General features: G+C 70.3%; 41 protein-coding genes (2 of these 41 cut by a window edge). 21 read left to right on the top strand and 20 right to left on the bottom strand.

The features are described from left to right. From AB0M73_RS14270 to AB0M73_RS14285, 4 genes are all read left to right on the top strand, one after another. Positions 1–5333, top strand: partial view of an RHS repeat-associated core domain-containing protein gene (locus tag AB0M73_RS14270; protein ID WP_363890978.1) — the 3' portion only. Its footprint begins 448 nt before the window's first position; the window shows 5333 of its 5781 coding nt (coding positions 449–5781); its start codon lies beyond the left edge, outside the window; it ends in the stop codon at positions 5331–5333. Then, on the top strand, positions 5330–5845 hold the full coding sequence (locus AB0M73_RS14275) for a hypothetical protein (RefSeq protein ID WP_363890980.1): 516 nt from the start codon (positions 5330–5332) through the stop codon (positions 5843–5845). The genes AB0M73_RS14270 and AB0M73_RS14275 overlap by 4 nt, the downstream gene beginning before the upstream one ends. A 68-nt stretch (positions 5846–5913) precedes the next feature. Further along, positions 5914–11547 carry an RHS repeat-associated core domain-containing protein gene (locus AB0M73_RS14280; RefSeq protein ID WP_363890982.1) on the top strand — a complete coding sequence of 1878 codons (5634 nt, stop codon included), beginning with the start codon at positions 5914–5916 and terminating at the stop codon, positions 11545–11547. Positions 11548–11606: 59 nt separating this feature from the next. Beyond that, the gene (locus AB0M73_RS14285; protein ID WP_363890984.1) at positions 11607–12005 is read left to right on the top strand and encodes an NUDIX domain-containing protein; all 399 of its coding nucleotides are present in this window, start codon (positions 11607–11609) and stop codon (positions 12003–12005) included. Between the two features lie 12 nt (positions 12006–12017). Here the strand turns inward: AB0M73_RS14285 and AB0M73_RS14290 are convergent, their stop codons facing one another. Together AB0M73_RS14290 and AB0M73_RS14295 are read right to left on the bottom strand one after the other, a co-directional pair. Next, positions 12018–12818, bottom strand: a complete 801-nt coding sequence (locus AB0M73_RS14290) for a family 1 encapsulin nanocompartment shell protein (protein WP_363890985.1) — start codon at positions 12816–12818, stop codon at positions 12018–12020. Next, entirely contained in the window at positions 12815–13825 is a 1011-nt protein-coding gene (locus tag AB0M73_RS14295) for a Dyp-type peroxidase (protein ID WP_363890987.1), read from the bottom strand. The genes AB0M73_RS14290 and AB0M73_RS14295 overlap by 4 nt, the downstream gene beginning before the upstream one ends. Positions 13826–14303: 478 nt before the next feature. On the opposite strand from AB0M73_RS14295, the gene AB0M73_RS14300 reads away from it, so the two are divergent. Together AB0M73_RS14300 and AB0M73_RS14305 are read left to right on the top strand one after the other, a co-directional pair. Further along, on the top strand, positions 14304–15356 hold the full coding sequence (locus AB0M73_RS14300) for a polyprenyl synthetase family protein (RefSeq protein ID WP_363890988.1): 1053 nt from the start codon (positions 14304–14306) through the stop codon (positions 15354–15356). 115 nt (positions 15357–15471) lie between these two features. Further along, entirely contained in the window at positions 15472–18873 is a 3402-nt protein-coding gene (locus tag AB0M73_RS14305; RefSeq protein WP_363890990.1) for a glycoside hydrolase family 3 C-terminal domain-containing protein, read from the top strand. A 36-nt stretch (positions 18874–18909) separates the two neighbouring features. On the opposite strand, the gene AB0M73_RS14310 is transcribed toward AB0M73_RS14305, so the two are convergent. Continuing rightward, positions 18910–21891 carry an AAA family ATPase gene (locus AB0M73_RS14310; protein WP_363890991.1) on the bottom strand — a complete coding sequence of 994 codons (2982 nt, stop codon included), beginning with the start codon at positions 21889–21891 and terminating at the stop codon, positions 18910–18912. Between the two features lie 105 nt (positions 21892–21996). On the opposite strand from AB0M73_RS14310, the gene AB0M73_RS14315 reads away from it, so the two are divergent. Then, positions 21997–22632, top strand: coding sequence for a response regulator transcription factor (locus AB0M73_RS14315; protein WP_363890992.1), 636 nt, complete (start codon positions 21997–21999; stop codon positions 22630–22632). On the opposite strand, the gene AB0M73_RS14320 is transcribed toward AB0M73_RS14315, so the two are convergent. Together AB0M73_RS14320 and AB0M73_RS14325 are read right to left on the bottom strand one after the other, a co-directional pair. Further along, positions 22625–23248, bottom strand: a complete 624-nt coding sequence (locus AB0M73_RS14320) for a hypothetical protein (protein ID WP_363890994.1) — start codon at positions 23246–23248, stop codon at positions 22625–22627. The genes AB0M73_RS14315 and AB0M73_RS14320 overlap by 8 nt on opposite strands. A gap of 113 nt (positions 23249–23361) precedes the next feature. After that, positions 23362–24465, bottom strand: coding sequence for a type I restriction endonuclease (locus tag AB0M73_RS14325; protein ID WP_363890996.1), 1104 nt, complete (start codon positions 24463–24465; stop codon positions 23362–23364). A gap of 228 nt (positions 24466–24693) precedes the next feature. Here AB0M73_RS14325 and AB0M73_RS14330 point away from each other — a divergent pair, with 228 nt between their 5' ends. After that, positions 24694–26874: a hypothetical protein gene (locus AB0M73_RS14330; RefSeq protein ID WP_363890998.1), complete on the top strand. Its 2181-nt coding sequence runs from the start codon at positions 24694–24696 to the stop codon at positions 26872–26874. On the opposite strand, the gene AB0M73_RS14335 is transcribed toward AB0M73_RS14330, so the two are convergent. From AB0M73_RS14335 to AB0M73_RS14345, 3 genes are all read right to left on the bottom strand, one after another. Beyond that, on the bottom strand, positions 26853–28826 hold the full coding sequence (locus AB0M73_RS14335) for an ATP-binding domain-containing protein (protein WP_363890999.1): 1974 nt from the start codon (positions 28824–28826) through the stop codon (positions 26853–26855). The genes AB0M73_RS14330 and AB0M73_RS14335 overlap by 22 nt on opposite strands. 72 nt (positions 28827–28898) lie before the next feature. Beyond that, a complete protein-coding gene (locus AB0M73_RS14340) occupies positions 28899–30320 on the bottom strand; it encodes a serine hydrolase (RefSeq protein ID WP_363891001.1) in 1422 nt (473 codons plus the stop codon). Positions 30321–30408: 88 nt separating this feature from the next. Continuing rightward, positions 30409–30981 (bottom strand): TetR/AcrR family transcriptional regulator, encoded by a 573-nt coding sequence (locus AB0M73_RS14345; protein WP_043716028.1) that lies wholly within the window; start codon positions 30979–30981, stop codon positions 30409–30411. Between the two features lie 61 nt (positions 30982–31042). On the opposite strand from AB0M73_RS14345, the gene AB0M73_RS14350 reads away from it, so the two are divergent. The 4 genes from AB0M73_RS14350 to AB0M73_RS14365 all read left to right on the top strand — a co-directional run bounded on the left by AB0M73_RS14350 (position 31043) and on the right by AB0M73_RS14365 (position 35390). After that, positions 31043–32173, top strand: coding sequence for an aminotransferase class I/II-fold pyridoxal phosphate-dependent enzyme (locus tag AB0M73_RS14350; RefSeq protein ID WP_363891003.1), 1131 nt, complete (start codon positions 31043–31045; stop codon positions 32171–32173). Further along, on the top strand, positions 32163–33068 hold the full coding sequence (locus AB0M73_RS14355) for a sigma-70 family RNA polymerase sigma factor (protein ID WP_363891005.1): 906 nt from the start codon (positions 32163–32165) through the stop codon (positions 33066–33068). Before AB0M73_RS14350 ends, AB0M73_RS14355 begins: the two co-directional genes overlap by 11 nt. A gap of 54 nt (positions 33069–33122) precedes the next feature. Further along, the gene (locus tag AB0M73_RS14360; protein ID WP_363891007.1) at positions 33123–33929 is read left to right on the top strand and encodes an alpha/beta hydrolase; all 807 of its coding nucleotides are present in this window, start codon (positions 33123–33125) and stop codon (positions 33927–33929) included. A gap of 78 nt (positions 33930–34007) precedes the next feature. Beyond that, positions 34008–35390 (top strand): hypothetical protein, encoded by a 1383-nt coding sequence (locus AB0M73_RS14365; RefSeq protein ID WP_363891009.1) that lies wholly within the window; start codon positions 34008–34010, stop codon positions 35388–35390. Positions 35391–35451: 61 nt separating this feature from the next. On the opposite strand, the gene ligD is transcribed toward AB0M73_RS14365, so the two are convergent. The 4 genes from ligD to AB0M73_RS14385 are packed head-to-tail and all read right to left on the bottom strand — an operon-like array spanning position 35452 to position 40287. Continuing rightward, positions 35452–36441 carry a non-homologous end-joining DNA ligase gene (ligD, locus tag AB0M73_RS14370; protein WP_363891011.1) on the bottom strand — a complete coding sequence of 330 codons (990 nt, stop codon included), beginning with the start codon at positions 36439–36441 and terminating at the stop codon, positions 35452–35454. Continuing rightward, a complete protein-coding gene (locus AB0M73_RS14375; protein WP_363891012.1) occupies positions 36438–37505 on the bottom strand; it encodes an ATP-dependent DNA ligase in 1068 nt (355 codons plus the stop codon). The genes ligD and AB0M73_RS14375 overlap by 4 nt, the downstream gene beginning before the upstream one ends. A 50-nt stretch (positions 37506–37555) precedes the next feature. Beyond that, positions 37556–39109: a glycoside hydrolase family 28 protein gene (locus AB0M73_RS14380; protein ID WP_363891014.1), complete on the bottom strand. Its 1554-nt coding sequence runs from the start codon at positions 39107–39109 to the stop codon at positions 37556–37558. Between the two features lie 32 nt (positions 39110–39141). Beyond that, positions 39142–40287, bottom strand: a complete 1146-nt coding sequence (locus tag AB0M73_RS14385; RefSeq protein ID WP_363891016.1) for a cytochrome P450 — start codon at positions 40285–40287, stop codon at positions 39142–39144. 114 nt (positions 40288–40401) lie between these two features. Between AB0M73_RS14385 and AB0M73_RS14390 the strand changes: the two genes are divergently transcribed. Further along, positions 40402–42429 (top strand): WD40 repeat domain-containing protein, encoded by a 2028-nt coding sequence (locus tag AB0M73_RS14390; protein ID WP_363891018.1) that lies wholly within the window; start codon positions 40402–40404, stop codon positions 42427–42429. Between the two features lie 4 nt (positions 42430–42433). Here AB0M73_RS14390 and AB0M73_RS14395 read toward each other — a convergent pair whose 3' ends face one another. After that, positions 42434–43585 carry a cytochrome P450 gene (locus tag AB0M73_RS14395; RefSeq protein ID WP_363891020.1) on the bottom strand — a complete coding sequence of 384 codons (1152 nt, stop codon included), beginning with the start codon at positions 43583–43585 and terminating at the stop codon, positions 42434–42436. Positions 43586–43667: 82 nt separating this feature from the next. On the opposite strand from AB0M73_RS14395, the gene AB0M73_RS14400 reads away from it, so the two are divergent. Further along, positions 43668–44273 (top strand): helix-turn-helix domain-containing protein, encoded by a 606-nt coding sequence (locus tag AB0M73_RS14400; protein ID WP_363891022.1) that lies wholly within the window; start codon positions 43668–43670, stop codon positions 44271–44273. Between the two features lie 64 nt (positions 44274–44337). Further along, positions 44338–46488 (top strand): FUSC family protein, encoded by a 2151-nt coding sequence (locus AB0M73_RS14405; RefSeq protein ID WP_363891024.1) that lies wholly within the window; start codon positions 44338–44340, stop codon positions 46486–46488. On the opposite strand, the gene AB0M73_RS14410 is transcribed toward AB0M73_RS14405, so the two are convergent. Continuing rightward, a complete protein-coding gene (locus AB0M73_RS14410) occupies positions 46485–47462 on the bottom strand; it encodes a 2-dehydropantoate 2-reductase N-terminal domain-containing protein (RefSeq protein WP_363891026.1) in 978 nt (325 codons plus the stop codon). The genes AB0M73_RS14405 and AB0M73_RS14410 overlap by 4 nt on opposite strands. A gap of 89 nt (positions 47463–47551) precedes the next feature. Between AB0M73_RS14410 and AB0M73_RS14415 the strand changes: the two genes are divergently transcribed. Further along, entirely contained in the window at positions 47552–48121 is a 570-nt protein-coding gene (locus AB0M73_RS14415; RefSeq protein WP_363891028.1) for a TetR/AcrR family transcriptional regulator, read from the top strand. 22 nt (positions 48122–48143) lie between these two features. Here the strand turns inward: AB0M73_RS14415 and AB0M73_RS14420 are convergent, their stop codons facing one another. The 3 genes from AB0M73_RS14420 to AB0M73_RS14430 all read right to left on the bottom strand — a co-directional run bounded on the left by AB0M73_RS14420 (position 48144) and on the right by AB0M73_RS14430 (position 51475). After that, the gene (locus AB0M73_RS14420; RefSeq protein WP_363891029.1) at positions 48144–49880 is read right to left on the bottom strand and encodes a transglycosylase domain-containing protein; all 1737 of its coding nucleotides are present in this window, start codon (positions 49878–49880) and stop codon (positions 48144–48146) included. Positions 49881–50114: 234 nt separating this feature from the next. Next, on the bottom strand, positions 50115–50858 hold the full coding sequence (locus AB0M73_RS14425) for a trypsin-like serine protease (RefSeq protein WP_363891031.1): 744 nt from the start codon (positions 50856–50858) through the stop codon (positions 50115–50117). Positions 50859–51016: 158 nt separating this feature from the next. Continuing rightward, the gene (locus AB0M73_RS14430; RefSeq protein WP_363891033.1) at positions 51017–51475 is read right to left on the bottom strand and encodes an oxidoreductase; all 459 of its coding nucleotides are present in this window, start codon (positions 51473–51475) and stop codon (positions 51017–51019) included. Positions 51476–51661: 186 nt separating this feature from the next. Here AB0M73_RS14430 and AB0M73_RS14435 point away from each other — a divergent pair, with 186 nt between their 5' ends. Both AB0M73_RS14435 and AB0M73_RS14440 read left to right on the top strand, forming a co-directional pair. After that, positions 51662–52285: a TetR/AcrR family transcriptional regulator gene (locus tag AB0M73_RS14435; RefSeq protein WP_363891035.1), complete on the top strand. Its 624-nt coding sequence runs from the start codon at positions 51662–51664 to the stop codon at positions 52283–52285. Positions 52286–52317: 32 nt separating this feature from the next. Continuing rightward, positions 52318–53031 carry a hypothetical protein gene (locus tag AB0M73_RS14440; protein ID WP_363891036.1) on the top strand — a complete coding sequence of 238 codons (714 nt, stop codon included), beginning with the start codon at positions 52318–52320 and terminating at the stop codon, positions 53029–53031. Here the strand turns inward: AB0M73_RS14440 and AB0M73_RS14445 are convergent. The 3 genes from AB0M73_RS14445 to AB0M73_RS14455 form a co-directional block, all read right to left on the bottom strand. Then, positions 52997–54469, bottom strand: coding sequence for an NAD(P)/FAD-dependent oxidoreductase (locus AB0M73_RS14445; RefSeq protein WP_363891038.1), 1473 nt, complete (start codon positions 54467–54469; stop codon positions 52997–52999). The genes AB0M73_RS14440 and AB0M73_RS14445 overlap by 35 nt on opposite strands. Positions 54470–54472: 3 nt before the next feature. Continuing rightward, complete coding sequence (locus AB0M73_RS14450) at positions 54473–54925, bottom strand: cupin domain-containing protein (protein ID WP_363891040.1); 453 nt, start codon at positions 54923–54925, stop codon at positions 54473–54475. 86 nt (positions 54926–55011) lie between these two features. Continuing rightward, on the bottom strand, positions 55012–55767 hold the full coding sequence (locus AB0M73_RS14455; RefSeq protein WP_363891042.1) for an IclR family transcriptional regulator: 756 nt from the start codon (positions 55765–55767) through the stop codon (positions 55012–55014). 18 nt (positions 55768–55785) lie between these two features. On the opposite strand from AB0M73_RS14455, the gene AB0M73_RS14460 reads away from it, so the two are divergent. The 3 genes in view from AB0M73_RS14460 to AB0M73_RS14470 are tightly spaced (each overlapping or abutting the next) and all read left to right on the top strand, a layout consistent with a single transcriptional unit that may run on beyond the window. Further along, on the top strand, positions 55786–56613 hold the full coding sequence (locus AB0M73_RS14460) for an SDR family oxidoreductase (protein WP_363891044.1): 828 nt from the start codon (positions 55786–55788) through the stop codon (positions 56611–56613). Beyond that, complete coding sequence (locus AB0M73_RS14465) at positions 56613–57116, top strand: cupin domain-containing protein (RefSeq protein ID WP_363891046.1); 504 nt, start codon at positions 56613–56615, stop codon at positions 57114–57116. Before AB0M73_RS14460 ends, AB0M73_RS14465 begins: the two co-directional genes overlap by 1 nt. After that, positions 57113–57671: the 5' portion of an alpha/beta fold hydrolase gene (locus tag AB0M73_RS14470; protein ID WP_363891048.1), read on the top strand. 314 nt of this gene lie beyond the right edge of the window; the window shows 559 of its 873 coding nt (coding positions 1–559); it begins with the start codon at positions 57113–57115; its stop codon lies beyond the right edge, outside the window. Before AB0M73_RS14465 ends, AB0M73_RS14470 begins: the two co-directional genes overlap by 4 nt.

A 57671-nucleotide genomic window follows, 5' to 3' on the forward strand; every position in this document is an offset into this window, starting at 1 on the left:
GCGTCGGCTTCATCGAGCGCAGCTACATCCCGTGCGCCAACGACGTCAAGCCGGTCAAGAACGTCGGGGACATGTGCTGGCGCAGCGACAACGCCACCGCGTCCTACGGCGGTGGCGGCGGCCAGCTCGTCCGCGACGACAAGACCGGCGTCTGGAAGAACAAGGAGGACGACGGGTCCCGGATCGAGCGCCTCACCGGCGCCGGCAACGGCGACAACGACGGCGAGTACTGGCGGATCACCACCGTCGACGGCACGCAGTACTTCTTCGGCGACCGCGCGGACGCCAAGTCCACCTGGACGGTGCCGGTCTTCGGCAACGACGACGGCGAGCCGTGCCACGCGGCCGCCTTCGCCGACTCGCACTGCGTGCAGGCCTGGCGGTGGAACCTCGACAAGGTCGTCGACCGCCACGGCAACGTCATCCAGTACAACTACGACGCCGAGACCAACTCCTACGGCCTGGACGTCAAGGACGCGGCCGCCTCCTACACCCGCGGCGGCACGCTCAAGGAAGCCCTGTACGGCATCCGCGACGGCCAGCCGGCGACCGGCCGGGTGCAGTTCACCACCGCCGACCGCTGCGTTCCCGGCAGTGACTGCACGGCCGACAAGAAGGACAACTGGCCGGACGTCCCGTGGGACGACAAGTGCGACACGGCCACGTGCAAGGGCAAGTACTCGCCGACCTTCTGGTCGACCAAGCGGCTGGCCAAGGTCACCACGCAGGTGCTGTCCGGGTCGTCGTTCTCCGACGTCGAGTCCTGGACGCTGGACCAGCAGTTCCCGGCCAGCGGTGACGGCGAGAAGGCCGCGCTGTGGCTGAAGTCCGTCACCGACAGCGCCGGCTCCGTGTCCGACCCGCCGGTGCGGTTCGAGGGCACCAAGTTCCCCAACCGGGTGGACACGGTGGACGGTCTCGGCCCGCTGCTGCGCTACCGCCTGACCGGCATCGTGTCCGAGTCCGGCGGCGTCACCACCATCACCTACGGCGACCCCGACTGCACCGCCACCTCGCGGCCGGCCAACCCGGAGAGCAACAGCAAGCGCTGCTTCCCCATGACCTGGGCGAAGAAGGACTTCTCCGAGCGCACCGACTACTTCAACAAGTACGTGGTGGCCAAGGTCGCCCAGTCCGACATGATCGCCGGCAACCTCGATCAGGTCACCGCCTACGACTACCTGGACGGGGCCGGCTGGGCCTACGACACCTCCGAGTTCTCCAAGGAGGCCGACCGGACCTGGAACGACTTCCGGGGCTACGACCGGGTTCGCGTCACCAAGGGCCGGTCCGACGACCTCGACGGCCCGCAGACCATGACCGAGACCCGGTACTACCGGGGCCTGAACGGCGACAAGCTGCCGTCCGGCGCCCGCTCGGTCACCGTCGCCGACTCCGAGGGCGGCGTCCACCAGGACGACGCCTGGCTCCAGGGCTTCAACTACGAGTCCCAGGCCCACAACGGCACCAGCGAGCAGGTGCTGGCCAAGTCCATCATCACCCCCTCGGTGAAGGGACCGCTGGCGACCAGAGCCGGCCTCCAGGCCTACCAGGTCAACATCGGCTCCACGCTCAACTACGTGGCGGTGTCGAGCGGCGGCTGGCGCACGACCCAGGTCGACCAGGCCTACGACGACTACCAGCAGTTGGTCTCCACCAACGACCTCGGCGACACCTCGACTGCCGCCGACGATCGGTGCACCCGCGTCAGCTACGCGCGCGACACCGACAAGTGGTTCATGGCCTTCCCGGCCGGGACGGAGACCGTGTCGGTCGCCTGCGACAAGACACCGTCCTATCCGGACAACGCCATGGCGGCGTCCAGGATCACCTACAACGACAAGGGTGACGTCACCAAGAGCGAGGCTCTGGACAGCCATCCGGCCGCCGGCGCCAAGTTCGTCACCACGGGCACCGCGGACTACGACGTCCTCGGCCGCGTCACTTCGTCGTCCGATGCCCTGGGGCGCCCCAGCAGCACGGCCTACACGCCGTCCACCGGCGGACCGCTGACCCAGGTCGTCGCCACCAACGCCCTCGGCCAGTCGGTCACCACGACCGTCGACCCGGCGTTCGGCAACACCGTCAAGACGGTCGACGCCAACAATCGCACGACCGAGGTCGCCTACGACGCGATGGGCCGCAAGACCGAGGTGTGGCTGCCCAACCGGACCCGCGCGCCCGGTGTCGGCGGCAACACGACGTTCGCGTACGCCATCCGCGACGACGCGCCGTCGGTGATCACCACCACCAAGATCGGCCCGAACGGCAACTACGTCAGCAGCAACCAGCTGTTCGACGGCCTGCTGCGGCTGCGCCAGACCCAGCGCCCGGCCACCGGCGGCGGCCGGCTGATCACCGACGCCAAGTACGACTCGCAGGGCCGGCAGTTCAAGGTCACGCAGCCGTACTTCACCGACGCGCCGGTGGACGACCGGCTGTGGATCGCCAGCGATGTCGACGTGCCACTGCAGACGGCCGACGAGTACGACGGACTCGGCCGCCCCACGGCGGAGATCGTCAAGGGCGGCGCGTTCGAGAAGTGGCGCACCGTCACGTCCTACGACGCCGACCGGTCCACGGTCACGCCGCCGGCCGGCGGCATCCCCACCACGTCCATCATGGACGGCCGCGGCAACGTGGTCGAACTGCGGCAGTACCACGGCGCCCAGCCCAACGGCGACTACGACGTCACGAAGTACAGCTACACGCCGACCGGCAAGCTGGCCACGATCACCGATCCGGCCGGCAACACCTGGCACAAGACCTATGACCTGCACGGCAACCTGGTGCGGGACGAGGACGCCGACACCGGCATCACGACCAGCACCTACAACGCGGCCAACGAGCTGGCCAGCACCACCAGCTCGCGGGGGACGACGCTCACCTACGACTACGACGAGCTCGGCCGCAAGATCGACAGCAAGATCGGCGACGCGGTGCAGTCGCAGTGGACCTACGACACCGCGTTGTTCGGTGTGGGCGAGATGGCGTCCAGCACCAGGTACGTCGACGGCCACGCGTACACCGCGACCACCGGCGGCTACGACTCCCTCTACCACGCGACCAGCACGCAGCTCACGGTGCCCGACAGCGAGGGCGCGCTGGCCGGCACCTACACCAACAAGCAGTCGTTCAACTGGGACGGCAGCGCCCGCGGCGTCACCTACGCCGCCGCCGGCGACCTGCCGGTCGAGCCGCTGTCGTACACCTACGACGACCTCGGCGAGCTGCTGACCACCACCGGCGGCTACGACGGCAACACCTTCGACTACGTCACCGACACGCAGTACACCCGGTATGGCGAGGTGCAGCGGGTCCAGCTCGGTGACACCGGCAAGCGCACCTGGCTGTCGACGCACTACGACGACCACACCCGCCGGATCGAGCGGACGATCATCGACGCCGAAGTGCCGTCGCCGATGCAGTCCGACACCCACTACTCCTACGACGACTACGGCGATCTCACCTCGATCGCCGACACCCCGCAGGGCAAGCCCGCGGACGTCCAGTGCTTCAAGCAGGATTACCTGCACCGCCTCACCGAAGCCTGGACGCCGGCCGGTGACTGCTCGAAGGATCCCTCCGCGGCGGCGCTTTCCGGCCCGGCCCCGTACTGGCAGTCGTTCAGCTACGACAAGGCCGGCAACCGCACCACGCAGACGCAGCACTCGACCGCCGGCGACACCGTCACCACCAGCACGTATCCGGCGGCCGGCCACAAGGTCAGCTCGACGGCCACCACCGGCCCGGCCGGCGCCTCGTCGACCGAGTACGTCTACGACGCGGCCGGCAACACGGTCAGCCGCAAGCTGCCCGGCTCCACCCAGCAGCTGGACTGGGATGCCGAAGGCCACCTGGCCAAGGTGACCCAGGGCGGCAACGTCACGGACTTCGTGTACGACGCCGAGGGCGACCGGCTGATCCGGCACGACAACACCGGCGCCACGCTGTACCTGGCCGGCGAGGAGATCCACGTCGCCAAGGGCGGCAACGTCGCCAAGGGCACCCGGTACTACCAGTACGGCGCGCGGACCATCGGCATGCGCGATGCCGCCGGACTGACGTGGTTGGCCCCGGACTTCCAGGGCACCTCGCAGGTGGCGATCGACAGCGGCTCGCTCAAGGTCACGCAGCGCCGGCAGACCCCGTACGGGCAGCCCCGCGGTCCGACGGTGAACTTCCCCGGCGACAAGGGCTTTGTCGGCGGCACCGAGGACACCTCCATCGGGCTGACCGAGCTCGGCGCGCGGGAGTACGACTCGGCGCAGGGCCGGTTCCTGTCCACCGACCCGGTCATGAAGCCGGGCAGCCCGCAGCAGCTCAACCCGTACGGGTACGCCAACGGCAACCCGGTCAACCTGGTCGACGACAGCGGTCTCACGGCCGGCAGCTGGTGTGCCACCCCGGCCTGCGCGGCGGCCGGCGCCGACAGCCCCGGCCTGAGCGGGTACGGGATCTACCCGAGCAGTTCGCCCCAACATGTCACCCCGCACGGCCCGGGCCCGGTCTACAAGCCGGTGAGCACGCACGTGGCGGCCGACTCCCGGGTCGCGCAACACCTGCGGGAGCTCTACTCGTCGTGGATCGGGAAGAACGCCCCGGCGCTCAAGCCCGGAGAGGAGATCCCCAGCGACGTCGAAGCGGCGGCGTGGAAGGACATCTGCTCGGCGCACACGAAGATGTGCGCGAACGACGGCATGATGACCGTGATCTCGCTGGGGATGCTCGAGCCCGGTGACGACACGGAGCTGTACATCAACGCCTGTGCCGTCGAGAACGAGTGCGGCGACGCCGCCGGCGCCATCTTCGCCGACGGGCACGAGGCGATCAACGTCGGCGGCAACGCCTCGGGCGAAGCGGCGCCCAAGACGGTCAACCTCGAAGAGATACCCGCCGACATCCAGCTCAAGATGGAACAGGCGCGCAACTCGGAGCTGATCAAGAACCAGTCCGACCCGGCCAAGAAGAACCGGGCCGTCACCGCGCACTACGACCCGCAGTCGGCGACCTGGGCGGTGGGCTGCTCCGGCAACGGCGACTGCGCGGAGGGCAATGCCATGCGCGCCAACGGCTTCGACCCGAGCAAGCCGGAGGAGCGCGGGCGCGGCATGTTCATCTCGACCATCCGCATGCAGGACGGCGACGTCGTCACCAAGCACGTGTGCTGGAAGTGCCAGGGAAAGTACCCGCCGACCCAGTTCACCAAGGGCGTGCTTGGCACCCCCAACGGCGACTGGCCGGCGGCGAGCAAGGCGCCGACGAGAGACGGCCCCGGTCCGCAGCTGCGGGGCGGCAGTGGAGGACCATTCGCGCAGGAGCCGATCGAATGACCACCGCTGCGAAGGAGGACACTGTGGTGTCTGCGATGTCGGTCGAGCTGGGCCGCCACGACTGGGGCTCGCTCGCCACCGGTGAGGGCACCGCCGAGGACGTGCCCGCGGCGATGGCGGCGCTGGTCGCCGCCGCCACCGTCGAGGAAGCCAAGCACGTCTACAGCGAGACCAGCCTCGACAACGTGGTCGTGGTGCAGGGCAACGTGTTCGAGGCGGCGGCGCCCCTGGTTTCGGTGTTGTGCGCGGCGCTGGCCGACGACCCGCCGGGGCCGGCCCGTCGACAGGTGTTGCGCTTGCTGGCCGAGATCGTGACCGGCGACGTCCACGAGGACGAGGTCGAGGCCGGTCGGGCGGATCTGGTCGAGCGGGCTCGGGAGCTCGCGCGAGCCGGGTTGTGGTTGTTCTACCGCGAGTTGTCGCGCGGGCCCGACGCCGAGTACGCGGCCGACATCCTCCGGGTCGTCGAGACCGATCGTGACCGGCTGGAGCTTTTCCTGGCCCAGAAGTAGTCCGAGCCGCGGCGCCGGGCCTTCCCCCGTGGGGCCCGGCGCCGCTCCTTCACCAAAGGGGGGAATCCATGCGAACAAGCACCAGAGTCCTCGCGGGCGTGCTGCCCGCGGCCCTCGTGTCCACCGTGCTCACCCTGCTCACGCCGACCGCCGCGTGGGCGGGGGAGCCGTCCGTCCCGCTGCCGGACGTCTCGTCCACACCGGTCAGCCAGCAGCAGATGGGCAGCCGCCCGGCCGACCAGGCCGCCAGCAGCGAGTTGCACGGCGACCAGCCGGCGAGCACCGCCACCAGCGACGGCGGCGGCACCGACAAGGCCACGCCGCTGTCCCCGTCGGCGTCGTGGGACGTCTCGGCCCAGACCGGCGACTTCAGCTGGTCCTATCCGCTGCGCGTGCCGCCGTCGGCCGGCAGTCTCGATCCCAAGCTGGCACTGAGTTACTCGTCATCCGCAGTGGATGGTCGGACCAGCGCGACCAACAACCAGGCCTCCTGGGTCGGCGACGGCTGGGACCTGGGCGTCGGGTTCATCGAACGCAGCTACATCCCGTGCGACCACGACACGACCCCGGTCAAGGACGATGGCGACCTGTGCTGGCGCAGTGACAACGCCTTCGCCGCCTACGGCAGCAGCGGCGGTCAGCTCATCCGGGACGACAAGACCGGGGCCTGGCGCAACAAGACCGATGACGGGTCGCGCATCGAGCGCCTGACCGGCACGGCCAACGGCGACAACGACGGCGAGTCGTGGCGGATCACCACCGTCGACGGCACCCAGTACCTGTTCGGATCGCGGCCGGACTCCAGTTCCACGTGGACGGTCCCGGTGTTCGGCAACGACGCCGGCGAGCCCTGCCACGCGGGGGCCTTCGCCGACTCGCACTGCGCGCAGGCGTGGCGGTGGAACCTGGACAAGGTGATCGACCGGCACGGCAACGTGATCGAGTACAACTACAACGCCGAGACCAACTCCTACGGCATGAACAACAAGGACGCGGCCGTGCCCTACACCCGGGGCGGCACGCTCAAGGAGGCCCTGTACGGCATCCGCGACGGGCAGCAGGCCACCGACCGGGTCGAGTTCGCCACCGCCGACCGCTGCGTTCCCGGCAGCGAGTGCACCCAGGACAAGAAGGACAACTGGCCCGACGTCGCCTGGGACGACAAGTGCGACACGGCCACCTGCAAGGACAAGAACTCGCCGACGTTCTGGTCGACCAAGCGGCTGAGCCAGATCACCACCCAGGTGCTGGCCGGATCGTCCTATCAGGACGTCGAGTCGTGGGTGTTGGACCAGCAGTTCCCGGCCAGCGGCGACGGCGAGAAGCCCGCGCTGTGGCTGAAGTCCGTCACCCACACCGGCAAGGCCGACGGGCTGCCGGCGGTCACCATGCCCTCGGTTCGCTTCGAGGGGACCAAGCTGGCCAACCGGGTGGACAAAGTGGACGGTCTCGGCCCGCTGCTGCGCTACCGCGTGACGGCCGTGGTCTCCGAGACCGGTGGCGTCACCACCGTCACCTACGCCGACCCGGACTGCACGCCCACGACCCTGCCGGCCAAGCCGGAGACCAACACCCAGCGCTGTTATCCGGCCAAATGGGCCAAGAAGGACTTCTCCGAGCGCACCGACTACTTCAACAAGTACGTGGTCGCGCAGGTGGCGCAGTCCGACATGATCGCCGCCAACACCGAGGACGTCACCAGCTACCAGTACCTCGACGGCGCGGCCTGGGCGTACGACACCTCCGAGTTCACCAAGGAGGCGGACCGGAACTGGAACGACTTCCACGGCTTCGGCCGGGTCCGGATCACCAAGGGCAAGGCCGGTGATCTGGCCGGGCCGCAGACGATGACCGAGGAACGGTTCTACCGCGGCATGGACGGCGACAAGCAGCCGACCGGCACGCGCTCGGTCACCGTCACCGACTCCGAGGGCGGCGCCCGCAAGGACGACGCGTGGCTGCAGGGCTTCGAGTACGAGTCCGAGGTGCACAACGGAACCAGCGACCAGATCGTGTCCAAGGCCATCATGACGCCGTCCGTGCAGGGACCGACCGCCACCCGAGGCAACCTCAAGGCGTACCTGGTCAAGACCGGCACGACCGCGAACTACGCCGCCCTGTCGGCCGGCGGTTGGCGCACGACCAGGACCGAGCAGAGCTACGACGACCTCGGGCAGGTGGTGTCCACCAACGACCTGGGCGACATCACCACCGCGGCCGACGACCGGTGCGTGCGCACCAGCTACGTCCGCAACACCGACAAGTGGCTGATCTCCTTCCCGTCCCAGATCGAGACGGTGTCCGTCGCCTGCACGGCCACCGCCAAGTACCCGGACAACGCCGTCTCCGGCACCCGGAACTCCTACGACGGCAAGGCCTTCGGCACGGCGCCCACCGCCGGAGACGTCACCAGGTCCGAGGTGTTGGACAGCCGTCCGGCATCGGGGGCCGTCTACATCACCGCCGGCACCTCGGCCTTCGACGCCATGGGCCGCAAGACCACGGTCGGCGACGCACTCGGCCGCAACACCACCACGGCCTACACACCGGCCACCGGCGGCCCGCTGACCCAGACCGTCGTCACGAACCCGTTGGGACAGGCGACAACCACCACGATCGACCCGGCGACCGGCCAGACGACCAAGGTGGTCGACGCCAACAACCGCGTCACCGAGACCGCGCACGACGCGCTCGGCAACAAGACGGAAGTGTGGCAGCCCAACCGGTCCCGTGGCTCGGGGCAGAGCGGCAACGTGAAGTACTCCTACGCCTACCACAACGACGCGCCGACGGTGGTGACCACCGCGACCATCGGCCCGAACGGCAACTACACCACCACCAAGGAGCTCTACGACGGGCTGTTGCGGCTGCGGCAGCGGCAAACCGAGGCCGACGGCGGACGGCTGATCACCGACACCCGGTACGACTCGCAGGGCCGGCAGACCAAGGTCACGCAGCCGTACTTCACCGCGTCGCCGGTCGACGACAAGCTGTGGATCGCCGCCGACGTGGATGTCCCGCAGCAGACGGTCACCCAGTACGACGGCGCGGGCCGCAAGATCGTGGAGGCCGTCAAGGGCGGCGCGGACGAGCTGCGGCGGACCGTCAACGCCTACGACGGCGACCGGACCATTGTCAGTCCCCCGCAGGGCGCCATCGCGACGACCACGATCACCGACGCCCGTGGCCGGACGATCGAGTTGGACCAGTACCACGGAAGCGCGCCGACCGGCGACTTCGACGCCACGAAGTACACCTACACACCGGCCGACAAGGTCGCGACCGTGATCGACCCGGCCGGCGCGACCTGGAGCCGCTCGTACGACCTGCGCGGCAACGAGGTCACCGCGGTCGACCCGGACCGGGGTCGGGTGACCAAGGCCTACGACGCGGCCAACCAGCTGCTGACCAGCACCGACGCCCGCGGCGTCGCGCTCGCCTACGACTACGACGCTCTCGGCCGCGAGCTCACCGAGAAGGCCGGCGGCGCGGTGCAGGCGCAGATGACCTACGACACCGCGTCGTTCGGCAAGGGGCAGCCCGCGTCGAGCACCCGGTTCGTCAACGGCAACGCCTACACCTCAACGGTTTCCGGCTACAACGCGCTGTACAAGGCCCTCGGCGTGCAGGTCACCATCCCGTCCTCGGAGGGCGCGCTGGCCGGCAGCTACACGTCGACGAACAAGTACAATGTGGACGGCAGTCTGTCCGGCTCGGGCTACGCCGCCATCGGCGACCTGGCGGCCGAGTCGCTCACGGTGTCCTACAACGACTTCGCCGAGCTGACCGCGATGTCCGGCGGCGTCGACGGCACGACCACGAACTACGTGTCCCACGCCGACTACACCCGGTACGGCGAGCTCGCCCGCACCCAGTTGGGCGACGACGGCAAGCGCGTGTGGCTGTCCAACTTCTACGACGACCACACCCGCCGACTCCAACGGTCCATCGTGGACGCCGAGGTGCCGGCCCCGATGCAGGCCGACCGCCACTACACCTACGACCAGTCCGGCAACATCACGTCCATCGCGGACACCCCGCAGGGCAAGGCGTCCGACGTCCAGTGCTTCACACTGGACTACTTCCAGCGCGTCACCGAGGCGTGGACGCCCGCCGCCGACTGCTCGGCGACGCCGGCCGCGAAGGACCTGACCGGCCCGGCCCCGTACTGGCAGTCGTTCAGCTACGACAAGGTCGGCAACCGGCTCAGCCAGACGCAGCACGCGACCGGCGGCGACACCGTCACCACCGGCACGTTCTCGTCGACCGGGCACAGCGTTTCCGCGACGGCCACGACCGGTCCGGCCGGCCCGACGTCCAGCCAGTACGTGTACGACGCCAGCGGCAACACCATCACCCGCAAGCTGCCCGGCGGCACCCAGCAGTTGACGTGGGACGTCGAGGGGCATCTGGCCAAGGTCACGCAGGGCAGCGACAGCACCGACTTCGTGTACGACGCCGCCGGCACGCGGCTGATCAGCCACGACACCACCGGCGCGACGCTGTACCTGAACGGGCAGGAGCTGCGGCTGACCAAGGCGTCCGGCAAGCTCGAGGGCACGCGGTACTACCCGAGCGGACAGACCACTGTGGCAATGCGGACCGCCGGCGGCGTGACCTGGCTGGCCGACGACCACCAGGGCACAGCGCAGATCGCGATCACCTCGGACACGCTCAAGGTGACCCAGCGCCGGCAGGATCCGTTCGGGGCCCCGCGCGGCGACGCCACCTTCCCCGGCAGCAAGGGATTCGTCGGCGGCACGCTGGACTCCTCGGTCGGGCTGACCATGCTCGGGGCCCGCGAGTACGACCCGGCGCTCGGCCGGTTCCTGTCGGTGGATCCGAAGCTGAAGACCACGGATCCGCAGCAGATGGCCGGCTACACCTACGGCGACAACAACCCGATCACCAAGATGGACCCGACGGGTGAGTTCTGGAGCGAGATCGGCGACTGGTTCAGCGACCACAAGGCCGCGGTCTCCATCGGGCTGGGCATTCTGGCTGTCGGTCTGACGCTGCTGGTGCCGCCGGCCGGCGTGGCGATGTTCACCGCCGAGCAGGTGGCCCTCGGCGTCGACGTGACCGTCAACGTGGCCAATGTGGCCAACACCGCACTGACCACATGGGACACGGTGGACAGCATCAAGTCCGGCAACTACGTCGGGGCCGCGGTCGACGTCCTCGGGTTGGGGCTGGCCGGAGCCGGGCAGCTCGTCAGCACCGGCGGCAAGGTCGCCACCAACGTGGGCAAGCTGACCGGACGAACGACGGAGGCCGACGACGCGGTGATCGCGGCCTCGTCCGAGACGACCGCCGGCGTCCTCAACGGCGCCTCCGCGGCGGCCGCCACGGCCGGCGGCTTCGGGCTTCCGGGCTCGCAGGAGGTGAGCCCGCCGGTCTGGGCCTGCAACCGGCCCGGTTTCCAGGGGCCGTATCCGTGCCAGGACAAGCTGGGCAATCCGATCGAGCTGTCGTGGTGTCACAGCGGCGGGATCTGCGCGTGCGTCGCGGCGCCCAAGGCGTCGACGCCGGCCGGCGGCGGCTCGTCGCGCGGGTCGTACAACCTCGGCCCGGACCGCCGCAGCGGCGACGCTCCGACCTACAACCATCCGGCGGCGCCCAACTCCCCGGGCGGCGGCTACTACCAGACCAGTGACGGTCTGTACCACCAGAAGAACGGGCATGGCCTGGCCATGTTCTAGCCCGTAGGCGTTCCGGCCCCGGCGACGACTCTGTCGCCGGGGCCGGTAGCGTCTGCGGGGTGATCGAGACCGTTGCCCTGGTGCACGTCCGTGACAAGCGGGTGCTGCTGGTGCGCACCCACGGGCGCAAGGCTTTCTACCTGCCGGGCGGCAAGTTCGAGCCGGGGGAGACCGACCTGGTCGCGCTGACCCGGGAAGTGCTGGAGGAGACCGGCTGCGCGTTGCGGCCGGAGACGGTCCGCCCGTACGGCGCCTTCAGCGGCGACGCGCACGGCCAAGCGGCCGGCACCCAGGTGCGGATCACGACCTATACCGGGGAAATCACCGGCGATCCGACCGCCAACTCGGAGATCGCCGAGTGCGGCTACCACACGTATGAGGAGTACTCGGCGATGCCGGAGACGGCGCCGGTCGTCCACGCCATCGTGAACGACCTCCACCGCCACGGATTGCTCTAGGCCCGGGTTGCCCTAGGCCTGGAGGGCGATGCCGGCCTCGCCGGTGTGCACCTGGAAGGTCAGCGACTCCTGGAAGTACAGCTGGATGCTCTCGGCGTCGTGCGACAGGTAGCCGATGGACAGGTCCTGCCCGAGGTGGAGCTCGTAGTCGCCGCCGCGGGCCGACAGCAGGAACGCGCCGGTCACCGCGGGCGCCCAGATGATGTCGCCGCCGTGGATCACCCGGGACAGGTGCTCACGGATCGGGTAGCCGTGGTCGGTGGTCTCCTCCACCGCCGTGTAGGCGTCGGCTGACAGCAACAGCGTGTACGGGCCGTCGACACCGGCCAGGCGCAGGGCGCTCAACGCCTGCGCCACGACGTTCGGGTACTCCCGCACGTCCTGCGGCAGCGTGAGGGTGTCGTTGGTGGTCGCCGCCCGCACGCCGGCGATGCCCGCCTCCGACAGGCCCTCGAAGATCGCGTGGTCCTCCGCGAAGGCGATGCGCTTGGCCGCCGCCTTCACTGGGTCCCAGTCCGCGTCCTTCGCGCCGCGCTCCACGTCGTCCACCGCACGGCGGGACACCGCGAACGGCACGCGGATCTCCACGATCGGCTGCACCTCGCGGCTGCGCACCTGCGCGCCCTCGGTGGTGGTGCCTAGGTCCTTGAGGTGGCCCGTGCCCACAGCCGACAGCGTCTCGCCGGCCGGGCCGACCAGGTCCACCACCCGGCGCCCCGCCACGTGACGGGTGAAGGTGCGCCGCGCCTCCGCCTCGATGTCCGCCCACGCCGCCTCGGAGATCGGCGCGAGTTCCCGGTGCAGGTTGTTCATTGGCTCCCTTTCAGGCTTCCGACGCGCAGCGAGAACGTGACGGGTTCTTCGGGTTGTTCCACCGTGGCCGGGACCGGTTCCGGCGGGTCCTCCAGGAAATCCGCCGTCGGCACGAAGAACAGTGTTCCCGTGACGGCCGTCGAGAAGTCGAGCACCCGGTCCGTGGCGCCTTCGGGCCGGCCGATGAACATGTTGCGCAGCATCAGCTCGATGATGTCCGGGCTCGCCGCGTAGCCGATGAAGTAGGTGCCGTACTCCGCGCTGCCGACACGGCCGAACGGCATGTTGTCGCGGAGGATCTCCCGCTCCTCGCCGTTCTCGTCGACCACGGTGTTCAGCGCGACATGCGAGTCCGGCGGCTTCACGTCGTCGGCCAGCTCCATGTCGCCGAGCTTGGTGCGCCCGATGACACGCTCCTGGTCCTCGGTCGACAGCGCGTTCCAGGCCGTCATGTCGTGCAGGTACTTCTGCACGATCACATAGCTGCCGCCCGAGAAGTCCGGATCCTCGTCGCCGATCGTCACGGCCGCGGCGGCGGCCCGCCCGGTCGGGTTCTCCGTGCCGTCCACGAATCCCAACAGGTCCCGGCGATCGAAGTACTTGAACCCGTGCACCTCGTCCACGACGGCGATGGCCGGGCCGAGCAGCTTGGTCAGCCGGTCGGCCAGCTCGAAGCACAGGTCCATGCGCTTGGCCCTGATGTGGAGGAGCAGATCGCCCGGCGTCGACGGCGCCGCGTGCCTGCTGCCTTGCAGCGCCACGAACGGATGCAGCCCCGCGGGAGTGGTCGCGCCCGGGTACAGCCTCGGCCACGCCTCCGCCCCGATGCCCACCACGCAGGTCAGACCGCCGTCGGGGATGCGGAATCCCACCGACCGGGTGACGGCCCCGACGTCGGCCAGCACGTCGGCGACGGTGTCCTCGCCTCCGTCAGCGACCGTCGCCACCAGGAAGATCGCCGCCTCCGTCAACGGCGTCAGCACCGACTGCGGCTCAACACTCGCCATGCCGGTGATCTTAGGCACGAACCCCGCCCCACCGCCCCCGCGAGTCCCGCCCAGCGTCACACCGAATGGTTGAAACGGTTTCACACACTCGGTGTGACGGTAAGCGGGACTCGCGGGGGTCGTTCGGGCCGGGGGGTGGGGGCCACTTCGTCAGCTCGATGCGGTGGATCCAGGGGGTATGGCATACGCTGGGGAAACAAGGGGTGTACCCCCTGCTTCCCATGACTACGCGTTTACCCAGTCTGCTTCGCGTATGCGACAGCCCCCGTAGGTAATTATGGGCACCGCACGGCGTCCGTGGACACCCGAACCTTCTTGCGGGGACCACATCGCTGTAATAGCTTTCGCCAGCAGAAACCCTGGGGTGGTCGGACGCTCTGGCCGGAATAGTTCCAGAAAAAGCTCGGGGGCGGTCGTCCTCGAATTGTCCGAACCTGTGTCGCGTCGCTGTAGCCAGTCTCTAGTCGTGGAGGCAAGGGTGAACCAGTTAGCCACGCTCGACCGTTTCCGGACCGACCTCGACCGCATCCGCCAGCGGGTCGACCAGCAATTGGCGGCGCTGTTCGAGCGCGCGCTGGTGGACGGGATCGGCCCCAGCATGTTCGGCCTGTCCGAGCTACGAGGCATGGCGCTGGCCGGGGGCAAACGCATCCGGCCCGCCTTCGTGCACTGGGCGTTCGTCGCCGGCGGGGGAGACCCGGCCGACAACTGCGCCATCGACGCCGGCTCGGTGCTGGAGATGCTGCACACCTTCGCCCTGGTCCACGACGACGTGATGGACGAGTCGCCGACCCGCCGCGGCATGGCCACGCTCCAGGTCACCTTCGCCGAGCGCCACCGCGCGCTGGGCATGAGAGGCTGCCCGAAGCGTTACGGCGAGAACATGGCGATCCTGTTGGGGGACTTCGCGTTCCTCATGTGCACGGAGCTGGCGACCATGCTGCCCCGGCACGCCCTGCGCACTTTCTACTGGTCGGCGACCCAGCTCATGCACGGCCAGTACCTGGACCTGGAGACCACCGCCTCGGGCGAGTTCACCAGCGAGATCGCGGCCCGCACCGCCCTGCTCAAGACCGGCAGCTACACGGTGGAGGGCCCGCTGCTGATCGGCGCGGCGCTGGCCCCGCGCGGCATGGAGATCAAGTCGCAGCTGCAGGCGTACGGCCGGGCCATCGGCCAGGCCTTCCAGCTGCGCGACGACCTGCTGGACATCTTCGGCGACGAGGCCGAGACCGGGAAGCCGGTCGGCGGCGACATCGTGCACCACAAGGCGACCCGGCTGCTGGACATCGTCCGGGCCCGCGCCACCGGCCGTGACCGCGAGCTGCTGGTCCGGTTGGAGGCCAACGACATCGACCTGGCCACGGTCCGCTCGCTGCTGGTCCGCAGCGGCGCGGTCGACGAGCTGGAGTGCAAGATCGACGCGCTGGTGGCGCAGGCCGTCAACGCCCTGGACGAGGTGCCGATGGCCGCCCACGGCCGTGACTCGCTCGTCGACGCCGCGCACTTCGCCTGCCACCGGAAGTGGTGATCGGGACCGGTTCCGTGACCGGTTCCGGACAAGTCGGTCGTCCTAGCTTGTCTGCCGCCGACACACGTCGTAAGAACGATTCAGCGAACGTGGTCGCGGCAGGCAAGGGAGCCCCATGCGGAAACTGCGAAGAGCACTAGCGGTCGGCGCCGTGTTGATCATGGGTACGGCGCTGCCGGCGGCGGCATCCGCCGCCCCGGACAGCGGACCGAACCCGGCGTGCCCGTGGGTGGGCTCGCACGCGCCCACCGACGTCAAGGTGTCGCGGGTGCTCGGACAGATGACCCTCGACGAGAAGATCACCATGGTGCACGGGGCCGCCGGCTCCGCATACACCGGCTTCATCCCCGGCAACGCCCGGCTGTGCGTGCCGGCGCTGAAGATGCAGGACGGACCGGTCGGCGTCCGAATGCCCGACACCACCCAGCTTCCCGCCGCCGCCGACCTCGCGGCGACCTTCGACTCCTCCCTCGCGCACGGCTACGGCAAGGTGATCGGCGCCGAGGACAAGGCCAAGGGTGTCGACGTCGACCTCGGGCCCACCGTCAACATCGTGCGCGACCCGCGCTGGGGCCGGGCCTTCGAGAGCTACAGCGAGGACCCGTACCTCACCGGCCAGATCGGCGCCGCCGACATCGAGGGCATCCAGTCCCAGGGCGTGATGGCGCAGGTCAAGCACTTCGCCGTGTACAACCAGGAGACCAGCCGCAACACCATCGCCGACAACGCGGTCGTCGACGACCGGACCGTGCACGAGGTCTACACCGCCGCTTTCGGCACGATCGTCGACCAGGCCAAGCCCTCGTCGGCGATGTGCTCGTACTCCGCGATCAACGGGGTTTTCGCCTGCGAGAACGCGTATCTCGACAACATCCTCAAGAGCCAGTTCGGCTTCGACGGCTTCATCACCTCGGACTGGGGCGGCACGCACAGCACCGTCGCCTCGGCCAACGCCGGCATGGACATGGAGATGCCCGGCGGCGACTTCTTCGGCGACGCGCTGAAGGCGGCGGTGCAGGGCGGCAAGGTGGCGCAGAGCCGCGTCGACGACATGGTCGCCCGCATCATGCGCGAGGAGTTCCGGTTCGGGCTGTTCGACCACCCGTCGCCGGACACGCCGACCGCCGTCGCATCGACGCCGGCCGACGTCGCCACCGCGCGCAAGGTCGCCGAGGACGGCGCGGTCCTGCTCAAGAACGACAACGTCCTTCCGTTGGACGCCAAGAAGACCCACTCGATCGCCGTGATCGGCGACGGCGCCGGCAAGGACGCCCTCACCGCCGGCGGCGGCAGTGCGGTCGTCGCCGGAACCGGCACCGTGACTCCGTTCGACGGCATCAGGGCTCGTGCCGGCGCGGGCACGACCGTGACCTACGCGCAGGGCAACCTGAGCTCCACCGGGCAGCTGCCGGCGATCGACAGCTCGTACTTCGGCGGCGGCCTGCAGGGGCAGTACTTCAACAACAAGACCCTCGACGGCACGCCCGTCGCCACCCGGACCGACCCGACGGTGTCCTTCGACTGGACCGGGAAGTCCCCGGCGGCCGGCCTGACCGACACCGACTACTCGGTGAAGTGGACGGGCACGCTCACGCCGCCCGAGACCGGCACCTACACGTTCGGCCTGTCCAGCGACGACGGCAGCCGGCTGTTCGTCAACGGCAAGCAGGTCATCGACAACTGGCGGGACCAGGCCAGCCACACCGAGACCGCCACGGTCGACCTGACCGCCGGCACCCCGGCGCAGATCGAGGTCGACTACTACCAGTCCGGCGGCGACGCCACCGTGAACCTCGGCTGGGCCCGGCCCAACCAGGACCTCCAGGCCCAAGCGGTCGCGCTGGCCGCCCAGTCGGACGTCGCCGTCGTGTACGCCAACGACTTCGAGACCGAGGGCTCCGACCTGGGCGACATCGAGCTGCCCGGCACGCAGAACGCCCTGATCTCGGCCGTCGCGGCCGTCAACCCGAACACCGTCGTCGTGCTCAACACCGGGTCCGCGGTCACGATGCCGTGGCTGGACAAGGTGAAGGGCGTATTCGAGGCGTGGTACCCGGGCCAGGAGTCGGGCAACGCCATCGCCCGGCTGCTGTACGGCGACGTGAACCCGTCCGGCAAGCTGCCGGTCACGTTCCCGACCTCGCTGGACCAGGTGCCGGCGTCGACCGCCGCGCAGTGGCCCGGCGTGAACGGCCAGGTGCAGTACTCGGAGGGGCTGAACGTCGGCTATCGCTGGTACGACACGAAGAACCTCACGCCGGCCTACCCGTTCGGCTACGGCCTGTCCTACACCAGCTTCGCGTTCTCCCACCTCCGCGTCGACGGCAACACGTTGCGGGAGGACGGGAAGATCCGGGTCAGCGCCGACGTCACCAACACCGGCAAGCGGGCCGGGGCCGAGGTGGCCCAGCTCTACCTGTCCGCGCCGGCGTCGGTCGGCGAGCCGGCCAACCAGCTCAAGGGTTTCCAGAAGGTGGACCTGGCCCCGCGCCAGACCAAGCGCGTGACCTTCGAGCTCAGCGCGCGGGACGCCTCGTACTGGAACTCCGACGCCCAGGCCTGGACGCTCGGCGCCGGCAGGTACACCGTCCACATCGGAGACTCGTCGCGGAACCTTCCGCTGTCCGACGGCTTCCGCGTCGACCGCACCTCCGGCCCGCGCTATACCAAGGTCACCGCCCCGGCTTCGGCGCTGGGCGGCGGCACCCTATCGGTGACGACGACCTTCACCAACGGTGCCACCGAGGACGTGCGGGACGCCACCAGCTCGCTGAGCGTTCCGGCGGGCTGGAAGGCAAAGGCCACGTCGCCGGCCGACTTCCGGATCGTTCGCGCCGGTCAGTCGGTGTCGACGACGTGGTCCGTGACCGTGCCCAGCGGCGCTACCCCCGGCAGCGCGGTGTTGAAGGGCAGCACCCGGTACAAGGGGTCCGGCCGCACCTCGCCCGGCGACGGCTCGACGACTGTTCAGGTGGCGTACCAGAATCTCGCCGCCGCCTTCACCGACGTGGGGGTCAGCGATGACGCCGACCCGGCCGTGGGCAACCTGGACGGCTCCGGCTACAGCTATTCGGCGCAGGCGCTGGCCACCGTGGGCGTGACTCCCGGCGGGGCCGTCGGCGGCTTCACCTGGCCCAATGTTGTTGCGGGGCAAGCAGACACCGTGACCGCGGCCGGCCAGTTGGTGCAGCTGGGCGGCGCCGGTTCGACGCTGTCGTTCCTCGGCACCGGGACCAACGGCACACAGTCCGGTTCCGTGACTGTCACCTACACGGACGGCACCACATCCAGCGGCACGGTCACCTTTGCCGACTGGTACAGCAATGCCGCCGTCGCCGGCTGCACGCTCGTGGTGACCTCGCCGCACTGGAACCGCCCGGCCGGCAGCACCCTGCCGGCCGACCATCCGGTCAGCCTCTACGCCAGTTCGATCCCGCTGACCGCGGGCAAGCAGGTCGCCTCCATCAGCCTGCCCGGCAACGCACGGCTGCACGTGTTCGCCACCAGCATCAGCTGACAGTGTTGCGCCGGACCGCTGACCACCCCCAAGAGGTCAGCGGTCCGGCGTGTACACACACTGGTAGCCGGTCGAAATTGTGCTGTCCAACACGGCTGCCACCTCCGGGTCGACGGCGCGGATCACGTCCACCGCGCGTTTGATGGCCTTGCGCACCGAGGTGCGGGCGCGTTCGGCCGGCCCGGTGAAGGTGCGGCTGCGGCCGCCCAGCCCGGTGGTGGCGTCCAGTTCCGCGGCGAGGGCGTCCAGCTCCCGCCGCAGCTGTTCGGCCCGCGCCGGCTCGGCGTCGGGGATCTCCTCGGCGATCTCGTGGGCCCGCGCGGTGTAGGCCGCCCGCGCGCGATCGTCCAGAATGGACTGACCCGCCGCCGGCTCCGCGCCGCCGTGGGCCAGGTCGACGGCCGAGATCGGCACGTCCGGATGGGCCAGCAGCCGGGCTAGGTGCCGCAGCCCGATGAGGTCCTCGACCAGCACCTCCCGCCCGGGAAAGCCGACCAGCCACCGGTTGTCCCGCCGCCGCATCGCCACGTGCCGGGAGGTCCGGCCGGCCGCCCACGCCTTGGCCCGCTGGCGCATGCCCATCACCGTCGCATCGCTCACCGCGCTGTCCAACAGCTCCTCGGCGGCCCGGTGATCACCGCGCCGCCGCAGCACGGTCGCCAGATCGGCCTTGGCGACTGCGGTCATCGGCCGGTTGCCCAGCCGCAGATTCGCAGCCACGGCCCGCCGCAGGTGCTCGGCGGCCAGGTCCAGGTCGCCGAAGGTGGTGGCGGCCAGGCCCAGAGTCCGTTCGGTGGAGCCGAAACACACCACGCCCAGCGATGGCATCGTCGGCAGCTCGGCGAACGGCAGCAGCAGGTCGTAGGCCTGCCGCGCCACGTGGGCGTCGCCGAGCGAGGCCGATGCCTCGACGATGGCCAGCATCCCCGACAGCCACGTGCTCGACTGCGGCAGCGCGTCCAACCCGCCGGCCGTGAGCCGGGCCAGCGTCGAGCGCGCCTGGTCGTGCCGGCCCGCGTCGGCCGCCAGATGCGCGACCGTGGCCCGGAAGGTGAACTCGGCCTCGATCAGCGTCGGGGAGCCGGCCATTTCCTCGGCCAGATCGACAAGTTCGCCGCCACGGCCCTGCAACCACCGGATCGCCAGCACGTGCGCCCCGTAGTAGGCGACGGCGTCGGCGTCGCCGACCTCGTTGCCCAGCGCCAGGCACCGCGCCGCCTGCTCCTCGGCCTCCTCCAGCCGCCCGGCCCGCAACAGCAGCATCACGTCCAGCGCCGTCACGATGAACCGCACACTGCGGATGTCCAGCACGTCCAGCCGGTTCCGCAGCTCGGCCAGCGACCGCTCGGCCCGCGGGTCGCCGAGGTGGAACAGGTCCACGGTCTGCCAGCACAACCCTTGCACGGCCAGGATGTCGATGCCGGCGGCGGCCGCCACCGACATCAGCTCCTGCGCGATCGCCAGCCGCTCGTGGACATGCTCGGGCGTCAACAGGGCGTGATGGCACAGCGACAAGGCCTCGGCCAGCGCGCGATCGTCGTTCAGCTGCCGGATTTCGTCCACGGCCTTGACCACCTCGGCCACCGGGCCGCCGCTGTACACGAGCTCGGCGGCCAGCCGCAGCTCCAGCCGGCAGCGCAGCGTGACCTCGGGCTCCGGCAGCTCGGCTAACGCCTTGCGCTGCGCGCCAAGCATTCGGTGCCGCTCCAGCTGGTCACGCCGCTCGTTGAGCCAGATGCCGCCCAGCCCTAACGCCGTGTGCGCGTACAACACGGGATCGCCCTCGTCCCGTGCCGCGTCGGCGGCCCGATCGAACAGCACTCTGGCCTCGGCCAACCGGCCCGAGGCCAGCACGGCGTCGGCCCACTCCAGCAACAGCCCGGCCGACGGCTGGCCGAACTCGGCCGCCTGCGCCAGCAGCGATGCCGCCTGCTCGTAAGAGAAACGCCGCACCATCGTCGCCGCCGCCGAACGGCACACCGTGATCGCCCGTTCGGCGTCCGCCGCCGATCGTGGCGCCGCGTTGATCGCGTGATGGGCCTTGCGGGCGCTGTGGCTGACGATGTCGACCGCGCGGGCGTTGGCGTCCAACAGTTCCGCCGCCGTGAGCCGGGACAACGCCACCCGTCGCACGAGATCATGGCTGTATTCGAAGGAATCCGTGCCGGCGGTCGTCACCAGCCCGGCCTGCACGGCGCATTCCACGGTGTCGATGACCTGCGCCGCTTGCACATCCAGCAACGCGGCCGCCTCCGCCGACGACACGGAGTCGCCGAGGATCGCGCTCATCGCCAGCAACCGCGCGGTTCCCGGTGCGAGCTGGGAAAACGACTGGTCGATCGCCTCCCGCAGCCCACCGGCGAAATCCGCCGCACCGAGGGCGATCAGCCGCCTCAAGAACAGTGGGCTGCCGTCGGTCAGCCGGTGGATGGTGTCGGTCAGCGGCGCTTCCAGCCGCTCGACCCCATGCGTGACAAGGTAATCACGCGTCTCGGACGGGTCGAACGGCCGCAGCACGATCGGCAGCGCCTCGTCGCCGAGACCGGTGACCGGATACCGCAGCGTCACCACCAGCGCCAACGGCAGCCTGGCCTTGGCCACGAACCGGGTCAGCAGCTGCGCCGCCGGATCGGCCGCGTGCAGGTCGTCGATCACCAGCATCGTCGGCGTGTGCTCCACCGCCCGGGCCAGCGCGTTGCTCACCGCCTGGAAGCGGGAAAACCGTTCCGGGTCAACGGTCTCTGCCTCCGGGCTCAGCAGGCCCGCGGTCCGCGCGCCGCACAGGTCGGCCAGCAGCGGCTGCCACGGCCACAGCGCCGGCGCGCCGCCGTCCGACCAGCACCGACCCCACACAACCTGCAGGCCGGCCGCCCGCGCACGGTCCGATGCTTCCTCGCACAGGCGCGTCTTGCCCACGCCGGCCGGGCCCGTCACCGCCACCAGCCGCCCCCGCGCGGTGTCGCGCCAGGCGTACTCCAGACGGCGTAATTCCGCTGCCCTGCCGACAAAACGGTCCACGCCGGTAGATGAGCGCGCCCGGTTCGTCGGGGTACGTACTCCATTGCCGCGCGAGCCAACGTGCCGTGCCGCGGGGAGGCACACGCCGCGTCACGCCATCGAGATATGACAAGAATCCTGCTCGCCGACAGCCAACCGGTGTTCGTCGACGGATTGTGCACGCACGTGACCCGCACGCCCGACCTCGACGTCGTCGCGGTCGCCGGCACCCAGGCCGAGCTCGTCGAGCTGCTGCGCACCGCCGCGGTGGACGTCGTCGTGCTGGGCATCGGCCTCAACCTCGTCGAAGGGGCCGCCGAGAACGCGGCCGTGCTGGTCGTGAGCGCTTCCACCCGTGAGGAGGACGTCGCCGCCGCCATGTCCGCCGGGGCCGCCGGCTACGTGACCAGGCAGGCCGGTCCCGAGGACATCCTCACCGCGATCCGGGTGGTGGCCAGGGGCGGGCTGTTCGTCACCGCCGACATGGCTCCCGTGGTGCGCAACCGCATCGGCGCCGCGCGGGTGGACTCGTTCTTCCCGCAGTTGACGCCGCGTGAACAAGACGTGTTGGAACTTCTGGTCCGTGACGCCGGCACCACCGCCATCGCGCGCCATCTCGGCATCACCGTGAAGACCGTGCGCAACCACGTCTCCAACATCCTGGTCAAGCTGCCGGCCCGGTCCCGGACCGAAGCCGCCTGGCTGGCCCGGGAAAAGCTCCGTGTGCGCCCCTCGGCGCACACGGAGCCCGCCGTCAGCTGATCACGATGTGCACCCACGCGTTGCCGACACCCTTGCACTGGTTGCCCGTGCCGTCGTCGTGGGAGTAATACCCGTTGTCCGAGTAGCCGTCGTCCTCATAGCCCAGGACCAGCGACCCGCCCGAGCCGCCCACCGTGAACGTGCGGCCCACCGCCGTCCAGATCTGCTGCGTGCCCGCCGTCCCGCCCGGGATGTTGATCAGGCCGTGGTACAGCCCGTTGTCCGAGGCCGGGTTCACGTACCGCTTCCACGTCGCCCCGTGCCCGCCGGTCTGCACGCACCCGCCCGCGTCCACCGTCACGTGGTCGCCCGGCAGGAACTGGATCGTCGGGTACGTCGCCGACGGCTGCGTGACGATCGGCTCGTGCACCCAGCAGTCCAGCGGCAGCGCCCTTCCCGTGCACCCCGAGTCCGCCACGTTCGGCGTCACCTTCAGCGCCTGCTGCACCGCCGCCTGTCTCGCACTCGCCGCCTGCGTCGTGTTCCCCTGCGTCGTGTTCCCTTGCGTCGTTCCCGCCTGAGCCGCGCTCGCCTGCGGCGCCAACACCGTCAGCGCCGCGACCGCCGCCGCCGCGAGCCCTACCGACACCCTCGTGAACATCTTGCGGTTGACCATGTTCGATCGCCTTCTGTGGTCGGGATGGTGACCGCACCACAGTCCCCGCCCGCCGACCCGGGCGTCATGGGTCGCCCGACCCGACCGGCCGGGAACCGCTTTCCCCAAGGGCCTCAGTCGACGTCGACGGCCTTGGCCAGGTACCGGGCGACCGTCTTCCGGAGGTGGTCCGCGTGCTGGTAGATGTCCTCCGCGTCGGGGATCGCGATCCTCGTCTCCACCTTGTTCTCGTCGAAGACGCCGAGATACTTCTTGGACCGGTTGAACCACAGCCGGGCGATCGGCTTGCGGTTGTTGTCGTCCAGCAGCACGCCGAAGTACGTCTTGGTGTCCCTGGCGACCACCCGGCCGGCGGGGACCTCGCCACACACGATGGCCCGGACGATCCGGTAGCCCTCCAACTCCTCCTCCGTCGTCACGACGTCCTCGACGCCGTCCACCACCTTCATCGCCGGCTCCGGCTCGGCCGGCAGCTCCGTGGAGACGCTGACGTACGCGTCCGGTCCGCCCAGCGCGTTCTTCAGCCGGTCGTTGACCTGCTCGTTGAGGAACTGCCGCGTCGCCTTGGTCACCAGCGGCAGGAACTGGTCCCGCACGCGCTGAGTGAAGGAACCCTCGTAGACCCGCGTGGTCAGGAACCGCACCCACTCGTCCTCGGGCTGCTTGAACTGCGCGGCCAGGATTCGCTTGAGCTGCCCGATGTACTTGAGCTCGCCGGCCGCGCTGATCACCGAGTCCAGGTCGAACGACTCCTTGGTGAGCTTGGCCAGCTCGGGCAGCAGCGTGTCGTCGATGTCGGAGAAGTCCAGCACCAGGAACGGCTTCGCGTCCATCCGGTTCGGCGCGTCCAGGTCCGTGTAGAACTCGTACACCTCGCCGTTGGTCAGGATCGCGATCCGTGCGTTGGTCACCGCGAAGTACCGGAACAGCTGGGAGGCGTGCTCGATGCGCAGCGGGTCCCGGACCTTCTTGACCTCGATCAGCACCTGCACCTGACCGCCGTGCACGATGGCGTAGTCGATCTTCTCGCCCTTTTTGGTGCCCACATCCGCGGTGAACTCCGGGATGACCTCGGACGGATTGAACACGTCGTAGCCGAGCACTGTGCTGATGAACGGCATGACAAAGGCGTTCTTGGTCGCCTCTTCCGTCTCGATGTCCGCCTTGTGCTTGCGGATCTTCAGCGCGAGCGCCTGTGCTCTGTCCGCGATCTCCATGACCACGCCTTCCGACTCCGACGGCCTGCCGCATGTGCGCTCTCACATCGATGGCGGTCGGTGATCCGTTACGTGCGCTGTGCGACCGGGACGGGTGTGCTTGAAACCGGCTTTCGGTGTGTCTGTGAGCGTGACTCGCGGAGGTTGTGAGCTGCGTCCCGGTGGGGATTGTCGGACCCATGAGGTACGGTTCGGGCGATTTGGCACCACATGTTCCGAGGGGGGACAGTGACTGGGTTACGCATGCTCACGGTCGTGGGGGTGACGGCCGCGCTGGCGGTGTCGCTGCTGCCGGGGACGGCGGTGGCGGCGGGGCCGCAGGCGGCGTCGGCGGGGGCGACTTTTGTCTCGGTGACGCCGAAGCGGCTGCTGGACACGAGGACGAGCCGCAAGGTGGGGGCGGAGGACTACGTCCGGCTGGACCTGAAGAGCGTGGTGCCGGCCAACACGACGGCGGTGGTGTTCAACCTGACGGGCACGAACCCGACGGACACGACGACGGTGCGGGCGACGCCGACGCTGGCCGGGGATGCGGCGGGGGCGTCGAACCTGAACCTGGCGCCGGGGGAGACCCGGGCCAACCTGGTGACCGTCGCGATCGGACGGGCGGACTGGGCGGGCGGGGTGTACCTGACCAACCACACGGGCTCGGTGGACCTGATCGCGGACCTGGCCGGCTACTACGTGGACGACAACTCCGGCGCGCGGTACACCTCGATCAGCCCGACGCGGGTGCGGGACACGCGCGACAGCGGCGGCCCGGTGGGCCCGAACGGCACGATCTCGGTGGACCTGTCGAACGTCCTGCCGAGCATGGCCAAGGCGGTCACGTTCAACCTCACGGGCGTGAGCCCGTCCGCGGCGACGGTGATCACGGCCTGGCCGCACGGCACGACGCGGCCGGCGGTGTCCAACCTGAACCTGGTGCCCGGCGACATCCGGCCCAACCTGGTCACGGTCGCGGTGGGCCCGGACCGTGTGGTGGACCTGAACAACCTGGCCGGCAACGTGGACCTGGTGGTGGACGTCGCCGGCTACTACGCGACGGACCGCGGTGACGCGTACTTCACGCTGTCGCCGACACGGGCCACGGACAGCCGCACGGGGCCGTCGTTCGGTCCGGGCGAGTCGCGGGCGGTCGATCTGACGCCGTGGCTGCCGGCCTCGGCCAAGGCCGTGGTCTACAATCTCACCGCCACCAACACGACCTGGTCCACCTTCGTCACCGCGTACCCGGCCGGCACGTCTGTGCCGGACGCCTCCAACCTGAACCTGGTTCCTGGGCAGACGGCGTCCAACCTCGCGGTCACGCAGCTCGGCGCGGGCGGTCAGCTGGCGCTGCGCAACGCCTACGGCCGCGTCGACCTGATCACGGACGTCGCCGGCTACTTCGGCCCCGCGCCGGCGCCGTGCGCCGGCTCGTGCCTCTACGCCTTCGGCCGCAACGACTACGGCCAGCTCGGCGACGGCACTGCCACCACGTACCGGTCCCGCGGCGTGGGCCAGGTTGCCGGCCTGTCCGCGGTCAAGCAGGTCGCCGGCAGCATGGACGCCGGTTACGCGCTGCGCCAGGACGGCACGGTGTGGTCGATCGGCCGCACGGGCGAGACGAGCGGCCTCAGCGCGCAGCCGACGCAGGTCCGCGGCCTGGACAACGTCGCCTCCATCGCCGGTGGCCACCGCGCCGGCTTCGCCGTCAAGGGCGACGGCACCGTGTGGCAGTGGGACAACACGATGACCGCGTCGCAGGTGCGCGGCCTGTCGGAGGTCACGCAGGTGAGCGGCAGCTCGGTCTCGCACCTCGCGCTGCGCCGGGACGGTTCGGTGTGGCGGTGGAGCGACCTCGACAACAACCCGGCGCCCGTGCAGCTGCCGGGCCGGTTCATCGGGGTCGCCACGGACGGCGTGTCCTACTTCGTGGTCCGCGACGACCACACGGTGTGGGCGTGGGGCTCGAACTACGGCGGTGGGCTGGGCGTGGGCTCCACCGAGTCGAACGTCAGCCAGCCCACGCAGGTCGTCGGGCTGGACTCGGTGACCAAGGTGGCGGTGTCCCGCAACCAGTCGACGTACGCGATCAAGTCGGACGGCACGCTCTGGGCGTGGGGCAGCGTCTTCCTGGGCGGCCAGGACTACCCGTCGGGCGGCCCGTACACGTACAGCGCGCCGAAGCAGGTGCCCACACTGTCCAATGTGGTCGACGTGGCCGGCAGCGGCTGGAACTACGCGCTCGCGCTGACCGCCGACGGCACGGTCTGGGCCTGGGGTTCGCTTTCCTTCGCCGACGCCCTCCGCACGCCGGACATGCAGCCCACCCAGAGTCCGTCCAAGGTGCCCGGCCTGGACGGGCTGCACGTCTGCGGCATCGCCGCCGGCGGCTACCAGGGCTACGTGGTGGCCAGCAGCTGAGGTAGTGGCTCACTGTGCAGCACGGTGAGCCGGGAGATCGCCCGTGTCAGCGCGATGTACAGCAGCCGCAGGCCGGTCGCGCCGGCCGCGGCGATCTCCGCCGGCTCCAGCACGACGACGTGGTCGAACTCGAGGCCCTTGGCCAGCCCCACCGGCACCAGGGACACCTTGTGGTCGACACCGTCCTCGTGCGGCAGCCCGGCCGCGATGCCGGCCTTCGACAAATGCTTGGCCACGGCCGTGAATCGCGTGTCGTCGAGCACGACCCCGACGCTGTCGGGATGCTGCTCGGCGGCGCGCAGCACGGCCACCAGCTCGACCAGCACGTCCTCGCAGGCGACGGTGGCCAGCGCGCCGGGCACGTGCCGGCCGGAGACGGTCGGCGGCAGGTCGTCGGCGATGGCCGGCAGCAGGGCGTTCGCCACCTCGATGATCTCCCGCGGCACCCGGAAGCTGGTGGTCAGCCGCACCAGGTCGGTGGTCACGCCCAGGTGTGCGGCCACCGCCTCCCAACTGCCGGCGGCCCACGGCGTGGTGCGCTGGGCCATGTCGCCCAGCAGCGTCGCGGAACCCGCGCAGCGGCGCATGATCGCCCGCAGCTGGATCGGCGACAGGTCCTGGGCCTCGTCGATCACCACGTGCCCGTAGCGGTCGGGCGGGTTCATCAGGCCGGCGATCTCGTCGATCAGGAACCGGTCGGCCGGCGACCACCTGGCCCGCCCCGCCGACACCGGAATCACCGGCCACAGCAGGGAAGCCTGCTCCTCGTCGGTCAGCACGCCGTCGGCCGCCCGGTGCAGGGCGTCGGCGTCGGAGAGCAGCGTGAACAGCACCTGGGCCGGCGTGACGTTCGGCCACACGCCGTTGACCAGGTCCCGCAACGACTTCGCCCGCAGCAGCCGCTTCGCCTCGCCGTCGGTGAGGGCGTGGCCGCGCTCCTCCAGGCTGCGGCGGACCTGGCTGACGGCCCGTTCCAGCAGGTGTTCGCGGGCCCGGGCCAGCGGCACCTGCCGGTCGATCAGATCCGAGCACAGCTCGGTCACCGCGTACGGCGTGATCCGCACGTACGGGCTGGTCTCGCGCACCACGACGTCGTCGGAAGGCAGCCGCAGCCCCGACCACACCGCCCGGCGCAGCACCTCGGCCATCCGCGCGTCGCCCTTCAGCGCGGCGATCTCCGGCGCCTCGACCACGGTCTTCTTGCGGTCGGCCACCAAACCGTCGACCGAGCTGTGCACCACCTGGCTCTCGCCCAGCGTCGGCAGCACCCGGGAGATGTAGCGGACGAAGGTGTCGTTCGGGCCCACCACCAGCACGCCCTCCCGGCGCAGCCGGCTGTGCTCGTACAGCAGATAGGCGGCCCGGTGCAGGCCGACCGCCGTCTTCCCGGTGCCCGGCCCGCCCTGCACGATCAGGGTGCTGGCCAGCTCGGTGCGGACGATCTCGTCCTGGTCGGGCTGGATGGTGGCCACGATGTCGCGCATCGGGCCGTAGTGGGTGCGCTCGATCTCGGCGATGACCAGCCGGCTCAGGCCGGTGTCCTCGGTCAGCGGCTCGTCGTCGAAGCTGGTCAGGGTGACGCCGTCGAACCCGAACCGGCGCCGCCGGGTCACGTCCATCCGGTCGGTCGCGCTGGCCCGGTAGAACCGGGCCGCCATGTCGGTGCGCCAGTCGATCACCACCGGCTCGTCGCGCTCGTCGCTGACGTAGCGGCGCCCGATGTAGCACGGTTTCGGCTCCGGGCCGTCGATCCGGCCGAAGAACAGCGGCGACTCGTTGGCGTCGCGGAGCTGGTCGGCCCGCCACTCCAGCCACTCGACCATCAGCTCGTCGCCGGCCCGGCGGCGCGCCCGCTCGGCCAGCTCGCGCAGCTGCGCGCGGCTCTGTTTCAGGCACACGTGCGCGTGGTCCAGATAATTCCGTTCGGACAGCAGTTCCTGTTCGGCGGTCACGGCTTCCCCCTCGTCCGCATTCGCGGCGGGCGAGAATACCGGGGGAAGCCGTGACCGTAAAACGAATTAGCCTCAGCGCTGCAGGCCGGTGACGATGCCGTCGACCGCCTTGCCGAGCTGGCCGTACTTCTGGGTGTACGGCACCGGGTACACGCCGGGCGGGTCGGCCGGCCGGTTCACGTCCACGTAGTCGGTGCCGAGGTTGCAGAACACGACCGCGATGTAGTTCCGCTTGGCCTTGCCGGGCAGCGAGTGCACGATGGCGGCGTCGCTGCCGGTGGTGTCGACCCAGCCGGTCTTGTGCGCCATGGTGACCTCGGCGGCGGCGTTGCAGGGCCGGACGTCCTGCCCGTAGTACAGCCCGCCGACGTCCATGGTGCCGTCGTCCGGGTTGATCCAGCGCTGCGGGGTGACCTGCGGAATGCCGGGCGCGGGATAGTCCCGGCCGCACCAGTTGGTGGTGGACAGCATCTCGTTGTGCCCCTGGTTGCCCAGCGTCTGGAGGTAGAGTTGCCGGGCGGACGCGCTGAGCACGTCGCGCGTCACGCGGGAGCCGTCGGCGTTGGTCCACAGCGTGCCGGGGCCGCCGTTGACGATGAGCAGCAGCTTGGCGGTGTCGACCGAGCTCATGTTGGAGCCGATCCAGTGGCCGCCGTTGTTCGGGTCGGTGCCGGTGATCATCAGCGTCGCCATGCCGAGCTGCCTGAACGTGGCGTTCAGGGTGTCGATGTAGTTCTTGTCGTGCAGCAGCTTGATCAGCGCGCAGGTCGACTCGTTCTTCGACATGGTGATCATCTCGTCGAAGTACTGCCGGATCGGTTCGCTGGTGGCCTCGCCGCAGGTGGGATTGATCGTCACCGGCCGGTAGTCGTACACCGAGTCCAGGTCGATCACGTGCTGGTCGGACAGCCGCATGATGCCGAAGCCGACCATCAGCTTCAGCACCGAGGCCGGGTAGGGCGAGCTGAAGTCCAGCGCGGCGTTCTCACGGCCGGGCAGCACATCCCGGGTGCCCTTGCCGCCGTTGGCGTCCCACTCGTTGTCGTCCCACCACCGGTAGCGCACCTGGTCGGTGGCCAGCTGGCGCTGGTTGAGCGGCACGGTGACGCCGTGCGGGTACTGGGGGCTGAGCAGCACGTCGGCCATAGCGGTGGGCCGCCCGGCATCGTCGAGCTCGATCACGGCGGCGTCCATGTTGGGCGTCTGGTGGATCGGCTGCGGCGTCGCCATCGGCCCGAACACGCGCTTGGCCACGGGCATCGTGGTGGGGTCGTACTTCTCCGCCACGGCCGCGTGCCGGGACTGCCCGTTCGGCTCCGGCGGCGTGAGGTCGATGACGTCCTTGAAGTTCTGGGCGTCCACGGCCTGCCGCAGCGAGTCGGCGAGCCGGGTGCTGGCGCCCGAAGGCGCCGCCTGCGCGGCCACACCGCCGAACAGCACGGCGCTGACCGCGAGTGCGGTGGCAGCCGCGCGCCGTCCTCGGAACAAGGTCACGTTTGTCTCCCACAGGTTGGTGCTGACGCCACCGTTGTATCCGAAGAGGATTGTTCGGTGTCGGAGAACCCGCGGAAAACAACGGATGTCAACGCAGAAGTTGCCCGAAGACCGTGCTGAAGAAGTCGTCGAGGGGCTGGTCGTTCTTGACCACCTTGGAGCGCAGCAGGGCGCCTTCCCAGGCGTCGAGGATGTAGCGGCCGAGCACGTCCAGGTCGGCGTCGGTGCTGGTCTCGCCGGCTTCCCGGGCCGCCCGCAGCGTGGCGGAGATGCCCTCGGCCCAGCCTCCGAGGCTGGCTCGCACCTGGGCCCGCATGGGTTCGCTGTGGTCGGCGAGCTCCTCGCCCATGTTGCCGATCATGCAGCCGCGCGTGTAGCCGTTGCCGACGAGCACGTCGCCCATGATTCGGAACTGGGCCCGCAGCTTCTCCAGGGGCGTCAATTCTGGATCGATGACCGAGTTCCACTCGGCTTCGGCCGTGTACTTGGCCACCACTTCGACGGCAAGGTCCTCCTTGCTCTTGAAGTGGTTGTAGAACGAGCCCTTGGGCACGCCGGCGGCCCGCGTGATGGTGTCCACCGAGCACGCGGCGAAGCCGATGCGGTGGAACTCGCGGAGCGCGGTCTCCACGATGACGTCCCGGACGCTGTGACGCGGCATCCCTTCAATATGACTAGTCGTCTTGGCCCGTGTCAAACGCGGCCCGGGTGAGAATGGCCGCATGACCGACCTGCTCCCCGTCGAGCCCCTGACCCGGCTGCGCGAGCGGCGCAGCGCCAAGTGGCGCACGTACGGCCCCGAGGTGCTGCCCCTGACCATCGCCGAGATGGACTTCGCCCTGCCCGACGCCGTCAAGACCGTGCTGGCGGAGGCGGTCGAGCGCTCGGACACCGGCTACGCCATGCCCACCGACGGCCTCGGCGAGGCCCTGTCCGCCTTCGCCGAGCGGCGCTGGGGGTTGCGGATCGACCCGGCGGCGGTCACCGCGGCCACCGACGTCAGCACCGGCGTCGTCGAGATGCTGCGGCTGTTCACCACGCCCGGCGACCGGGTCGTGATCAACACGCCCGTGTACCCGCCGTTCTTCGACTGGCTGAACGAGGCCCGCGCCGAGCTGCACGAGGTGCCGCTCAAGGACGGCTGGCAGCTCGACCTCGCCGCCCTCGACCGGGCGTTCGCCACCGGGCCGGCCGCCTTCGTGCTGTGCAACCCGCAGAACCCGGTCGGCCGCGTCCACACGCCCGAGGAGCTGGCCGCCGTCGTCGAGCTGGCCACCCGGCACGGCGTGCCGGTGATCAGCGACGAGATCCACGCCCCGCTGGTCCTGCCCGGCGCGACGTTCACGCCGTTCCTGTCCGTGCCCGGCGCGGCCGAGATCGGCGTCTCCGTGATGTCCGGCAGCAAGGCCTTCAACCTGGCCGCCCTCAAGTGCGCCATGATCGTCACGGCCTCGCGGCGCATGGCGGACGTGGTGGCGAAGCTGCCGCCGGACACCCGCTGGCGCACCGGGCACTTCGGCGTCCTGGCCTCGACCGCCGCCTACACGCACGGCGACGCCTGGCTCGACCGGCTGCTGCTCACCCTGGACGACCGCCGCTCGCTGCTGACCAAGCTGATCCACGACCGGCTGCCGTCGGTGAGCTGGCGTCCGCCGCAGGCGACCTACCTGGCCTGGCTCGACTGCCGCAGCTCGGGCAGCGGAACCGCGCCGCGTGACCTGTTTCTCGGCGCCGGAGTGGCACTGGAGCCGGGAACGAGGTTCGGTGAGCACAGCGGCTACGTCCGGTTGAACTTCGGCACCAGCGCCGAGGTCCTGGAGCTGGCCGTCGACAGGATGGCGAGTGCTCTCTGACGGTGAACTGGTGCGGGCCGCGCGCGGCGGCGACGTGGGCGCGCTCGGCCTGCTGCTGACCAGGCACGAAGCCGGCATGCGGGCGGTCGCGCTGAGCATTCTCGGTTACGGCCCGGACGCCGAGGACGCCGTGCAGGACGCCTCGCTGGCCGCCCTGCGGCGGATCGGCGACCTGCGTGACCCCGAGTCGGTCGGGCCCTGGCTGCGGATGATCGTGCGCAACGCGTGCCGGGCGCGGCTGCGCACGACCCGGACCGTCGTGCCGGTGGCCGACCCCATGCCGCCGGCCGATCCGCTCTCGCCCGACCGCATCCTGGACAGCCTCGCCTCCCGCGACTGGATCTGGCACGCCGTGAACGAACTCACGCCTTCGTTGCGGCAGACGGTGCTGTTGCGCTACTTCACGGACGTCAACTCGTACGAGCAGATCGCCGCCATCCTGGAGGTGCCGGTCGGCACCATCCGCAGCCGGCTCAACCAGGCCCGAGGCAGGCTGGCCGAGGCTCTGCGGGCCACCGCCGACCACGCCCACGTCGACGCCGGCGCGGTCAACGCCGCCTCGGCCCGTGAGGCCGTCGAGACGCTGGAAGTGGCCGAACAGGGCGACTTCCCGGCGCTGGTGGCCGACCGCTGGCTGCCCGAGACCGAGTTCATCGCCGGCAACGGCCTGATCCGCGGCGGCCGCGACCTGCTCACGTTCGGCATGGACAAGGACCTGACCGAGGGCGTGCACCAGCGGTTCGTGCAGGCCGTCGAGGGCCGGGACGTGACCATCTGGACCATGGACCTGATCAGCCCGCCCGACGACCCCGAGCACTGCCCGCCCGGCGTGGTCTGGGTGATGACCCGCCGCGAGGGCCGCTTCGCCAGGATCCGCCTGTTCCATCCGGTGTGACCGCCGTCACTCGAATCGGATCGAACTTTCCGCTCCGCCCCGAATCGTGTGGGCATGACCCTCACCACGCACGTCGTCGAGCTGGACGGCGTCAAGCAGCGCTACCACATGGCCGGCAGCGGCCCCATCTGCGTCGCCCACTCCGGCGGCCCCGGCATCGCCTGGGAGTCCCTGCGGATGCGGCCGCTCGAAGAGCATCTGACCATGGTCTACGTCGAGCCGATCGGCACCGGCGAGTCCGGGCGGCTGGCCGACGACGCCGACTACACGCTCGACAACTACGTGCGCTACCTGCACGCCGTGGTCCAGGACCTGGACGCCGGCCCGGTCGTGCTGCTCGGCCACTCGCACGGCGGCTTCGTCGCCCTCAAGTACGCGCTGGCCCATCCCGTCGACGCGCTCGTGCTGTACGACACCTCGCCCGTGACCGGGGCGGAGTTCTTCGGCGATGCCGTGGCCAACCTCCAGCACGCCGGCAACGAGATCCTCGCCGCGTTCACCTCGCAGCACGCCGCGATGACCGACGAGGAGCTGACCGGGGTGCTCCAGACCATCCTGCCGGCCTACTTCGCCGACTGGCGGGTGGAGTTCGAGTCCTTCCGGGCGGCGTGCAAGATCTGGAGCGCGCCGTCTCGTGGCCAGGACGTGCCCTACGACGTCCGTGACCGGCTGCCCGAGATCACCGCGCCGGCCCTGGTGATCGTCGGCGACAAGGACCCCATCTGCGGCCCGCCGTGGGCCCGCCAGCTGCACCAGGGCCTGCCGTCGTCCCGGCTGCGGCTGATCGAGCAGTGCGGCCACATCGCGCATGTGGAGCGGCCGGAGGTGTTCTACCCCGAGGTGCTCAAGTTCCTGTCGTGAGGACGCAGGCGGGACGCTGCCTGGTGTTCAGCGTCCCGCCACTGGTCCCGCCGACCGGTCACGTTCGACGATCGTCGGATGAACCGTCTCGGCGCGTACCTGACCGCACTGACCACAGCCTCCGCCCTGATCGCCAGCCCCGCCGCGAGCCAGCCGTTCGCGAGTTCGGTGTTCCTGGCCACGCACAACAGCTACTCCGGCAACGTGGACGGGGCCAAGAACTCGATCCCGTACCAGCTCGACCACGGCGTCCGGTTCGTCGAGCTCGACGTGCACGACAACGACTACGCCGCCAACCACGACTACTCCGTCGGGCACAGCGGGCCCGGGGACCTGGTCGACCACGCCGGCAATCCCGCGTCCAACCTGCTGCACGACTGGCTCGCGGTCATCGCCGGCTGGTCTGCCGCGCATCCCACGCACGCGCCGCTGGTCGTCATGCTCGATCTCAAGGACGATCTCACCGACAACTACAGCTTCGCCGCCGGCAACCTGACCGCTGTGAACCAGGAACTCCAGTCCGCCTTCGGTTCGAGCATCCTGCACCCGGCCGATTACGTCGGTTCGCCCTCGGTCGACTCCCTGCGCGGGCGCGTCCTTCCGCTGCTGTCCGGCGACGCCGGCACCCGCACCGAGTACAAGCGGGACGTCGGCTATCACCCCGCCGTGGCGATCAACAGCCACGGCCAGATCGTCGAGGTCCACGACTCCGGCGCGGGCGCGCTCTGGTACTGGACCGGCACTGTCGCCGCCGACGGCACCGTGAACTGGCTTCGTCACGGCAAATACGACAGCGGCACCACTCCCGCCGTCGCCCTGAACGACGCCGGCCAGCTCGTCGAGGTGCACCAGTCGCAGACCGCCAGCACCCTCTGGCACCACGTCGGTCAGCTCGGTTCCGACGGCGAGATCACCTGGCAGGCCAGCCATCAGTACGACAGCGGCGTCACGCCCACGGTCGCCTTCAGCGGGAGCGGCCTGGTGGAGATCCACAAGAGCCAGAGCAGCAGCCAGAACTGGACCTGGAACGGCACGTTGTCCGGCAGCACCGTCTCGTGGACCGGCAACGCCAAGACCTCCAACGCCCTGCTGCCCAGGTCTTCCGCCTCCGCCGCCGGCCGCAGCATCTCCGTGTACACCGGCGCCGACGGCCCCACCGAGGCCCAGACCTTGCGCTACACCACTTCCGGCGTCACCGGCGGCCGCATCCGTTACCAGCAGACCGCTTTCGACGAGTTCCAGGCCGGCGACAGCGCCACCCTGCAGCAGGGCGCTGTCTTCTATGCCGCCACCGCAACGAATTCGTCGTTCATCGTCTCCGCCCGCCAGTCCGGCCACCTCGTCCGCGGCTGGGACTTCGACTCCGCCTCCGACGCCACCACCCCGCTGGCCAACTACCCGGCCTCGAACACCCCTTGGGCCCCGTGGTACCAGTCCCTAACGGCCGACGCCGTCCAGTAACCCCCATGCAGGGAAGGACGCCTTACCCTCGTTGAACGCGGGTAAGGCGTCCTTCCCTGCATCAAGGGCCCTCCGGCTGGCGGGCGCGGCTGGGGGCGACGCGGGGCGGCTCGTTCGGCATCTTCGGGTACACGGGCGGCCAGGGCGCGTCCATCAGCCCGGCGGCCATGTCCCGCTCGGACCGCTCCAGCAACGGCTCCAGGGACTGTGGCGCGTCGTTCATGCCGGCCCACGCATCGCCCTGCGACGCCAACAACGCCGGCACGGTCTGAATGGTCAGGGCATCCGGGTCAACGTCGGGCAGCCGATCCCACGCGATGGGGGTCGACACCTGACCGCCGACCCGCGGCCGCGCGCACCAGGCCCCGAAAACGGTCTTGTGCGGTGCGTTCTGGTTGAAGTCGACGAACACCCGTTGGCCCCGCTCCTCCTTCCACCACTTGGCAGTGATCAACGAAGGGTGTCGGCGCTCCAGCTCACGGGCCAGGGCGACGGCGCCGGCCCGCACCTGGTAGCCGTCCCACCGCTCGGCCAGCCGGACGTAGATGTGCAGGCCACGGGAGCCGGTGGTCTTCAGGTACGCCGTGATGCCGCACTCCGCCAGGAAATCCCGCACCAGCAGCGCCGCCTCGGCGATCTGGGTGAAGCCGATGCCGGGGGAGGGGTCGAGGTCGATGCGGAGCTCGTCGGTGACCTCCGGGTTGGCGGCATGGACGGGCCACACGTGGAAGCCGAGGCAGCCGATGTTCACCGCCCACAACACATGCGCGAGATCGGCCGCCACCAGGGCGTCGCTGGTCGTGCCGTTGGGCGTGGAGACGACGGTGGTCTGCAGCCACGGCGGCGCGGACCTGGGCACCCGCTTCTGGAAGAAGGACTTGCCGCCGGCGCCGTCGGGATAACGCTCCAGCAGCAACGGCCGCCCGCGCACGGTGTCGAGGAACGGCCCGGCGACGGCCTGGTAGTACTGGACCAGATCGAGCTTGGTCGCCCCGATCTTGCCGAAGAACACCTTCTCCGGATGGGTGATCTCCACGCCCTCGACGATCATGTCCGGAACAGCGCCTTCAACTCGGCCGGGGCGATCTGGTCCAGCTGCGAGTAGGTGCACGACTCGGGCGTCCGGTCGGGTCGGAACCGGACCAGCCGCCCGCCGTGCCGCAGCCGCCCGGCCATCACGTGCTCGTACCGGACCTCGGCCACCAGCTCGGTCCGCAGCGGCTCCCAGCTGAGGTCCTTGCCGGCGCTCCACCGGCTCTGCCCGCCCGGCATCCGCCCACCGGCCTCGGACTGCGCCACGGCCCAGCCCCGCCACGGATGCGTCTCCAGGGCGTTCTCCCGCAACGGGGCCAGCTCGTCGACGAGCTCCTTGCGCCGGGCGGCGGTCATGCTGCTGGCCACGCCGACGTGGTGCAGCGTGCCCTCGTCGTCGTACAGGCCGAGCAGCAGCGACCCGACGCCGTTTCCGTCCTTGTGCCACCGGAATCCGGCCACCACGCAGTCGGCGGTCCGCTCGTGCTTGACCTTCCACATCACCCGCTTGTCCTGCTCGTACGGCAGATCGCCGGGTTTGGCCATCACGCCGTCGAAGCCCGCGCCCTCGAACCGGGTGAACCAGTCCCGCGCGACGTCCGGGTCACGGGTCAGCGGCGTGATGTGGATACGCGCGAGGTCGCCGCCGATCGCGCCCTCCAGCAGCTCCCGCCGCCGTGCGAACGGCTCCTCCATCAGGTTGTCGTCGCCCAGCGCGAGCAGGTCGAACGCCACGAAGCTGGCCGGCGTCTCCACCGCCAGCTTGCGCACCCGCGACGCCGCCGGATGCAGCCGGTTCTGCAGCGTGTCGAAGTCCAGGCCGTCGCCGGTGACCACGACGATCTCGCCGTCCACCACGCACCGCGGCGGCAGCACCTCCAGCAACAGGTCGACCAGCTCCGGAAAGTACCGGGTCAGCGGCCGGTCGTTGCGCGAGCCGAGCTCCACCTCGTCGCCGTCGCGGAACACGATGCAGCGGAAGCCGTCCCACTTGGGCTCGAACAGCAGCCCCTCGGCGGTCGGCACTTCGTGCACGGCCTTGGCGAGCATCGGCCGCACCGGGGGCATCACTGGAAGGTCCACAGCCGGTCACGATAGGGCGTGACCGGCCGTATCGCCTGGTGACAGCGCTGTCAGAGCTCAGAGTGACCGGTCTGGTCCAGCTGCGTGTCCGCCACCGGCCGGCTGGTGGTCACCCGGAAGTCGGACACGTCGTCCAGCACGAAGGTCGGCGTCCCCGGGGCCTTGTCCGCCTTGACGTGGTGGAAGTCGGCGTCGACGACGTCCCGCAGCGCGAACGCGGGCCGCAGGTCCTGCTGCTCGTAGCGGACCTCGACGTTGTCCAGGGTGACCCCGTCGACGTGGCGGAGGAAGAAGCCGAACGCCGGCAGCGGGCCGAACATGCTCGGCTCGGGGTAGGCGTTCTCCACCTCGGGCGGGTTCTCCGGGATGCCGTTCATGGTCAGTCCGCCGACCATGTGGTGGCGCACGTTGCTGATCCGCACGTCCTCGATGCGGTGGCCCGGAATGCCGGCGATGGCCGACGGGTAGCGCGGGTCGGAGTTGTGCGCGATGACGTTGGCGATGCTGACCCGGCGCAGCGTGCCGACCGGAATGCCGGCGGGGCCGCGCATGCGGGAGCCGAGCCGGAAGAAGATCGGCATCTGCACGTCGCGCATGGTGATGTTGCTGACCGTGATGTCCTCCAGCGCGCCGCCGTCCACGGTCTCGAAGGCCAGCCCGCGGCAGTGCTCGAAGACCACGTTGGAGATGGCGATGTTCTTGAAGCCGCCGTTGGACTCGGTGCCGCACTTGATCCGGCCCGTGCGACCGAACGCGGCCGTCCTGTACGTGCCGTCGACCAGTGTGCCCAGGTCGTAGCCGCTGACGAAGCAGTTGTCGATGGTGACGTTCTCGGTGTCACGCACGTAACCCAGCGCGTACGAGCTCTTCAGCACGATCGCGTCGTCGGCCGGGGAGTTCACCGTGGTGTTGGAGATGCGGACGTTCTTGCAGCAGTCGATGTCGATGCCGTCGCGGTTGGTGTCGATCACGACGTTGTCGATGCGGAAGTTGTCCACGCCGGTGGGCAGGATGCAGAAGTGCCCGCCGTTGACCATGGTGACGTCCCTGACCACCACGTTGCGGCACAGCTTGAGCGCGATGGCCTTGTTGCCCTGCAACGGCTGCGACTCCTGGCTGCCCCCGCTGACCAGGCCCTTGCCGTCGATGGTGCCCGGTCCGCCGATGGTCACGTTGACCAGGTTCTCGCCCCAGATCAGGCTGTTGTGCCAGTGGCTGTGCCCGAAGTCCTGGTAGCTGTTGCCGGCGCCGGGCAGCTCGGCCGGGTCGTAGCCCTTGCCGTTCGCCGGCGCCGCCGCCAGCAGCGTGGCGTTGTGCGCGAGGTAGAGCGCCACATTGCTCTTGAGGTGCACGGAGTAGCTGGCGTACGTGCCGGCCGGGAAGAACACCGTCCCGCCGTGCTTGGCCGCCGCGTCGACGGCGCGGTTGATCGCCGCGGTGTCGATCGTGACGCCGTCGCCACGGGCGCCGAACTCCGTGACGTCGAACAGTTTCGCGGCCGGCTTGGCCGGCTCCGCGGCGGCGGTGCCGGCCAGCGGCAAGGCCATCCCGGCCGCGCCCGCGGCCCCCAGCGTGACGATGCGACGACGACTCACCCGGTCCATGGCACGGAGGCTACAAACGTTTACATCCTGTTTCAATAGGCCGTTCGCAACGGTAGCCGGGAGACACCTGTCATGGTCGGCGACGGCAGCGGCGTCGGCGGGTCGGCCGGGTCGGTGCGCAGCACCGGAAAGCGGTCGAGCAGCAGGTTCAGCGCGATCCGGCCCTCCAGCCGGGCCAGCGGCGCGCCCAGACAGAAGTGGACGCCCCGGCCGAACGACAGGTGCGGGTCGGAGTCACGGGTCGGGTCGAACTCGTCCGGACGGGCGAACACCCGTGGGTCCCGGTTGGCCGCGCGCGGCCACAACAGCACCATCTGGCCGGCCGGGATGACCTGTCCGCCCAGTTCGACCTCGGCCTTGGTGACCCGGGCCAGCAGGGTGAACGGAGGCCGCAGCCGCAGCGACTCCCCGATGGCGCCCGGCAGCAGCGATCGGTCCGCGCGGATTCTCGCGGCCTGCTCGGGATGTTCGTCCAGGCACAGCACGGTGTTGCCCAGCAGCATAGTCGTGGTGATGTGCCCGGCGAGCAGCAGCAGCGTGGCGAAGTTGACCACCTGGCCGTCGGTCAGGCGCTCCCCGTCCACCTCGGCCTGGACCAGCTCGGTCAGCAGGTCCTGGCGCGGCCTGGCCCGTCGCTCGTTGGCGTGTTGGTTGAGGTAGTCGACCATCGGCTGGACATCCCGTGCCAGCTTCTCGAAGCGCCGGGCCTGATCGCCGTTCTCGTCCTTGGCGGTGAACCCTATGTCGTCGGCCGTCAGGACCTCCGCCCACTGCCGGAACAGGTCCCGGTCGCTCGCCGGCACGCCCAGCAGCTCGGCGATGACGATCACCGGCAGCGGATGGGCCAGCTGCGACACCAGTTCCAGGTCGCCGTCCACGTCGTCGAGCAACTCGGTGGTCAGCGCCGCGATGCGCGGCTCCAGGCCGGCCACGACCTTGGGTGTGAAGGCGTGGCTGACCAGGGTGCGTAGTTTGCGGTGGTTCGGCGGATCCATCTGCACGAGGTTGCCGTCATTGACCATCTCGCTGCCCGGCCGGTCGCCGGTGATCAGGCGGGAGACGTCGGAGGAGAACGTCGCCGGGTCGTTCAGCGCCGCCAGGGCCTCCGGGTGGCCGAACACGTTCCAGGCGCCGGTGCGCTCGTCGAGCTGGACGGTGGCGTTGTCGTTGGTGGTCATGGGTTTCACGGTGGCCGGGGCCGGTTGTGCGGCGGTTTCAGGCCGGTTTCACGGGGTGTCAACTACGCATATGTGCGTATGTCATGGGGTGGTGGCGGTGCCGACAATGCCCGCGTGGCGTTGATCAGGATCGGTACGGCGCCAGCGCCGCGACTGACGGAGACCTTCACCCTGCCCCTGCCGGACGGCGGCCTGCACAGCGTCGTTGTGCTGCCCGACGGCGACACCTGCGTGGTCAGCGCCGAGAACGACGGCACGCTCTACCTGGTGTCGTTGGCCGAGGGGCGGGCTTTCGACCGGCTCGTCGGGCATGTGGGGCCGGTGAACAGCCTGGCGCTGGCCGACGCCGGCCGGCTGCTGCTGTCGGCGTCCGACGACGAGTTCATCCGGGTGTGGGACACGCGGACGTGGCAGACCGTCGCCGTGCTGGCCGGGCACAGCGGGCACATTCGCTCCGTCGCCGCGCAGGGCATGGTCGCCGTGTCCGGTGGGGAAGATCGCACCGTACGGGTGTGGGACCTGGGTTCGGCCACCTGTATGGCCGTCCTCGACGACCATGTGTCCAGTGTGGACCATGTCGCCGTCAGTCCGGACGGGGCGATCGCCGCCTCGGCCGGGCGGGACAACCAGGTCCTGTTGTGGGACCTGGACGGCCTGCGGCTGTCCCGTGAGCTGTACGGGACGCCCCAGTTCATCCGGGAGATGCCGAACATGGGACGGATGGGGGACACGTGGATCCTGTGTGGACGCAACGACACCGGCCGGGGGCATGAGGAAGCGCCGACGGCGTTGCTGTTCGGCGACTCCTGCCTGTACACGGCGGCCGGCGAGGTGATCTGCTGGGATCTGGCCGACGACTCCGAGGTCGCCCGGTTTCCTCGGCAGGGGTTCATCAACACCCTTGGCGTGTATGGGGAATTCGTGGCCGCCGGGTCGCTGCACGGCATACGCGTGTGTGGCAAGGACGGGGTGCTGGCGACGTTCGGGGTGGAAACCGGGCGGGTCGTCGATCTCGCCTACCTGCCGGACGGCCGGCTGGTGACTGCCCACGAGCGCGGTTCCCTCAAGCTGTGGCCCGCTCTGCGTGGCGATGAGCAGGACGGCGGCCGGCACCACTCGAACGTCACCGACATCGTCACCTCCGGCGACGGTTCCTTGGCCGCCAGCCTCAGCCTGACCGGCGAGGTTCTGTTGTGGGACGTGGCTTCCGGCGCAGTCATCGCCGTTGTCGACAGCAGCGATGTGCCGTGTGAGCCGGTGTTCCTTCCCGACGGCACCTTGGTGGTCGCCGAGCGCGCCAAGCTGCATCTGGTGTCACGGGACGGAAGCCAGCGGATCCTGCTGCCGGCCGGCGGGGAGGCGAACATCGTCTCCGTGGCCGTGGTGGACGACCGTTCGCTGTTGGTCGTCCCGTACAGCGCGCCGCCCCAGCTCTGGTCCCTGGACGGTCCCCAGCGCGCTTTTGTCGGCGCGTCGGGCAATGGCGTCCGTTTCCCGTCGTTGATCGTCGACGGGCTTGCCCTGGTTCCGTCCGCGCTCCCGTCCGAGCATCCCCTGATCGGTGGCCTTTCCGTCAACGTGACCGGGGTTCCCGCCTTGCAGTGCTGGGATCTCGCCTCCGGTGAACTCCGGTGGACCCGCCACGGCCGGATCACCACCGAGCTCGTGTGGGCCACCTACTGCTGGACCGTCCGGCTGGCCGACGGCGCCGTCGCCACTCCCGGCGAGCTCGGCGACGAGACCTCCCTGATGCTGCTCGACGCCGCGACCGGCGACACCCACCAGGAGTTCTTGCTGCCCAAGGGCTACAGCCACCCTTGCGTCGAACTGGTCGACGGCGCCCTGCTTTTCGTCGACCACGACGAGCTCGTCAGCACCGTGTGGGGCATCGACCCCGACGAGGACGTTCTCCGGCCCCGCCTTCAGTTCCCTCGCTCCCGGGCCCTGTGCCTGGTGCCGGACCGAAACCTGGTGGTGCGCCTGGGGGAGCAGCACCTGTACGCCCATCGGCTGAGCTCCGGCCGTGCGGTGTGCGAGGTGCGGTTGCCGGCGGACGCCGCGTGCCTGGCCATGGCCGGCGACGTGGCGGTGGTGGGCGATCGTGACGGCGGGGTGCACTTCTTCCGGGTCGAGCTCGACTGAGGGCTCACCAGGCGACGGGCAGGGCCTCCACGCCGTAGACGGGGTTGGTGGTGCGGAAAGCGATTTCCGATGACGGCACCGCGAGGCGCAGCGTGGTGAAACGGCGGAACAGGGCGGGGAAGGCGACCGCCATCTCCAGGCGGGCCAGCGGGGCGCCGACGCAGTGGTGGATGCCGTGGCCGAAGGCGACGTGCGGGGCGGGCTTGCGGGTGAGGTCGAAGCGGTCGCCGTCGGGGATGAAGGCGGCGTCCCGGTTGGCCAGGTGCATCAGGCACAGGACGAACTCGCCGACCTCCAGGCGGTCGCCGCCGACGGTGAGCTCGGTGACGACCTCGCGCGGCACTCCGAAGTGGACGACCGACAGGTAGCGCACCAGCTCCTCGACGCCGCCCTCGACCACGGCCGGATCGTCCCGCATGAGGGCGAGCTGGTCGGGATTCTCCAGCAGCAGCAACGAACCGAGGCCCAGCATGTTGGACGTGGTCTCGTGGCCGCCGATCAACAGCATGCTGGCCAGCCCGACGAGCTCCGCGAAGGACAGGTCGTCGCCGTGCTGGGTGATCAGGGCGCCGATCAGGTCCTCGCCGGGGGCCCGCTGGTGCTGCCGCACGAGCTCGGACAGGTACTGGCCCATCTCCTCGCCGGCCCGCGTGCGCTCCTCCAGCGGGATGGCGAAGTCCAGCTGGCTGCGGGTCAGGCTCTGGAAGGCGGCCCGGTCCGAGTAGGGCACGCCCAGCAGCTCGCAGATCACCAGCGACGGCACGGGCAGCGCGAACTCGGCCACGAGGTCGACGCCGGGACCGGCGGCGGCCATGGCCGACAGGGCTTCGTCGACGATCTCCTCGATGCGGGGGCGCATGGCCCGCATGCGGCGCAGGGTGAACTCGGGGCTGAGCATACGGCGCAGGCGCGTGTGCGCCGGCGGGTCGTAGCCGAGGATGAAGCCGACGTCCTCGGTTCCCTGTAACCGCGACTGGGCGCCGTTGCTGAACTCGACGGAGTTGCCGAGCACGGCCCGCACGTCCTCGTGCCGGACGGCCAGCCGGGCCGGGCCGAACAGCGACGTGATGCGGGGCAGACCCGGCCGGGCGGCCACCTCGCGCAGCGCGGCCGAGGGGTCGAAGCGGTCGCGGGTCATCTCGAGGGGAGTGGTCATGCGGGCGGCCCCCATAAGCGGTAGTGAGCTCTCAGTTGAGCCTAGCAAAGTGAGAGCGCGCTCTCGGTGCTAGCATCGCCGCGTGCCGGCGTCACGGAACTCCGCAGGTCAGCGGGCTGCTCGCACGGACGCCCGGCGCAACGCCGAGCGGATCCTGGCGGTGGCGCACGAGGTGTTCGGCCAGCGGCGGCACGACGTCCCGCTGGAGGAGATCGCCCGCCGCGCCGGCGTGGGCCCGGCGACGCTGTACCGGCACTACCCCAGCCGGGACGACCTGGTCGCGGCCGTCGTCCGCGAGCGGTACCTCGAACACGTTGCCCCCATCCTGGACGAGGCGGACACGGACCCGGACGCGCTGCGCGGCCTGCTGCGCTGCTTCGAGGCCGCCCTGGAGATCCACGCCACGGACCTGTGCGCGGCCACCACCCGCGGGCTCCCGGCCGTGGCGGACGGCCTCTCCCGCGCATTCTTCCACCACGTGGCCCGGGTCCTCGCCCGCGCACAGGAACAAGGCAGCGTGCGGCAAGACATCGGCCCGGCCGATCTGCCCCGGCTGCTGTCCATGGTCTGCGCCACGGTCCCCTTCGACGAGCACGATGGGTGGCGCCGCTACCTCGCGCTGCTGGCCGATCTGCTGCGGAGTGCGCCCACGGCGCCGCTGCCGCCCCTGGGACCCGGAAACAGTTGACGGACGGCAGGTAGTCCCGGGCGCAGCCGTGTCGCCCCGGCGGGACGGCCAATATGCTCGCCGAATGACCAGCTTGCAAGGGCTGTGGTCCACGCCCGCGGCGCTGCGTGCGGTGCGCGCGACCGTGGTGGTGCCAGGGCTGTTCGCGTTCTGCTACACCGTGCTCGGCGACCTCCAGGTGGCGACGTTCGCGGCGTTCGGCGGATTCGCGACGCTGGTGCTGGCCGCCTTCGGGGGCCGCGCCGGGGACAAGGTGGTGGCCCACCTGGGCCTGGCCTTGGCCGGCAGCGCCTTGATCGTCGTCGGCACGGCGGTGAACCAGTCCGTGCTGGTGGCGTCGCTGGTGACGCTGCCGGTGGTGTTCCTGGTGCTGTTCGCGGGCGTGGGCGGCCCGAACGCCGCCTCGGGCAGCACGGCGGCGCTGCTGGCCTACGTGCTGCCGGCGGCATCGCCGGGGACGATGGCCATGCTGCCGGAACGCCTGGCCGGCTGGTGGCTGGCGTCGATCGTGGGCACGGCGGCGGTGCTGGCGCTGTCGCCGCGGCCGCCCGGCGCGCTGCTGCGGCTGGCGGTGGCCAAGAACGCCCGCGCGCTGGCCGACCAGCTCAACGCGGCGCTGAGTGGAGACCGTGACCCGAAGTTCCGGCAGCGCTCGCTGGAGTGCAAGCACAACCTGCTGAGCACCTTCACCTCCACGCCGTACCGGCCGACCGGGCTGGCCGCGGCGGACCAGGCGCTGGACAGCCTGGTCGGCCTGCTGGAGTGGTGCACGTCGGTGATCTGCGACAGCCTCCGCGAGTACGACGACCTCACGCACATCGACGAGGTGGAGCGCCGACTGCTGGCCGACACCGCGTCGGTGCTGCTGGACGTGGCGGCGCTGCTGACCGACGAGCCGACCAAGCCGCAGCTGGACTGCCTGGAACACAGCCTCGCCGCCAGCGTCGAGCACCTGCGACGCCTGCGCAGCGACAGCGCGGAGTTCGGCGCGGCGGTGCACCTGTCGTTCCACGCGCGCACCGCGGCCGTCGCGGCGCACACGGCGCTGGCCGACGCCCTGATCGCCGCCCACCGCGCCGACCCGGCGATCGTGTCGAACGGCCGCAGGCGTTGGTACGGAACGGATCTGGCCCAGAGCGAGCGCCGCCTGGCCGGCGTGACGACGCTCGCCAACGCGGTGTCGCGGCACGCCAACCTGCGGTCGGTGTGGTTCCTGAACAGCGCGCGCGGCGCCATCGCCTTGGCGGCAGCGGTCGCCGTCGCCGATCTCACCGGCGTGGAGCACGGGTTCTGGGTCGTGCTGGGCACGCTGTCCGTGCTGCGCACCAACGCCGCGTCCACCGGCTCCACCGTGCTGCGGGCCCTGCTCGGCACCGTGGTCGGCTTTGTCATCGGCGCCGCGCTGCTGCTGGCCATCGGCTCCAGCACCGCCGCCCTGTGGACCGCGCTGCCGCTGGCCGTGCTCGTCGCCGCCTACGCCCCCGGTGTGCTGCCCTTCGCCGCCGGCCAGGCCGCCTTCACGGTCGTCGTGAGCGTGCTGTTCAACCTGCTGGTGCCGGCCGGCTGGCAGATCGGCGTGGTGCGGATCGAGGACGTCGCCATCGGCTGCGCGGTGAGCCTGGCCGTGGGCGTCCTGTTCTGGCCGCGCGGCGCGGGGTCACTGGTCGCCGACGACCTCGCCGACGCCTTCCGCACCGGCGGCCTCTACCTCTCCGACGCCGCCCACTGGGCCCTCGGCCTGCGCCCCGACGCCCCGACCGCCTCCGCCGCCATCGCCGCCGGCAGCCGCCTCGACGAGGCCCTGCGCGGCTTCCTGGCCGAGCAGGGCACCAAGCGGGTGCCCAAGGAGGACCTCTGGCGGCTGGTCGCCGGCGCCATGCGGGCCCGCCTCACCGCCCACTCCCTCGCCGGCCTGCCCGCCGCCCCCGGCGAGCCCGACCCCCTACGGCAGCTTCTCGGCGACCACGCCGGTCAGGTCGCCGCGTGGTTCGACCACCTCGCCTCACGGCTGGACCGTGCCGACCACAGCGGCGTGCCCATGCTCGCGCCGCCGGAGCTCCGGGAACCCGTCCTACCCAACGGCGCCACCGTCCCCGACCTCTCCACGGCGCTGTGGGTCGGCGAGCACCTCAAGCACGTCACGCCGCGGCTGATGGAGCTCGTCGCCCCCGCCGGCGCGGTCGCCGCCCAACGCCACCGCGCCTGGTGGCGCTAGGTGACAACGCGCTGATCACCCGTTCCCTCACGGGCGAAGTGCGGTTCCGCCGCTTCCAGTCGCGGCACCGAGATGCCCAACCGTCGCGCTTCGGCCAGGGTGTCCCGGCATACCTCCCGCGGCTCCTCGGCGTCGGGGTCGGAGTGCGCCGTGAGGCTCACGCGCGCAGGCGCGATATGAGCAGTGAGCCAGGCGAGCACGGGGGCCGTCAGCCAGGTGGGCGCCCGGAACAGCAGCACACCGCCCCGGTGACGTCGCAGGTCGATGCCGCGCGCCTGGAGCACCGGCAGCAGCTCGCGGCCGGCCAGCAGCCCCTCGCGCAGGTCGCCCGTCACCCCGGCCAGCTTGGACAGCGAACCCAGCCGCAGGCCCTGGGAGAACAGGCCGGCGTCCGACACGAAATGGACCCACAGCCAGCCCCGGAAGTCGGGCTGTTCCTTGATCCGGAGCCCGGCCTCGCGAAACATCCGGCGCACGGCCCGTTCCCGGTCGGTCGGGGGCCGGCCGAGGGTGCCGACGACGACGGAGGGCAGCAGCGCCCCACGGAGCGTGCCGTCCTCGCCGAAACCGCCGCCGGCTTGGGGAAAGCCCCAGGCGACCTGGTCGAGGGGGAGCTCGCCGATCGCGGCGAGCGGCTCGGTCCAGATGTTGCCGAAGACCAGCACCGTGGCCTGGCCGACACGCGGGGACAGGAAGGCCGTCGCCTCCGCGAGGCGGTGGTGCGGCACGCTGAGCACGATCAGGTCGAAGTCGTGGTCCGGCTCCAGCGTCTCGCGGTAGCGCACCGGCCACTTCTCGACGACGCGCTGCCCCCACACCCGGCGCCGCCCGTCGAACAGATCGAGGTCGACCGAGTCCCCGTAGGTCGCCGCGCGACCCGGCCGGACGTAGCACTCGACGTCATGTCCCGCCTGGTGGAGGACCCAGCCGTAGACGGTCGCGATCACGCCTCGGCCGAACATCAGGATCTTCACGCTGCACCTCATGGCGTACGATCGATCTGGAGGTCATCTCCACTTTCAAAATATGGAGATCATCTCCACTTGTCAACCGGGAGCAGCGCATGACCGCCGACAAGCCACTGCGGGCCGATGCCCGGCGCAAGCGCGAGTCCCTGCTCGCCAAGGCGCGGGAGGTCTTCGACGCCGGGGACTTCTTCGACCTGCGCTTCGACGACTTCGCCCGCCTGGCCGGAGTGGGCACCGGCACGCTGTACCGCCACTTCCCCACCCGGGAGGCGCTGGCCGAGGCGGTCTACCACGGTGAAGTCGCCACGCTGTGCGACCGCGCCCGCCAGCTCCAGGCCACGCTGCCCGCGGCGGAGGCCTTGGCGACCTTCCTGCGCGGCATGGTCGACCACATAGCCGCCCACGAGGGTCTGGCCCGGACGCTGGCAACGCTCATGGCCAGCGGCTCAGGCGCCATGGCCGAGGGCAGCCGGGCGCTGGAGCAGGCCGTCACCGACCTGGTGGCCGACGCCGTCCGGGACGGCACGGTTCGCGACGACGTGGATGCCGGTGCCGTCATGATGGCGCTGCACGGCATCGGCGCGGCCCATGACCGTCCCCACTGGCGGGCCGAGGCCGACAGTGTCATCACGCTCGTGCTGGACGGGCTGCGCCGCCCGCGATGACAAGCTGCGACGGCCGAACCGGCTAGAACTGCACAGCCGGCTTGTCCTTCAGGTAGGAGTTCATGTACTGCTGCCAGATCCCGGTCGGCGCGTCCACGCCTTCCTTCATCGGCGCGAGCTCCTTGCGGTGGCCCACCCAGACGGCGGTGACCACCTGTGGGGTGTAGCCCACGGCCCAGGCGTCGGAGTTGTCAGGGGAGTCGAGGAACTCGGTCGCCCCGGCCTTGGACGCCACCTGCCGGCCGCCCTCCAGGCCGGGCCCGGTGAGCATCGACTGGGTGACCAGCTGGCTCTGCGCCGGCTCGAAGACCCGGGTGGGGGTGGCCTTCGGGTTGGCCTTGACGTCGTAGATCGGGTTGTTCTTGGTGTCGGCGATGCTGCTGATGAAGTGGGCCGGCTTGTACTGGCCGTTGGCGGCCAGCGTGGCGTAGGCCTGCGCCATGTCAAGGGGCCGCACGGGGTAGCCGCCCGCGCCGATGATGTCGCCGGTCTGCTTGCCGTCGCCGGAGGTCAGCGCCGGACCGGCCTTGCCGCCGATGACCTGGGTGGGGGCCACCCCGGCCTTCAACGCGGCGTCCTTGACCTGGAGTGGGCCGATGTCGTCGGTCATCTTGTAGAACACGGTGTTGGTGTTGTTCTTCATGGCGTCGCCGACCGTGCACTGCGGGCCGCAGTCCGCGCCGCCGAAGTTCTTGATCGACTGGCCGCCGACGACGACCGGGGCGGTGCCGTTGTACGGCGTGGCCAGGGTGATCTGGGGATTGGCGCGGATCGCGGCCATCAGCACCAGCGGCTGGAAGACCGGACCGGGCTGGGCGACGGTGTCCGCGCTGTCGGGCACGGCCTGGTCGGGATGGTCGCCGCCGAACCACGAGACGATGTCGCCGCTGGTGGGGTTGATCGACACCAGCGCGGCGCCGACGTCCGGATCGGTGGACTTCAGCGACTGGGCGGCCTTCTCGGCCAGGTTCTGCGCCTTGGGGTCGATGGTGGTGTGCACCTGGGCCCCGATGTGCCGCAGGGTGTCCTCGTCGATGCCCTCGTCCTTGGCCTCGGCCAGCACCTGCCGCACGATGAACGTCCGCGCGGGCGGCAGCGAGCCGGAGTTCGAGGGGATGGGCTTGGGCGGCGTGACGTACTTGGCCCGCTCGTCCTGGCCGAGCCAGCCGTTGGCCACCATCCGGTCCAGGGCGTGCGACCACTGCTGCTCGGTCCACTTGTCGTCCTCGCTGCGGGACGGCTGGTCGATGCAGCCGGCCAGGAACGCCGCCTGGGACGGGTTGAGCTTGTCCACGTTCACGCCGAAGTAGGCCTGGGCCGCGGCCTGGATGCCGTAGGCGCCGCGGCCGAGGTAGACCAGGTTCAGGTAGCCGGCCAGGATGTCGGCCTTGGTCTGCTGCTCGTTGAGCTTGAGCCCCCGCACCAGCTGGACCCACTGCTCGGGCAGCGACTGCGCGTCCTCGCCGGTGGCCAGCCTGACGAACTGGGTGGTGATGCCGCCCTGGCCGATGTTGGTCTCGAAGCCCTCGTCCTCGGCCGCCTCGACCGCGTGCCGCACGACCGGCGGGATCTGGTCGATGCCCACCACGGTGCGGGTGCCGCCGGTGCTCGGGCCGATGGTGGTCATCACCGAGCCGTCGGAGTAGTACACCGTCACCGTCTGCTGCTGGTCGAGGACGGCCTTCGGGTCGGGTGTGTGAACCATGCCGTAGGTGATGCCGAACGCGATGAGCGGTATCGCGACGATGACAGCGGCCACTACGTACCCGACCCGGCGCACACGACGCCAATTGATGTCAGGATGCGTGGCTTCCTCGTTCACGCCGGACTACCCCCTCACGATCGCCGGCGTCATGTCTATCAGTTGCCTGTAAGGACACCGTCAGGCGGTGGTTGTTGCGCGCCCGTCGTTCGGCGGGTTGAACCGACCGCAACGAAAAACCGCCTTGGTCCCGTAATGGGGACCAAGGCGGTTTTCCTGTGATACGCAGAACTAGCCGGCGGCGATGGTCGACCTCACCCACGAGGAGATCGTCGACGTGGAGGCGTCGCCGTAGATGGACTTGGTCCGGCCGCAGGTGTCGGCGCCGGGGCCGTCCGCGCCACGGCTGTCGCTGCCCACCAGCAAGCCGTTGACCACGGCGGGGCCGCCGGAGTCGCCGTAGCAGTCACTGCCCGACACCGTGGTGGAGAAGCACAGCTCGACGCTGCCGGTGATGCCGCCGCAGCTGCTGTCGCTGGCCACCTTGGTGGACAGCTGGCGCAGCGTGGAGCTCATCGGGCCGCAGCTGGGGGTGCCGCAGGTCTGGCCGAAGCCGTACAGCGTGACCGCGGTGCCGACCGCCGGCGAGCTGCTGGCGATCTGGATCGGGGTCTGGCTCACGGCGGAAGTCAGCTTGTACAGCGAGAAGTCGTAACCACTGCCGTTGTACTTGGGGTTGCGCACCCACTTGGAGACCCTGGCCAGCGTGCCGCCGCTGTTCAGGTTCTTCGAGCCGATGCGGATCTGGGTGGCGCCGTCGCAGTGGGCCGCGGTGAGCACCCACTGGCTGGCGACGAGCTCGCCGCTGCACCACATGCCGGAGCTGTCGCCGACGGCGGCGGCCCAGGACGGGGCGGTGCCGACGGTGGTGCCGCCGACGATGTCGGGCGTGCTGGCGGCCTGGGCCGGCACGGTCGCGATGCCGAGCAGCGTCAGGGCCATCGCCGCGACGGCGGTAAGCCTGCTGATCTTCAAGGGGCACGCCTCCACAGGGGACCGGTGGCGCCGGGTGGTCGTTCTCAGGGGTCCCGTGCGCCACAAGCGGATGTGTGCGGCCCAACGTAGAAGCAGTCGAGCGGGCCCGAACACGGCCGAAAGTCGGGTATTTCGGACGTGCCGGCCGACCCGATCTGTCAATCCGCCGAAAGGCCCGCCCAGGTCCATCGCGGCATCGGCGCGTCGGTCGGCACGGCGCTGTGCTCGGGCGTGTAGATCAGGACATCGCCGACCGCCCATTCCATGTACGCCCGCATCGCCGCGCGGAACTCCGGGTCGTCGGGCATTCCGGCGTCGTCCATCGCCGCCACGAAACAGGCCACGAACCGGCGGCCGAGGTCGTGCATGCCCTCGCCGTTGCCGGCGTGCATCCGCAGCACGGAGGAATGGTCGCCGGCCGTCGTCGAGTACGTGGGCGGGCCGCCTAGCACCTCGGCCCAGTAGGCGGCCAGCCGCGCCACGTGCTCCGGATGCTGACCAGGGTGGGAGAAGGGGTGGTTGAGCTCGGGGTCGTCGACGCAGCGACGGTGGTGCGCGGCGGCCAGCGCGAGGAAGGCCGCCTCCCCGCCGGCGTGCTCGTACAGGCTCGGACGCATGCCACGAAGCCTGGCACACCGGATGCCGGTCCGGTACGGACGTCGTTGTCCGGCGTTTTCTCGGGTCCCGGACGAACCGGTGGATCGGTTCACCCGTCTCTTTCGACGTTTTCGAAGCCGACTTGCGGCCCCGGCCGGCGGTTCGTGTGGTTGCATCTGTTCCTCACCACCGGGAAGGGATCGGGGATGTCCATCGAGCAGCGGCGTCGGGCGGTGCTGCTGCCGGCCGAGGTCGAGATCCTGCGCCGCGGCCTCGACGCGTTCGCCGAACTCGGCTACGAGGCGACTTCCGTGCGGGAGCTGGGCAATCGGCTCGGGGTCAGCCACAACTTCGTCAACGACCGCTACGGCTCCAAGAACGGCTTCTGGGAGGCCGTGGTCGACTTCGCGCTGGCCGACTGGCGCCGGCAGGTGGATCCCGTGCTGCTCAAGCACTTCGAGGATCCGGCCGAACGGCTCGCGGCGATCGTGCGGCGCTTCTACCAGATCGCCGTGCGCAGCCCGCAGCTGAGCCGGCTGATGGCGTATGAAGGGACACGGGATTCCGCCCGACTGGACTATCTGCACGAGCGGTTCCTCACACCGGTGCTGCGGCTGTGCGAGCCGTCGGTCGAGGAACTCGTTGCGGCGGGCCGAATGCGGCCCGTGCCACTGTTCCAGTTGTACTCCCTGGTCAGTGGCCCGATCGCGACGATGACCCAGGGCCCGCTGGCCCGCCGGTTCGGTGAGCGCCCGGTGAGCGACCGGGAACTGAGCGCTACCGCGGACTCCATGGCCACCATGGTGATGTCAGGACTGTTGCGCGACTGAGCATGCGATGATGGCCGCCGGGGGTGGGGTTGTTGACGCATGTTCATCCGTCGGCCGTCGTCGCACCCGAGGCCGAGCTGGCCGACGACGTGGTGATCGGACCTTACGCGGTGGTGCACGGCTGTGTGCGCCTCGCCGCCGGCGTGCGTGTCGACTCGCATGCCGTGCTGGGCGGGGATCCGCAGGACCTCGCGTTCACCGGCGGCCCGACCAGCGTGGAGATCGGGCCGGACACGGTGATCCGTGAGGCGGCGGTCGTGCACCGCTCGACCACCTCGGCGCCGACCAGGATCGGCGCCGGCTGCGTGGTGATGGGGCAGTCCCATGTCGGCCACGACTGCCAGCTCGGCGACGGCGTGGTCGTGTCGCAGGCGGTCACCCTGGGCGGGCACGTGATGCTCGGCGACGGCGCGGTGATCGGCGGCATGTGCCTGGTGCAGCAGCATGTTCGCGTCGGGCGGCAGGCCGTCGTCGGCGCGATGTCCAAGGTGACAAGGGATGTGCTGCCGTTCTGCGGCGTCGACGGCAACCCGGCCACCCACCGCGCGCTCAACGTGGTGGGGCTGAAGCGATCCGGGATGCCGCCTGGCGACTACCGCGCGTTGCGGCAGGTGTTCGACCTGTTACGCGACGGCCACGAGCTCGACTCCTGGACCGAGGGGCCCGTGGCCCAGCTGGTGGAGTTCCTGGCCGGGCCGTCGCGCCGCGGCATCAGCCCGTTTCGGCATGGCGGCGAGGCGGTGTGACCGCTTTTCGGGGCAGCCGCGACAGCACCTTCGGGGTCACGCCGGCGTAGGCCGCCGGGTCGACCGGGTTGAGCCAGTGGGACGCCCGCACCAGCGGCGAGATGGTGGCGTCCAGGTCGCCCAGCACCTCGTCGACGTTGTGCATGGAGAACGGGATGATCTTCGTGCCGCGGCAGTGGTGGGTGTCGGTGGCGACGTCCATGAACGCCAGCTGCTCGCGGACCGCCTGCCGCATCTGGTCTTCCGTCGGCAGGTCCACCGCGCCGGCGATGTCGGCGGCGATCCACACGGCCGCCATCTCGGCGTTCAACGGGCTGAAGAACGACGAGTTGTAGCCGTTGAAGTACAGCCCCGGCGCGCCCAGCGGCCGGATCTGCCGGTACAGCAGGAAGTTGCCCCGCTCGTCGAACAGGCGGTGCCGCACGTCGTCGGGCAGGAACGGGACGCCCTGGCGGAAGCCGGTCGCGCAGACGACGAGATCGGCCGGCAGCACGGTTGCGTTCGCCAGCTCGGCCATCGGCGCGCCGTCCCGGTCGAACAGGCGGGTGATGACGGTGTCGCGGTGCACGGTGATCGTGCCGTCGGCGACGCCTTCGAAGAATCCTTCGGTGGCCAGGCCGATCGCGCCCTTGACGATGTCCTCCATGTGCCCGGACGGCACGAGATTCAGCCGGGGCAGGCCGAACTGCCGCAGCGACACCGTGCCGACCGAGTTGAGCATCCGTCGCCGCAGGCCGTTGCCGGGGCCGTGCAGGAACCGCTCGAAGCCGCGCAGCCGCACGTATCGGAACAGAGCCTCGCCCATTCGGGTCAGCAGCAGCATCTTGAAGTTCACCCTGCCGGCGATCAGCCGTGGCACCTTCCACAGCAGCTGCCGGGCGACGATGTCGGTGCTGGCCGCCACCTTGCTCACCGGCACGGTCACGTCGCAGGCCGACTTGCCGTAGCCGACGACCAGCACGTGCTTGCCGCGTGCCTCCTCGACGTCGTGGAATTCCGTTGCGGCGCAGACCCTTCCGCTGAACTCGGCCTGTCCCTCAAATTCCGGCACGGCCGGCTCGCAGAACACGCCGTTGGCCACCACCAGCCGGTCGTACGCCTCGCCGTCCACCAACCACCGTTCGCCGCACGGCTCGGCCTTGCCGACCTCGGTGTTCAGCCGGGCCCTGATGCCGAACTTCTCGGCGTACGCGGCGAAGTAGGCCTGCACCTGCGCGCCGTCCGGCCATTCCGGGTAGTCGGCCGGCATGGGGAAGTCGGACAGCGAGTACTGCGCCTTGGGGCTCTGCGTCGTCACGCCCGGGTAGCGGCGGCTGCGGCTCCACACCCCGCCGACGTCCGGCGCCTTGTCGTACACGACGACCTCGTGCCCGGCCTGCATGAGCACCTTGGCGGTGGCCAGGCCCGCCACGCCGGCCCCGATGACCGCGACGCGCATCCCTCAGCCCACCTGCAGGACGATGCCGAAGTCGGCCATGATTCCCTTGAGCACGGCGACGTCCTTCGGCCCGGGCGGCAGGTCGGCCAGCGCCTGGTAGTAGTCCTCGAGTCCGGCCGGCGACACCACGGAGACCACGCGCGCCTCGTCCTTGGCCGAGTTCCGGAACGTGTGCACGATGTCGCGCGGCAGGAACAGGTAATCCCCCTGCTCCAGCACGTAGTCCTCGCCGCCCAGCATCACGTCGAGCCGGCCGGCCAGGCAGATGAACGACTCGTCCTCACGGGTGTGCAGGTGCGGCGGCGGGCCGTTGGTCTCGCCGGGCACGGCGTACTCGAACAGGGAGTACGCGCCGTGGGTGGAGTCGCCGTTGGTCTTCATGGTGATGCCGAGCCCGATGGCCGGGATCTGGCGCCCCTGCCGGTTCCGGAGCATGTAGCCGCCGCCGAGAGTCACCGTCGCCTCCCTTGCTGGCCGAATGGAACGTCACTGTGGATCTCAGCCTGGGGTGGCCGCCGGTGTGACGCAATCTCGGATCCCGCTCAGCGGGACCTGGCGTACGCCCGTGACGCGGCCGCGGCGGCCAGCCGGACCGCCGGCCCGATCCGGTCGGTCCTGATCAGCTTGCTGGGCCCGGTCACCGACAGCGCCGCCACCACGTCCCCGAGCGGCCCGAACACCGGCGCGGCCACACAGCTCACGCCGATGTTGCCTTCCTCGTGCTCGGTGGCCCAGCCCTGGTCCGGCACCGCCGTCAGCTCGCGCATCACCGCCAGCGGGTTGGTCAGCGTGCGCGGGGTGCGGCGCGGAAGACCGGCGGACAGCACCGTGCGCACGGTGTCCGGGTCGCAGTAGGCCAGGATGGCCCGGCCCAGTGCCGAGCAGTACGCCGGGATCGTGCCGCCGGCCTGCTCCAGCATGGGCATCGGCCGGTGCCCGGTGATCCGCTCCACGACCAGGATCTGGGTGCCGTCCAGCACGCCCAGCTGCACGGTGGTCTTGGTGGCGTGGTGCAGGTCCTGGAGGAACGGCAGCACCGACTCGCGCAGCTGGTGGCGGATCGGGGCCAGGCTGGAGATCTCGAACAGCCGGTTGCCGACCCGGTAGCGGTCCTGCGGCTTGTCCAGCCAGCCGAGCCGGATCATCTTGTCCGCGGTCCGGTGCGCGGTGGACCGCGGCAGCCCGGACCGCTCCACCAGCGCGGCCAGCGTCAGCTCCCGGTGGGTGGCGTCGAAGGCGCCGAAGATCGCCGCCGCCCGGTCGAGGCCGCCCACGCCGTCCCGCTCAGCGGGACTCAACGTTGTCCCCGGCTGTCCATGGCGGCCAGGCTAGCGCTTGCCGCACTCACTGGGGAGGCCGTCATCGCCACACGAATCGCACTGGTCGGAGGTGGGGCCGCCGGCATCGGCCATGCCGCCGCGGCCCATCTGCTGCGCCAGGGCCTCGGCGTTGTCCTGGCCGGGCGGCACGCCGACACACTCGCCGCCGCCGCGGACAAGCTGCGCGCCGACAGCACCGGGCCGGTCGACACGCTCGTGCACGACGTGTCCCGACTGTCCGATGTGGACGCCGCGCAGGCCGTGCAGCACGTGGAGGAGACGCACGGCTCCCTGGACGTCCTGGTGCTCAACGCCGGCGGTCCGCCGCCCGGGGGCATCCTGGAAGTCACCGACGAGCAGTGGCTGCGTTCGTACGAGCTCCTTCTGCTGGGCCCGTTGCGACTGGCCCGGGCCGCGCTGCCGGCCATGGCCGTGCGTGGCTTCGGTCGGGTCGTCCTCGTGACGTCCGCCGCCGTCCGCCAGCCGCAGCCCGATCTGGCCATCTCCGTCGTGCTGCGCTCCGCCGCCACCGCCGCGGCGAAGCTCCTGTCCCGTGAGTACGCCGCCAACGGCGTCACCGTGAACTGCGTGGCCCCCGGCGCGACCGCGACCGACCGTCGGGTCGAGGTCCTGGCCGCTCGCGCCGCGTCGGTCGGATCGAGCGTCGAGAAGATGGCCGCCCTCGACACTCTGGACGTCCCCGCCTCGCGGCCCGCGACCGCCGACGAGATCGGCGCGGCGGTGGCGTTTCTGGCTTCCCGCGCGGCAAGTTATGTGAACGGGACCGTGCTCACGGTCGACGGCGGCAGGACGGAGACGATCTGATGGCCCAGTCCGGACCGGATTTCAGCATGGCCGAATTCCTCGGCGCCGTCAGCGACACCATGCGGCCCAGCGACCTGCGGCCCATTGTCGTGCACGCCGACGAGGTGGAGCGGCTGCCGGCCGACCAGGTGCACAACCCGACCACGCTGTCCATCGCCGGCAAGCTGCCCACCGCGTCGTTCGAGATCTTCCGCCAGACCATTCCGCCGGGCCTGACCTCGGACATGCAGCGCCACCACCACGAGACCGTGCACTACGTGATCTCCGGGACCGGGCACAGCGAGGTCGAGGACGAGACGGAGTCCTGGGCCACCGGCGATTTCGTCTACACGCCGCCGTGGACCTGGCACCGGCACCACAACGACTCGGCCGAGGAACCGGTCGAGTTCCTGACCATCGAGAACTCCCGGCTGCTCGGCCTGCTCGGCGTCGGCCGGCGGCAGAGCGCCGGCCTGTCCACCGTCGCCGAGGCCCGCGCGAGATTCGGAGGAGACCCGTCATGAACCCGTTGCCGGCGCACATCTCGATCTGGGACGAACTGTCCGATGTGGACCATGAGCTGCGCCACGTGGATGTGCGTGGCGTGCGCACCCGGGTCCTGCGGGCCGGCTCCGGGCCCGATCTGGTGCTGCTGCACGGGACCGGCGGCCATCTGGAGGCGTACGCCCGGGACATCGCCGGCCTGTCCGAGTTCTTCCGCGTGACCGCCTACGACATGGTCGGCCACGGCTGGTCCGACCTGCCCGATCACCCTTACACCATCGACGTTCTCTCCGAGCACCTGCTGTCCCTCATGGACGCCCTCGGTATCGACGCCGCGCACCTGTCCGGCGAGTCCCTCGGCGGTTGGGTCGCCGCCTGGACCGCCGCCCACGACCCGGACCGTGTCTCTCGGCTCGTCCTCAACACGCCCGGCAACATCGCCAACAAGCCCGAGGTGATGGCTCGGCTGCGGGACATCACGATGGCTGCCGTCGCCGATCCTTCCGACGCAGGCGTTCGCCCCCGTATCGAGTTCCTGTTCCACCACAAGGAGATGGTCACCGACGAGCTGGTGC

The sequence above is a fragment of the Kutzneria sp. NPDC051319 genome (assembly GCF_040682195.1).
Lineage (GTDB): Bacteria > Actinomycetota > Actinomycetes > Mycobacteriales > Pseudonocardiaceae > Kutzneria.

Coding starts and splice junctions, on each gene's coding strand:
- AB0M73_RS14275 (WP_363890980.1), top strand. CDS start 5,330: ATGACCACCGCTGCGAAGGAGGACACTGTGGTGTCTGCGATGTCGGTC.
- AB0M73_RS14280 (WP_363890982.1), top strand. CDS start 5,914: ATGCGAACAAGCACCAGAGTCCTCGCGGGCGTGCTGCCCGCGGCCCTC.
- AB0M73_RS14290 (WP_363890985.1), bottom strand. CDS start 12,818: ATGAACAACCTGCACCGGGAACTCGCGCCGATCTCCGAGGCGGCGTGG.
- AB0M73_RS14295 (WP_363890987.1), bottom strand. CDS start 13,825: ATGGCGAGTGTTGAGCCGCAGTCGGTGCTGACGCCGTTGACGGAGGCG.
- AB0M73_RS14305 (WP_363890990.1), top strand. CDS start 15,472: ATGCGGAAACTGCGAAGAGCACTAGCGGTCGGCGCCGTGTTGATCATG.
- AB0M73_RS14315 (WP_363890992.1), top strand. CDS start 21,997: ATGACAAGAATCCTGCTCGCCGACAGCCAACCGGTGTTCGTCGACGGA.
- AB0M73_RS14320 (WP_363890994.1), bottom strand. CDS start 23,248: ATGGTCAACCGCAAGATGTTCACGAGGGTGTCGGTAGGGCTCGCGGCG.
- AB0M73_RS14325 (WP_363890996.1), bottom strand. CDS start 24,465: ATGGAGATCGCGGACAGAGCACAGGCGCTCGCGCTGAAGATCCGCAAG.
- AB0M73_RS14345 (WP_043716028.1), bottom strand. CDS start 30,981: ATGCCGCGTCACAGCGTCCGGGACGTCATCGTGGAGACCGCGCTCCGC.
- AB0M73_RS14350 (WP_363891003.1), top strand. CDS start 31,043: ATGACCGACCTGCTCCCCGTCGAGCCCCTGACCCGGCTGCGCGAGCGG.
- AB0M73_RS14360 (WP_363891007.1), top strand. CDS start 33,123: ATGACCCTCACCACGCACGTCGTCGAGCTGGACGGCGTCAAGCAGCGC.
- AB0M73_RS14365 (WP_363891009.1), top strand. CDS start 34,008: ATGAACCGTCTCGGCGCGTACCTGACCGCACTGACCACAGCCTCCGCC.
- ligD (WP_363891011.1), bottom strand. CDS start 36,441: ATGATCGTCGAGGGCGTGGAGATCACCCATCCGGAGAAGGTGTTCTTC.
- AB0M73_RS14380 (WP_363891014.1), bottom strand. CDS start 39,109: ATGGACCGGGTGAGTCGTCGTCGCATCGTCACGCTGGGGGCCGCGGGC.
- AB0M73_RS14385 (WP_363891016.1), bottom strand. CDS start 40,287: ATGACCACCAACGACAACGCCACCGTCCAGCTCGACGAGCGCACCGGC.
- AB0M73_RS14395 (WP_363891020.1), bottom strand. CDS start 43,585: ATGACCACTCCCCTCGAGATGACCCGCGACCGCTTCGACCCCTCGGCC.
- AB0M73_RS14405 (WP_363891024.1), top strand. CDS start 44,338: ATGACCAGCTTGCAAGGGCTGTGGTCCACGCCCGCGGCGCTGCGTGCG.
- AB0M73_RS14415 (WP_363891028.1), top strand. CDS start 47,552: ATGACCGCCGACAAGCCACTGCGGGCCGATGCCCGGCGCAAGCGCGAG.
- AB0M73_RS14430 (WP_363891033.1), bottom strand. CDS start 51,475: ATGCGTCCGAGCCTGTACGAGCACGCCGGCGGGGAGGCGGCCTTCCTC.
- AB0M73_RS14435 (WP_363891035.1), top strand. CDS start 51,662: ATGTCCATCGAGCAGCGGCGTCGGGCGGTGCTGCTGCCGGCCGAGGTC.
- AB0M73_RS14445 (WP_363891038.1), bottom strand. CDS start 54,469: ATGCGCGTCGCGGTCATCGGGGCCGGCGTGGCGGGCCTGGCCACCGCC.
- AB0M73_RS14460 (WP_363891044.1), top strand. CDS start 55,786: ATGGCGGCCAGGCTAGCGCTTGCCGCACTCACTGGGGAGGCCGTCATC.
- AB0M73_RS14465 (WP_363891046.1), top strand. CDS start 56,613: ATGGCCCAGTCCGGACCGGATTTCAGCATGGCCGAATTCCTCGGCGCC.